This is a genomic window from Streptomyces sp. NPDC031445, from assembly GCF_055581365.1.
Window position 1 is genome coordinate 1 of sequence record NZ_JBVIJO010000009.1, and the last position, 55,347, is coordinate 55,347.

Sequence of the window (55,347 nt, forward strand, 5' to 3'; positions counted from 1 at the left end):
TTCGCGATCTCCCACAGCCCGTCCGGAACAATCCAACTCCACGTACCCCGCCCCATACGCAGCCCAACGAGCGATCACCACATAGGACACCGTCTTAGTCGCCCAGGGCCTTCCCCCCGCCCGGGGCGCGGCGTCTCCGCCGGCGGCCACTCCCCCCCAGGCCGTCGGCGGAGCCATGTCCGCCGGCACCGGCGCGCGGACCGTCATGCCTCCGGGACCTCGGGGGCGTCGGCTCGCGGGGAACTGACATCGCCCGGCCGAACAGCGTGCTCGGTGTCGGTGTCGAGCTGGACCGTGAGGGCCCAGCCTGGTGCGTCGAAGACGCCCAGCCCGGGAGATCATCGCCGTGGCAGCCCAGCCCCTCGACGGGTTCCAGCGCGGCCGGGAACTCGCTGCCCCGCGGGAACAGCGTGTGCTTCAGGCCGGCCGGACCGAGGACGTGCCGCTGGATGTACTCCCCGAGGCACTGACCGCTCTCCTTCAGCCGGCGCGTCACGGTGGGGGAGAGGCCGACGGGATCGATGGGCCGGACGGGCCGTACCGGCCGGCGACGGACGCGGGGCGGACGTCGGAGCCCGGACCGGCCCGCACAGAGCGCCCGGCACGCCCCCGGCCCGAGCCCGGGAGGCTCCCGACCTGACGTAATGCTTGTCCGACGGGTGGAACGTCTCGTTCGGGCGATGGAGTCACCCGACCCGGTGAGCGCGCGGTCCGGGGCGTACCGGTGGCGGGTCCCGGGCGTTGCCCCGGCATGGACCGCTTGGACTGGATGGACCGGATGGAGCGCATGGACCGGATCCGCCGGCTGCGCCAGATGGACCGTAGCGGGGAGCCGATCTACGCCGGGCTCGTCGCGGAGTGGCGGGCGCAGGGGCGGACCGTCCCCGCCGAGCCGGACGCGCTGTGGGCCGCCCTTTCCGGCCGCACCCGCGGCGCCCGGCGCGAGGCCAGGCACCTGTGAACCGTCACCGGTACGGCGCGCACAGCGGGGCGAGCACCGCCAGCGTGCCGTTGGCCTGTCGCAGCGCCTCCTCCAGGGCGCCGGGCGCGTGCAGCGTGCCGGTGCCGTCGGGCGGCACGAGCCACTCCAGGGAGCGCGCCGGCCGGTAGGGCGGCGGCACGGTGACCCAGGAGCCCCTGGTCGCGTACCGCAGCCCGGCGCCGATCCAGCCGCCGGCCGGGTCCGGCGGCAGGAAGAACCCCACCCTGCCCGCCGTCGTGTCCACCAGCGTCGGGCCCGGCACCGGCAGGCCGGGCCGCCACAGCAGGTCCAGGGCGAGCAGTCCCAGCCGGTCGGGGACGCTCAGCACGTCCCAGAAGCGGCCCGCCTCCAGCAGTGCGACGCCCTCGCCGTGGTCCCATTCCCATTTGCAGGCGCGCGGGTCTGCCGACGCCGCCGCCAGCCACTCCACGCCCCGCGTCCACATCGTGTTCGTCATGCACTGCTCCGGATGTCCTCGCTCGCCTGCCCGGGCGCAGGGAACGGCCGTTTCCGGGCAGTTCGCGCGTCCGCACGCCAACCCGGCATATGCATGGTTGTAGATATTTCTATGTGGCGGAAGGGGTGGCGCGCCCTGGCGTTTGAGGCGGGGCGTTCGAACTCCGCACGCTGGTTCGTCAGTCGCAGTACGGCCATGCGTCACTCGGCCGAGCGAGGGATCGCACGCCGAACACTCGTTTCGAGTGCGGAGACAATTGATTCGAGCGTCAACCCTTGAGGTGCGCATCATTTCCGTCGTACGCTCACGGCATTCCTTCCCTGACTCTGTCGAGGTGTTCCATGGACCGCACGCGTCTGCCCGCCCTTCTGGCCCGCGAGAGCGCCGAGGCCGAACGCCGCAACCCGCGCTCCCGGGCGGCCTACGCGCGCGCCGACCACCTCTTCGGCCGGGTGCCGATGACCTGGATGAACAAGACCGCCGGTGCCTTTCCGCGCTACCTGGCGGGGGCGCGCGGCGCCCGGGTCACCGACGTCGACGGCCACGCGTACATCGACTTCTGCCTCGGTGACACCGGCGCGATGGCCGGTCACTCACCCGCCCCCGTCACCGAGGCGGTGCACCGCCGGTACGCCGAACTGGGCGGGGCCACCGCCATGCTGCCCACCGAGGACGCCGAGTGGGTCGGCGCCGAGCTGACCCGCCGCTTCGGCCTGGCCCGCTGGAGCTTCTCGCTCACCGCCACCGACGCCAACCGCTGGGCGATCCGGCTCGCCCGTGCCGTCACCGGCCGGCCGAAGATCCTCGTCAACAGCTACTGCTACCACGGCAGCGTGGACGAGTCGCTGATCGTCACCGGCCCGGACGGCACCGGCACCGCCCGCCCCGGCAACGTCGGCGCGCCCTGCGACGTGACGCTGACCAGCAGGGTCGCCGAGTTCAACGACCTCGCCGGGCTGGAGCGGGAGCTGGCGCACGGCGACGTCGCCGCCGTACTGATGGAGCCCGCCCTCACCAACATCGGCATCGTGCTGCCCGAACCCGGCTACCTCACCGGCGTCCGCGAGCTGACCCGGCGCTACGGCGCCCTGCTCATCAACGACGAGACGCACACCTTCTCCGCCGGGCCCGGCGGCTGCACGGCCGCCTGGGACCTGGAGCCCGACCTGCTCACCATCGGCAAGGCGATCGGCGGCGGCATCCCGGCCGGCGCCTACGGGCTCTCCGCCGAGCTCGCCGACCGGCTGCTCGGCCGCACCGACCTCGATCTCGTCGACATGGGCGGCGTCGGCGGCACCCTCGCGGGCAACGCGCTGTCGGTCGCGGCCACCCGCGCCACCCTGGAGCACGTGCTGACCGACGAGGCGTTCGCCCGGATGGCGAGCCTCGCCGAGCGCTTCGAGGCGGGCGTCCGGGCGGGCATCGAGGCCCACCGGCTGCCCTGGTCGGTCAGCCGGCTGGGCGCCCGTACCGAGTACCGCTTCACCTCCCCGGCCCCGCGCACCGGCACCGAGTCCGCGGCGGCCTCCGACCCGGAGCTGGAGGACTACCTGCACCTCTACCTCGCCAACCGGGGCATTCTGCTGACCCCGTTCCACAACATGGCGCTGATGTGCCCGGACACCACCGAACAGGACGTCGACACCCACACCGAGGTGTTCGCCGCCGCGCTCGCCGAACTGGCCGCCTGAGACGGGGAGCCGGACGGGATGAAGGACATGGACGAGATCGACCGGGCCATCCTGCGCGAGCTGCAGACCGACGGCCGAATCGCCTACGCCGACCTCGGCCCCAAGGTCGGGCTGTCCGCGTCGGCGGCCCGGCAGCGGCTCCAGCGGCTGCTGGACTCCAAGGCGGTCCAGGTGGTCGGCGTCACCGACCCGATGGCCATGGGCGGACAGGCCATGGCCCTGCTCGGCATCGGCGTCGACGGCGACCCCCGGACCGTCGCCGACGCCCTCGCCGAGCGCCCCGAGGTCGTCTACTCGGTGCTCACCTCGGGCGGCTTCGACCTCTTCGCCGAGGTGGTCGCACCCGGCCCGAAGGCGCTGCTGGACTTCGTCAACGACGTGGTGCGCCCCATCGAGGGGGTCCGCGAGGTCCGGTCCTTCCCGTACTTCGGCATCCACACCCACCGCTTCCTGTGGGACGTGGGCTGACCGGCGGGGACGACGGGGTCAGTCGGCGGCCGGCCCGGGCGTCAGCACCAGCATGGTGACGTCGTCGCGGACCGCGTAGCGCCGCCGGGCCAGGTCCGCCCACACCGCGCCGGGCAGCTCGGCGGACGGGACGCCGGACAGGGCGGCCAGCCGCTGCGCCAGCGGGTAGAAGGCGCCGTCGCCGTCCCGCGCCTCCCCCACGCCGTCGGAGGCCAGGAACAGCCGGTCGCCCGGTCCGAGCGCCACGGTGGTCTCCTTCGGCGGATCGACCCCCATCAGCCCGATGCCGAGCGGCGGACCGGGCGCGGCGGTCACCTCCCGGGCCTGTCCCTCGTGCAGCAGCACCGGCACCGGATGACCGCAGGCCACCAGCCGGACCGCGGCCGTGTCCGCCGCGAACTCCAGCAGCAGGGCCGTCGCGAACAGCTCCCCGTCCCGGACGCCCGCCGAGTCCACCGCGAGCCGGCGGTCCAGCCGGGCGGCCACCGACTCCAGGTCCGGCTGGTCCAGGGCGGCCTCCCGGAAAGCCCCCAGCAGCGACACCACCGTCGCGACCGCCGCCAGCCCGTGCCCCCGCACGTCACCCATCACCGCGCGCACCCCGTACGGCCCCTCGCGCACGTCGAAGAAGTCGCCGCCCACCAGCGTCCCGTCCTGCGCGGCCCGGTAGAAGGACGCGCACCCCACCCGCCCGACCCGGTCCGGCAGCGGCGGCAGCACGGCCCGCTGCACCGCCTCGCCGATCGCCCGCTCGGTGTCGAGCTGGGCGTCCCGGTGGCTGCGCACGTAGGACACGAACACGCTCAGCGCGGCCACGAACGCGATGGTGAGCACGTCCGTGTTGCCGGGGAGGTCCAGATGGGTGGCCGGGAGGTTCAGCACCACGATCGCGCCCACACCGAGCAGACCGGTCATCAGCGGGCCGTAGGACAGGACCGCGAGCGGCGGGATGGCGCCCAGCAGGAAGCCGAGGTCGCGCGCGTGCGACGTGACCATCGTGGCCGAGCCGACGGCCGCGAGCAGCAGCACGGGCAGCACCCGGATCCACCACGGCGGCGGCGCGCCCCGCAGCCACCCGCGGTCCTCCCGGTCCCCGCGCGACGACCGGCCGCGCACCGCATCCACATCCCCAAGCTACGCCGCTCCCGGCGTACCCGCGGCATGGCAGACCCGCCGGACGCGGTGCGGAAACAGCCCTCGGGAAAACGGTGGACCCCGGTCGGCCGAACCCCTAACCTGTGATCACCACGCCCGGGACGGACGAAGGAGGCGAGTGTCATGTGGATCACCACCATTCAGCGCTCCCCCCTCCCCGTGCCGCGGGCGTGTCACGTCTGAGCAGACCGGGAGCGCGCACACCGTACGCATCCCGGAGGATTCCTTGACCGACCTGGTCATCCGCACGCTCGACGAGAGCAGCGCGCACCTTTTCCGCACCATGCCGGATCCGCTCGCGCTGAGCGACAAGCACCGCGACACCCGCTACCGCCCCGACTGGCAGCGCATCGCCCTGCGGGACGGCCGCACCGTGGCGCGCGCCGCCTGGTGGGGCCGCCCCCAGGACCCCGAGCCGCTCGTGATCAACTGGTTCGACGTCGCCGAGGGCGAGGAGGAGGCAGGCGCCGAGCTGCTGCGCACGGCACCCTGGCAGACACCCGAACTCGAACTCGACCTGCCCACCGGCTGGCGCGACGACCCGCTGCGCCGGGACGCGGTGGCCGTCCGGGAGGGTGCCGCCCGCCAGGCCGGCTACACCCCCCTGGTGCAGCGCTTCCTGTACCGCTGGACCCCGGACCGGGGACTGCCCGAGCGGCCCGGCCGGCTGGTGTTCACCGCCGAACCGGACGACGACGTGTTCCTCGGCCTGCTGCGCCGCATCGCCTCCGGCACGCTCGACGCCCACGCCCGCCGGGCCATCGAGCAGGGAGGCGTGGACCAGGCGGCCCGGGAGGACCTGGAGATCCTGCGCTGGTTCCCGTCACCGCGCGAGTGGTGGCAGATCGCGCGCACCCCGGAGGGCGACCCGGTCGGCATCCACATCCCGGCGCGCAACCCCGGCGGGCCGTGCGTCGCCTTCGTCGGCGTCGTACCGGAGCACCGGGGCCACGGTTACGCCTACGACCTGCTCGCCGAGTGCACCCACTTCCTGGTCGGACAGGGCGCCGAGTTCATCGCGGCCGCCACCGACCAGGGCAACGTCCCGATGGCCGCGCACTTCACCAAGGCCGGCTATCCCGTCGTACGGGAACGCGTCAACTACTGGACCGACCACGAGGCGGCGGCCGGGTGACGCGCTGAGCGCGCGGTGACCCACGGCGCCGGGGGACGGGACCGGTCCCGTCCCCCGGCGCCGGGCCGGTCACTCCCCGCCGTCCGCCAGCCGTGCCTCCGCCGTGGCCAGGATCTCGGTGACCCGGAGGCCGAACGCGGCGTCGCAAGCGTGCGGGCGGCCCGTGCGGGCCGCCCGCACCAGCGCGTCGGCGGCCCGGGCGAGCGCGGGGACCGCTCCCTCGGAACTCCCCGGCAGCACCGTCACACCCGCCTCGCCGCGCAGTTCCACGTCGGCCCCGGCCGCCGCCGGCGGGGCCGTCAGGCTCAGCGTGAGGGTGCTCGACGCGCCGGTGGAGTGGTCGAGCACCAGGTGCACGGTGTCCGCCGGACCGTGCGCCGCCGCCACGACCTGCCGTACGTCGCCGAGGACCGGCAGCAGCACCGACAGGGCGTGCGGGCCGACGTCCCACAGCGCGCCCTTCTCCCGCCGCCACGGCGAGGCCGCGAACGGGCTGTCGCTCGTGAACACCGCCCCCAGCCACTGCGCCCGTGCCGTGAACCAGCCCGCCACGGCCGCCTGTTCGTCGATCCAGGCCTCCGGCTCCTTCTGGAAGCGCGCGGTGAAGAACACCACCGACGCCACCCCGGCCTTCTCCACCGCCTCCACGACGGCCCGCCCCTGCGCGGCCGTCACCGCCAGCGGCTTGTCCAGCAGCAGATGGCGGCCCGCCCGGGCCGCCCGCACCGCCAACTCGGCCTGCACGGACGGCGGCAGGGCCACCGCGACCGCGTCCACGTCGGCCAGCAGTGCGTCCACGTCGGCGTACGCGGCGACGCCGTACTGCTCCGCGAGTTCCGTGGCCGCCTCCGGCCGACGCCCCCACACCCCGGCGAACTCCAGGCCGGTGTGCCCGGCGAGGGCGGGGGCGTACGCCGCCTGGGCCCACGGGCCCGTTCCCAGCAGTCCGATGCGCATGTCGCGTTCCTTTCTCCGAGCCGATGCCGGCACCCTCACGATGCCGCGCTGCGGTCGCCGTCCGCGCACCCGCGGCCGGCACCGCCCTCGTCCGCCAGCCACCGGGCGATGGCCGCGGCGATCGGCTGACCGGTGTCCATCTCCACGAAGCCGAACTGGCCCGACTGGTTGCACTCCAGGAACCACCAGATCCCGTCGGCGTCCTCCGCGAAGTCGAATGCCCCGTAGGCCAGTTCCGCGCCCGCCATGTAGCGCCGCACGCCCTCGGCGACGCGCGGCGGCACGTCCGCGGGCAGCCAGGGGGAGACCGACGGCGCGAAGCGGACGTCCACGTCGTCCGGGTGGGCGTCCGGGTCGGCGGGCTTGCGCGCGGCCAGCAGCGTGCCGCCGACGACGGTGAGCCGGATGTCGGCCCGCTTGGCGATCCGCCGTTGCAGCAGGGTCGGGCCGAAGGCGACCGCCGTGAAGTCGGCGTCCGGCGCGACCCTGCTGGTCGGCACCGCCCGGGGCGGCTCCTGCGGGTGCGCTCCGGAGACCGGCTTGACCACCAGGTCCGGGAAGCGCTCCGCGAACTCCCGCGCCGCCTGCGGGAACGTCGTGATGAGCGTGGCCGGCACCGCGAGGCCGCTGCGCTGGGCCAGGCGCAGCTGCCAGGGCTTGTGCCGGGCCCGGCGCGCGGCGTCCGGGTGGTTCATCCAGCGGGCGTCGGTGCAGCGCAGCATGCCGTACAGCGCCTGCGAGGACTCCTCGGTCAGCCAGGCCGACGGCTGGGCGGCGCGGGCGGCCGGGTCGCCCGGTCTGCGCACCCAGACGGAGCGCAGACCGCTCATGCTCACCAGGCGCCCGCCGACGGACAGATGCCCCCGGCAGGCGCCCCGCACGTACTCGCCCGACAGCGCCACCCCGTTGGTGAGATCGGCGGGGTCGAGCCGGACGACGGGCACGCCCGCCTCGCCCAGCCGGAGGACCACCATGTCCGCCGTCACGTCCTCTTCACTGGTCAGGATGAGCACGGTCATCTGTGGAAGCCCGCGGGTCAGTCGTCGAAGTGCGTCTTGGAACCGGCGGTCGAGGTCGTGGTCCCGAGTGCTCTGAGAATCGCGTGGTCGGTGGCGGCGATCCGCCCGTCCGGGAGGACGTTCAACTGCAGTCCGGAGTCGTACGCATACGGAGCGGTGACGTCCAACTGCACTGCGGGCCGCGCGTAGTTGAGCGTGAACGGTTGCATGGTCTCTCCCTGATTCGGCTTTCACGTCCTTATACGAGTCGAACGGGTGATTGGTTTCCTCACGGTGCGTGAGCACGCTTCGGAGGCATTCCTTCCGGGTCATCGCGCGAGCGCGTCCCGTGCCGCCGCCAGCGCCTGTTCGGCGTATCCCCGCCCGAACAGCACCGCGTGCACCAGCAGCGGGAAGAGCTGGTGCAGCCCCACCCGGTCCCGCCAGCCGTCGGCCAGGGGCGCCGCTTGCCGGTAGCCGTCGAGGACGCGGTCGAGCTGGGGGCAGCCGAACAGCAGGAGCATCGCCAGGTCGGTCTCCCGGTGTCCGCCGTGCGCGGCCGGGTCGATCAGCCGGACCTCGCCGTCCGCGCCCCACAGCACGTTGCCGTTCCACAGGTCGCCGTGCAGCCGGGCGGGCGGCTCGGCCGGCCCCGCCAGCTCGGGCAGCCGCGCGCAGAGCTGTTCGAACACCGCCGCCTCGCCCGGCCGCAGCGTGCCCCGGTCGACCGCGCCGCGCACGTACGGCAGCACGCGGTGCTCGGCGTACCAGCGGGGCCAGTCGGTGCCCGGCGCGTTGCGCAGGGGGGCCAGGCCGATGAAGGCGTCCTCGGGCCCGCCGGGCGGCGGAGCCCCGAAGTGCGGTGCGCCGGCCGCGTGCAGCGCGGCCAGGGCCTGGCCGAAACGCAGTGCCGCCGCGGGGTCCGGGGAGCCGGCGGGAACCCGCTCGGTCACCATCCAGTGCTCGTCGTGCCCGAGCACCGCCGGTACCCGGACCGCGTCCGCCGCGGCCAGCCAGCGCAGCCCCGCGACCTCGGCGCGCACCGCCCCGGGGCCGTCGCCCCGCTTGACCATCACCGGTGTCCCGCCGTCCAGCAGCACTTCGGCGGGCGCGCCCGAAGACCGCCGGGCCCGGCTGGCCGGGCGCCCGGTCAGCCGGGCCGCCACCTGTCCTGGATCCTCGTCTCGGTTGACCACGGCCCCAGCGTACGACCACCGGTCGAGGCCGCTCACCAGGCGATTCACGCGGTGGTACGGCTGTTCTCGGCCGAAGCCGGGCGGTCGCTGCCCGTACCGGCCCCGCCCGCCGTCACCTCGTCGCGGTCGCGGACGCCCTCGACCTGTACACCGCCGCACACCTCGCCGACGCCCTGCGGCCCCTGGTGCCCGCCGGCCTGTCCGGCGTCGCCTTCCCGGACTTCACCGGGCTCACCTGCCTGATCGCGGTCCACCGCACGGCCCGCACCGGCGCCCGCCTTGCGCTGGCCGCACCCGGGGAACGCGTGGCGCGGATGCTCGCGCTGACCGGAACGTCCGGTGCGGGGGGCGCCACGTCACCGCACCGGGGCCCTGGGCGCCGGCGCCGTACCCCCGCCCGCGTCCCTCCTCGCTGCCGGCCGTCGCACCGCCGCCCCGCCGGGCACGTCCCCGGCCCGGTGCCCTCAGCCGCCGACGGGGTACGTCATCCGGGTCAGCCCCACCGGGTTCCCGGGCGGCAGCAGGCCCGACCCGTCGACCGCGCGGGCCAGCGGCTCCAGCAGCGCGGCCAGCCGCTCCGTCCGCTCGGTGCCCAGCGCGGTCCACGGTTGCCCGGCCGCCGCGTCGGTCAGCGCCTCGGCCTCCGCCCGCAGGGCCTCGCCCGCCGGCGTCGGCGTGCCGTCCGCCGTCAGCCGGCCCTCCGCGCGCAGCCGGGCCACGGCCGCCGCCCACTCGTCCCGCGGCCACTTCCGGGTCTCGCGCAGCAAGGCCCCGTCGGACTCGCCGGCCGCCGCCTTGAGCACCATGGCCTCCACCGGTCCGAGGCCCAGGCCGACCAGCACCGCCACATGGGAGTCGCCCCGCTGCTCGCGCAGGGTGGTCAGGGCCTGCCACAGGCGGGCGGCCGGCTTCCGCGGCCGTTCCAGCGCCTGGTTGGCGGCGCCGAGCACCCGGCCCGCGGTGTCCGCGCCCGCGGCGGCCTCCCAGGCGAGGTCCGCGGCCTCCGTGAACGCGGCGGAAGCGACGGTGTCCGCCCCGAACAGGCGGGTCATCGCCGCGTCCATCGCCTCCAGCCGGGCCGTCAGCGCCTGCGCCGGGGTGGCGTAGGACCAGGCGTCCGGCAGCGCCCGCGCGACCCGGGCCGGGTGGAAGACGTAGAAGCAGCTCGTCACCACGGCCGGGGACACGGTGCCGAGCGGGGCGGCGCGCAGCGCGAAGTAGCCCATCCAGAACCCGCGCAGCCCCAGCCCGTCGGCGGCCCGGCGCGCCTCCGGTGCGAAGTACACGAGGCTGTGCACCGGCTCGTACCGCTCCCACAGGGTCCGTGCCATCCCGTCCGCCATTGCTTCCTCCCACCGCGTCGGCCACGACGTGCTGTCGGCACCAGCCTGCGTTATGACACTCGTCATAACAAGAGGGCGGAGGCAGGCGGAGGAGGGCCGTCACGAGGGCTCACCGGGCGGGGACCCGGATCCGGCCGACGGCGTTGCCGAGCAGTTCCGTGAACCACACGGTTCCGCCGGGCCCGGCCGTCACCCGCAACGGCACCTTCTCGCCGCCGTCCGGCACCGGGAAGGCGGTGACGGCGCCGCTCGCGGTGATCCGGCCGACGCGGCCGGCCTGGTCGGCGTACCAGACGTGGCCGTCGGGCCCGCGCGCGATGCCGCCGGGCAGGCTGTCCGCACCGGGCAGCGGGAACCGGGTCACGTGCCCGGAGTAGTCGACGCGGAGCACCGCACGCCCGCCGGACGCGGTGAGCCACATGCCGCCCGGCCCGGCGACGATGCCACCGGGGAAGCCGGAGGCCCCGCCGGGCAGCGGGAACTCCGTGAGCCGCCCGGCGGGAGTGATCCGGCCGACCTTGCCGCCGCTCAGTTCGGTGAACCACAGCGCGCCGTCGCCGCCCGCCGCGATGGAGTGGGGGGAGGCGTCCGGAGTGGGCACCGGGTACTCGGTGATCCGGCCCGCGGTCGTGATGCGGCCGATCCGGTTCCCGGTCGCCTCGGTGAACCACAGCGCCCCGTCCGGGCCCGGCGCGATCCCGTCCGGGCCGCTGCCGGCCGCCGGCAGCGGGAACTCGGTGAGCGGCCCGGCGGGAGTGACGCGGCCGATCCGCCCGGCGGTCGTCTCGGTGAACCACAGGGCCCGGTCCGGACCTCGGACGATCTCCGACGGACCGGTGTCCGGACCGGAGGTCGGGACGTCGGTGACCGTGCCGTCGGACGTCATCCGCCCGATCCGCCCGGCGCCGTGCTCCGCGAACCACAGCGCGCCGTCCGGACCGGCGGTGATGCCGACGGGCTCGGCACCGGCCGCCGTGGTCACCGGATACTCCGTCACCGTCACCGTCCCGGCGCCGGCGGGAGCGGCGCCGGCGGTGAGGGCGGTGACGGCGAGCAGGGCACCGGCCCGCCCGGCGGCCGGCCGCCGGCCCCGTCGCCCCCGGCGGGTGTTCCTGGGCATGGGGTGCCTCCTTCGGGCGTACGGCCGCGTCGGCGGTTGAGCCGGACGAGGGGTCCCGGAGCCGGTGCGCTGGGGCAGACGGGTGGCGTGGTGACCCGGCTGGGCGGCTCGGATGGTGGGAGTCAGGGGCCTCACTGACGGTGGTTCATGTCGGGGCCGGGTCCATCCAGCTGATGAGGTATCCGCTGCCCGGTCACGGCGGAAGGACATCACTATGCGCTCTGCCCGCATGCTCCTGGCAACGGCGGCTGCCGCCGCCGCCCTATCCTTCGCCGCACCCGGCGCCGCGTTCGCCGTGGCGGCCGGGCACGACAGCGGCGGCCGGGACGGCTCCTCGTACAGCAAGGAGCAGGACAACGGCTCCGACGAGGACGAGGGATCCGACGACGACCAGGACAAGGAGTACGGCAACAAGCGCGGCGGCGGCGGGGAACACGACGGGCCGCGCGGCGGAATGCACACGGGTGGCGGAGCCCTCGCCACGGTGCGCAGCGGGGGCTGGAGTTCGGGCGGCGACAGCCGGTTCGACCCCGAGACCTACCGCGACAAGGACGAGGGCGGGGGCGAGAAGGGCGACAACGGCGACCGCGGTGAGAAGGGCGAGAAGGGCGACCGGGGCGACAAGGGTGACAAGGGTGACAAGGGCGACTGGGGTGAGGACCACGAGAAGCCGCGCGGTGGCATGCACACCGGTGGCGGCGCGCTCGCCGCGCCCGGTGTCACCGCGGGCGGTCTCGCCGTCCTGGCCGTAGGCGCCACCGGTGCCTTGGCGCTGCGCCGCAGGAAGGCCGCCCAGCCGGCGTCCTGACGGGCCGTACGTCCCAGGGGCTGCGGACGCCGCCGGCGCGCCCCCGCGCCGGCGGCCCGCGCCCCCTGCGCACCCGCCCCGGACGCCGGTCCCGGCACCGTCTTCCCCGCCCTGATCCCCGTGCTGCCGTGCCCGAGTGAGGTGGTGTCCGATGGCAGCAGATCCCTCTTCCCCGACCTCGTCAGGACCGGCAGCGGACGAGCAGCGCGCCGGCTACGGCGGGCGGCTGACGCTGTGGGGTGTGGCGGCCGTCTTCCTCGCCGTCAACATGTTCGGCGGTCACCCGCAGCCGGACGACAAGCCGGAGGCGCACCGGGCCACGGGCACCCACGCCCCGCCCGCGGTCGACTCGCGACAGCCCGACGACACGCTGCCGAGGTCCGCACCGACCCGGCTGCGCATCCCGAAGATCTCCGTGGACGCCCCCTTCACGACCCTGGAGCTCGGCGACTCGGGCCAGTTGCAGCCGCCGCCCGCCGCCGACACCAATCTCGTCGGCTGGTACGCCGACGGGGCCGCGCCCGGTGAGCCGGGCACCGCGATCATCGCCGGACACGTCGACACCGTGACCTCCCCGGCCGTCTTCGCCGACCTCGACCGGCTGGAGCCCGGCGACCGCTTCTCGGTGCAGCGGGCCGACGGGCGCACGGCGGAGTTCGTCGTGGACAGCGCCGAGACCTTCGCCAAGGACGACTTCCCCAGCGAACGGGTGTACGCGGACGCGTCGCGCCCCGAGGTCCGGCTCATCACCTGCGCCGGGGACTACGACCGCACGGTGCGGGACTACACCGACAACCTGGTGGTCTTCGCGCACCTGGTGTGAGGGGCGGTCCCCGCCGGTCAGGCGGCGCGGTCAGCGAAGGGCCCGTCCCCGGCGAACGCCAGCGCCGCGAACCGCTCGCCGATGCGGCGGTGACCGGCGGCGTCCGGGTGGAGGCCGTCGGGCAGCGGCAGCTCGGCGAAGTCGGCCTTCCCGTACAGCTCGCGGCCGTCCGCGTAGTGCAGGGCCGGGTCCCCGGCCGCCCGCTCGCGCACGATCCGGGCCAGCTCCTGCCGGACGACCTCCAGGGTGAGCTTCCCGGCGGCCCGCTCGGCCGGGTCGCCGGCGGCCCGGTAGCGCAGGCGCCCCTCGCCGAGGGCGGTCGGGTCCATGACGGTGGGACCGGGCGTGTCCTCGTGCAGCGGGCACAGGACCGGCGAGACGACGAGCAGCGGGGTGTGGGGGTGTCCCTCGCGGACGGTGTCGAGGAAGCCGTGCACGGCGGGGCCGAAGGCGCGCAGCCGCATCAGGTCGGTGTTGACCAGGTTGATGCCCAGTTTGACGCTGATCAGATCGGCGGGCGTGTCGCGCAGCGCCCGCGCGGTGAACGGGTCGAGCAGCGCGCTGCCGCCCAGCCCGAGGTTGACCAGCTCCACCCCGCCCAGGGCCGCGGCGAGCGCCGGCCAGGTGGTGGTGGGGCTCGCCGCGTCTGAGCCGTGGCTGATCGAGCTGCCGTGGTGCAGCCACACCCGGCGGCCCCGGTCCGGTACGGGTTCGACGGGGGCGTCGGCGCGCAGCGCGACCAGCTCCGTCGTCTCGTTGTGCGGCAGCCAGATCTCCACGTCCTTGACGGTGTCCGGCAGGCCCGTGAAGCGCACGGTGCCCACCGGGCCGGGCCGGTGCTCGGCGGAGCCGGTGCCCAGGTCGATGGTGAGGGTGTCGCCCTCGGTGAGGGAGGCGCTGCCGGCCGGCCGTCCGTCGACGAGCAGGTCGTACACGCCGTCCGGGCGCGGCGGTGCGCCGACGTACACCCGCTTGGTCGGCACGGTGTCCAGCTCCACGGTGGTGGCGCGGGTGCGCAGCGCCAGCCGTACGCCGGAGGGCTGGGACTCCGCCAGGGCCAGCTGGGGGTCGGCGCACTGGGCGCGGGCCCGGGCGGGCAGCCGGTGCGGGAGCAGGCCGCGCGCGGTGCGCTCCAGTTCGAGGGCACCGCGTACCAGGCCGGCGGTGAGGGGGATGGTGAGCATCGTGTCTGCCTGCGTTTCGAGGGGGATCGCCGTGGGGGAGCCGCACGGTCAGGGCTGGGCGGGCCAGTCGCGCAGCAGGGAGTCGAGGGCGTCCAGGATCCGGGTCCAGGACTCCTGCGGGTCCGGCGCGCTGTGGCTGAAGCCGCCGGCCGTCTCCAGGCTGACGTAGCCGTGGAAGACGCTGCCGAGGAGGCGGACCGCGTGGGTCTGGTCCGGCTCGGTCAGGTCGTAGCCGCGCAGGACCGCCCGGGTGAGCTGCGCGATCCGCACGCCCGCGCTGCCGGCCGCCGTCTCGGCGTCCAGCGGGTGCCGGGCCGCCGCGTAGCGGCCGGGGTGCGCGCGGGCGTAGTCGCGGTAGACGTTCGCGAAGGCGCCGAGGGCGTCCTTGCCGGACCGGCCTGCCAGGGCCTCGGCGGCTCGGTCGGCCAGCTCCGCGAGGGCGAGCAGCGCGATCCGCGTCTTGAGGTCCTGCGAGTTCCTCAGGTGCGAGTACAGGCTCGCGACCTTGACGTCGAACCGCCGGGCCACCGCCGACACCGTCACCTGGTCGAAGCCGACCTCGTCGGCCAGCTCCGCGCCCGCCCGCACCAGCCGTTCGGTGGTCAGCCCCGCACGCACCATCACTGTCTCTCCCGTCTGCCGGAAAGCCATTGTGCAGCTTCCTAAAGCCTTTAGGCAAACAGGATAGCGATTTAGGCAGCCTCGGCTGCCCGCCGGCAACTCCCGGATGAGCGGGCACGGTGCCGAACACCCGCTTATTTGTGGGTGCTTGGCAGCTCGCGTCCGCCCGGGAGAAGCTGTTTCCCGAGGCCGGGGGCCGCCGGAGAACGGACGGGAGGCGACATGGACGCCTGCCGGTGGGATGTCCGCCCGCCCGGGCTCCTGCCGGCGCGGACGCCGAAGTGCGGCCGGGGCCCGGACGCCGGGCGTCCGAGGAGTGCGCCGCCTCGCGGCGCGGCGGCCGTGCCCGGGGCTCCCCGCCGGCAGGCGTCCGTGCCGGCGGATCTGCGGCTTGTGTCCGGGAGGGCACAATGGAACGCTGCGGTCCGCCGGCCGTGAGCGCGGCCGGCGACGGCTGGGGCGGACCGGCGTGATCGGCGGCCGGTGCGCGGGCGTACCGGGAACCGGCGGGGAGTGGAGCGATGGAGCTGGAGCTGCGGCACCTGCGGGTGCTGTGCGCGATCGCCGACGCGGGCAGCGTGGGCCGTGCCGCCGCGCAGCTGGGCTACTCGCAGCCGGCCGTCAGCACCCAGTTGCGGCGCATCGAACGCCACCTCGGCGAGCCGCTCTTCGAGCGCGGGCCCGGCGGGGTCCGGCCGACCCGGTACGGCGCCGAGGTCGTCGAGCAGGCCAGGGACGTCCTCGCGCGGGCCGCCGCGATCGGGCACCGTCCGCCCGCCGACCGCCCCCGCCGTCCCCTGCGCGTGGCCGCGACGAACTCGCCCATGCTGTCCGGCACGGTCTCCCGGGTCCGTGCGCGGCTGCCGGAGCTCTCCCTCTCGGTCACCAGCGTCTACGCGTCCTCGCGGATCGTCGAGCTGCTGGAGGAGGGCGCGGTGGACGCGGCCATCGCCGCCGACTACCCGGGCATGGAGCTGCGGCACTCGGCCGCCGTCCGGCACCGCGGCATCGTCACCGAGCCCACCTTCGTCGCCCTGCCCGCCCGCCACCGGCTCCGGCAGAGCGCCCAGGTCCAGCTCGCCGACCTCGCCGAGGACGCCTGGTTCGTGACCCCGGACGACGGGGCCGGCTGGCCGGGGGTGTTCTACGACGCCTGCGCCGCGGCCGGGTTCACCCCGATGACCGTCCACGAGTGGCTCGGTGACCAGACCCAGCTGCAGAGCATGATCGCCGATGGTCTCGGGGTGTCCCTGGTGCAGCCGACGATGCGGCCGATCCCGCACGTCACGGTCAAGCCGCTGGTGGGCTCCCCGCTGTGGTGCCGCTATGTGCTGGCCTGGCGGCCGGCCACCGTCACCGACGACGTCGTGGAGACGCTGTTCCGGTCCGCCACGGACGCGTACCGCGACCTCGTCGTCCAGGCCCCGCACCTGCGCACCTGGGCCTCGCGCACCTGGAGCGCCACCGGGACGTAGCGGCGGGTCACGAGTGCGCCGCGATGTTATGAGCACCCAGTGCCATGTGCTATGTCACACGCCATTGTTGGCGGGTGCGGCGCGCTGAGACAGTCCCTCACACGCCTCGCACCCCACAGAGGCGCATCCCTTCGTGGAGGAATCCCGATGCGCTATCGCTTCGCGCTGCCCGGACGCGTGCCGAGGGGCACGGCCGGCCGCATCGCCGGCGCCGCCGCCGTCTGCGTCACCCTGGCCGGCCTGCTGTCCACGCCGGCACTCGCCGCGCCCCGCCCGCACACCGCCCCGGCCACCGCACCCGGGGCGCACCTGCCCGTGCCGTCGCCCGCCGCCGCGTCCACCGTCGCGACCGAGCACCCCGCGACCCAGGCCCGGCGGCTCAGCCCGGCCCAACTCCCGCCGCGCCAGCCCGCGTTCGCGAGGAGCGCAGGGCCGCGTGCGGCGACGGCGGCCTCCTGTGCCCCGGCCGACTTCGGCAGCCGTACCGGCTCCGCCCTCGTCGCCTACGTCAGGGCCGCGACCCCGGACTGCGTCGACACGCTCTTCCCGGTCACCGGCACCGACGCGCGCGCCGTCTTCCGCCAGGCCCAGATGCTGAGCGTCGCCCAGGCGTTCACCCGCACCGCCGGGCGGTACCGGGGCGACAACTCCGGCGGCCTGCTGCAACTGGTCCTCTTCCTGCGCGCCGGCTACTACGCGCAGTTCAACCACCCCGGGGACGTGGGCCCGTACACCTCCCGCCTCACGACCGCCGTCACGGGCGGCATGGACGCCTTCTTCGCCCGCCCCCACTCCCGTGACGTCACGGCGGCCAACGGCGACATCCTCGGCGAGACCGTCATCCTGACCGACAGCGCCGACCAGCAAGGCCGCTACCTGGACGTCTACCGGCGGCTGCTGACCGATTACGACAGCTCCTACGACGCGGTCGGCAGCATGGTCAGGGCCGTCAACGACGTCTACACCCCGCTGTGGCGCGGCAACTGGAACCCGGCGTACGTGCGGGCGGTCGAGGACGACCCGCGCATCGCGGGCACCCTGCACGACTTCGCGCTGGCCAACACCGGCCGGCTCGGCACCGATCTGGCCTTCCTGGACTCCAACGCAGGGATGAACCTCGCCCGTTACCTCGAGCACCCCGGACTGCGGGACGGCGTACGCCCGTTGGCGAAGGACCTGCTGGACCGGACGGCGGTCACCGGCCCGACGGCCGCGCTCTGGGCGGCCGTGGCCACCCAGGCGGACCACTACGACTCGGCCGACTGCGACTACTACGACGTCTGCGGCCTGCCGGAGAGGCTGGACAAGGCCGTTCTGCCCGTCACCCGGCACTGCGACGCCGACGTGACCCTCCGCGCCCAGGCGCTCACCGCCGCCGACCTCGACGCCGCCTGCGCCAGCGTGCTCGGCCAGGACGCCTGGTTCCGCTCGGTCGTGGGGGCCGACGGCGCGATACCCGGCCAGTACGCCTCCACGGTCCGGCTCGTGGTGTTCGCGAGCCGCGCCGACTACCAGACGTACGCCGGCGCGATGTACGGCATCAGCACCGACAACGGCGGCATGACGCTGGGCGGCGACCCGGCGGACCCGGCCAACCAGCCGGTGTCGGTCATGTACCAGAAAGACTACGACGACGGCTTCCCGGCCCGGATCTGGAACCTCAACCACGAGTACACGCACTTCCTGGACGCCCGCGACGACATGCGGGGCGACTTCGCGCGGCAGATCTCCGTACCGGACGTGTGGTGGATCGAGGGCATCGCCGAGTACGTCTCCTACGGCTACCGCGGTCTCGCCGACGACCAGGCGGTCCAGGAGGCCGGCCGGCACACGTACCGGCTGAGCACCCTGTTCGACAGCACCTACGACAACAGCGACGTGACCCGCACCTACCCGTGGGGCTACCTCGCCGTGCGCTACATGGCCGAGCGGCACCCCGACGACGTCCGGCGCATGCTCGCCCGCTTCCGCGCCGGTGACTACGCCGGCGGGTACGCCGTCTACCACGACGGCATCGGCACCCGCTACGACGCCGACTTCGACCAGTGGCTCACGGCGTGCGCCGCGGGCGCGTGCGGTGGGCCCGCCCCGGCCTGAGCGCACCCGCCCGGTGGAGCGGCCGCCGACCGGGGGCCCCGGCCGGCGGCCGTACGCGTCACCAGGGCCCGGGGATCAGACCGCCGGCGCGGGGTACGTCGGGTACTCCACGCCCGACACGTGCTGGACGACCCGGACGACCTGGCAGGAGTAGCCGAACTCGTTGTCGTACCAGAGGTAGAGGATCGCGTTGTCCCCGTCCACCTTCAGCGCGCCGGCGTCCACGATCGAGGCGTGACGCGAGCCGATGAAGTCGCTGGAGACCGCGTCGGGCGCCGTGATGAAGTCGATCTGGCGCTTCAGCGGCGAGGTCAGCGACACCTCGCGCAGGTAGTCGTGGACCTCCTCGCGAGTGGTCTCGCGGGCCAATTGGAGGTTGAGGATCGCGATCGACACGTCCGGCACCGGGACGCGGATCGAGCTGCCGCTGATCTTCGCCTTGAGGCCGGGCAGCGCCTTGGCGACGGCGGAGGCGGCGCCGGTCTCGGTGATGACCATGTTGAGCGGCGCGGAGCGGCCCCGGCGCTCGGACTTGTGGTAGTTGTCCAGCAGGTTCTGGTCGTTGGTGAACGAGTGGACGGTCTCCACGTGGCCACGCAGCACGCCGTACTCGTCGTCCATCGCCTTCAGGGGCGGGACGATCGCGTTGGTGGTGCAGGAGGCGCAGGACAGGATCTGCTCGTCCGGCTTGATGCTGTCGTGGTTGACGCCGTGCACGATGTTGGGGACGTCGCCCTTGCCCGGCGCGGTCAGGACGACCTTCTCGATGCCGGGGCGCAGGTGCTTCGACAGGCCCTCGCGGTCGCGCCACTTGCCGGTGTTGTCGATGAGGATGGCGTCCCGGATGCCGTACTCGGTGTAGTCCACGTGCGACGGGTCGTCGGCGTAGATCACCTTGACGGCGTTGCCGTTGGCGACGATCGTGCTGCTGTCCTCGTCCACGGTGATGGTGCCCTGGAACTGGCCGTGGATGGAGTCGCGGCGCAGCAGCGAGGCGCGCTTGACGAGGTCTTCGGCGGCCCGGCCGCCGCCGCCGCGCACGACGATGGCCCGCAGCCTGAGGCCGTTGCCCGAGCCGGCCTTCTCGATGAGCAGGCGGGCGACGAGCCGGCCGATGCGGCCGAAGCCGTACAGCACGACGTCGCGCGGCTCGCGGCGCTCGATCTTGTTCGCGCCGGTGGCTCCGGCGACCGCCTGCGCGGTGAACTCCGCCACGCTCAGGCCGCGCTCGTCGGTCTGGTAGGTGGTGGCCAGCATGCCGAGGTCGATCTGCGACGGACCGAGGTCGAGGGCCGTCAGGGCCTGGAGGAACGGCATGGTCTCGGTGACCGACAGCTCGGCGCCGGCGATCTGCCGGGCGAAGCGGTGCGTCTTCAGGATGCTGACCACCGACTTGTTCACCAGGGAGCGGCTGTGCAGCAGGACGGTCACGTCCCGTTCGCGGTGCAGCTTCCCGATGAGCGGGATCATCGACTCCGCGATCTCCTCGCGGATCTTCCAGTTGGTGAACGAGTCGTCGTTGACAGTCACAGATCCATCTTTCGAGCTAGGCAGCGCTCATATGATAACCACACCCTTTGAGCGGCCCTTCTGAAGGGGCGAGCGGTGTCCGAGACGCGTCCGGACGCGTGAAAACCGGGGGCGGGGCGGCGGAAACCCGGGTCGCGCGTTGCACCTCCCCACCGGTGTGCCCAAGGTCGACGCCGTGAGCACCTCCTCCGTCCCCCGGCCCGAGCCGACGGCGCCCTCCGGGCCCCTCGGCCGCCTGCGGCCGCCCCGGCCGGCCGGACCCGGCCGGCCGCAGGGCGTCCTGCCGGCGCTCGTCCTGTTCGCGGCCGTACGGCTCGCCGGAATCCTCACGGTGGTCCTCGCGAACGCACTCCGGGGACACCCGCTGGTCAGGAACCTGGCCCACTCCTGGGACTCCCGCTGGTACCTGCACATCGCCGGCCACGGCTACGGCCGCCTCGTCTGGATCTCCCCGGAGGGCGCCGTCCAGACCGACTGGGCGTTCTTCCCCCTGTATCCGGCGCTCATCCGAGCGCTGACCACCGTCCTGCCCCTCACCCCGGGCCGGTCCGCCCTGCTCATCGCCTGGACGGCCGCGATCGTGGCCGCGTACGGCGTCTACCTCGTCGGCCACCACCTGTACGGCAGGGGCGTCGCCACCACACTGGTCGCCCTGTGGGCCGCCCTGCCGCACGCCGTCGAGCTGACCATCGCCTACACGGAGTCGCTGTTCGCCGCACTCGCCGCGTGGGCGCTGTACTGCGTGCTCAGGGGCCGCTGGCTGTGGGCCGGAACCCTGGCCGCGCTGGCGGGCCTGGCGCGGCCCAGCGGATTCGCGGTGGCGGTGGCCGTCGTCCTGGCCGCCGGGCAGCAGGTGCTGCGGCAGCGCGGCCGGGCCCCGGTGCGGGTGTGGGCCGGGGCGCTGCTGGCTCCGGTGGGCTGGCCGGCCTACGTGCTGTGGGTGGGGAGCCGTACGGGAGACCTCCTCGGCGGCTACTTCACGGTCCAGCGCGCCTGGGACTCCCGCTTCGACTTCGGCGCAGGCTCGCTGCGCTTCCTCAAGTCCCTGCTCCTGCACGGCGGGGCCGTCGTGTACCCGGCGGCCCTCTTGGTCGTCGTGTCGGGCGTCCTGCTGTTCGCCCTGCTCTGCCTGGACCGCCCCCCACTGGCCCTGGTCGCCTTCTCCGGCGTCCTGGTCCTGCTCGCGGTCGGCGGTTCCGGCTCCTTCTCCTCCAAGCCGCGGTTCCTGCTGCCGGCCTTCCCGCTGCTCGTGCCGGTGGCCCGCGCCCTCGCCCGTACGTGGTGGCTGCGTCCTCCGGCGGCGATGGTCGTCTACGGCGCCCTCGCCCTGGTCTCCCTGCTGTTCGGCGCCTATGTGACGGCGGTGGCGCACTCCCCGCTGTGAGCCGTCGGCGCAGCCGTGTGAGCGGTTCCCCCGGGACCTGGGTTCAGCACCGCGGGGTCCGGCGGCATCCGATCCCGTCCGCGTGGCCCTGGGCGGACATGGTGCCCGGTGACGGTTCCGGCTTCGGCGAGGGGGCGGTGGCCGGGCCGGGATGGCGCAGTTCGATGTGCGGCGGGTCCGGCGGCGTGAACAGCTCCTGGGCACCGAGGAGGCCGAGCAGCCTGTCGAGCACCGGGCTGACGGCACGGATGACGACCGTCTTGCCCTGGCCGCAGGCCCGCTGCCGCAGCTCCATCAGAACGCCCAGGCCGGCGCAGTCGCAGAAGCCGAGCCCGCCCAGGTCCAGGTCGAGGCCGCGCTTCGACGTGGCGAGCGCTTCGTACAAGCCGGCGCGGAGCCGGCTCGCGGAGTCACGGTCCAGCTCACCCAGGATCCGGACGCGGACCCGGTCCCCGACCGGCGTGCAGGAGGCGGTGGCCAGGCCGGTCGGCAGGGTCGCGTCCAGGGCCTGCCGGCCGCGCGGGCGGGGCAGATCGGCCCCGCCCGCGAGCTGGGGCCGGTGGATGCTGTGGTACATGGCTTGCTCCCGCCTGTGTGCGCAGGGACTGGACTCAACGTTGCCCCCTCACCCTGATGTACGTCAACTAATACACGAATGGCAATACGTGTTTTTGGGTGCATGAAAGTTTTGTCGGTAGACTCGGGGCATGGATGGAGTGCCTGAGTCGCACAGCGGGTGGACCTTCCTCACGAACCATGCCCGCGTACTTGCGGCCATCGCGGACAACCCACACGCGCGCATACGCGACATCGCCGCGCGCTGTCGGCTCACCGAGCGCGCTGTGCAGAAGATCATCGCGGATCTGGAGCAGGATGGTTACCTGTCTCACACCCGGGAGGGGCGAGGCAACACCTACCGGATCGATCCCAGCAGGACCCTGCGGCATCCCGCCGAAGCGGGAATCGGCCTGACGGTGGCGTCGCTCCTGTCGATGCTCGTCCAGGACGAGGCGGAACGTTCGGGGCAGAGCGATTCGACCAGTGTGATGACCGCCTGAGCGCGGCCGCCGCACTCCGGCCGGGACCGGGCCGATCGAAGCCGGGTCCGTCCGCGCCGGCGGTTCGGCGTGCCCCGGCGGGCGCCGGATCGCCCGGGGCCGGGGCGAGCGGGTGAAAGCCACCGGGCCGCAGGCGGCCGCCGTCCGCATGCCCCGGGCCGGACGTGCCGGTACGCCGACGTGCGGACACGGGCCCGCGCCACCCGGATTCCCGCGTCACGCGCGGGACGACGGACGCCGGCCGGCCACCGGTGTGGCGTGGATCCGGCGCGCGCCGTGATGACATGATCGGCCGGAGGATGACGGGGAGGCGGCGCCGATGAGGCTGCACACGCACGAGTGGGGTACCGGCGACCGGATCGCCGTCCTCGTGCACGGAATCATGTCCGACCACCGCACCTGGCACCGGGTCGCACCGGTCCTCGCCGGCAAGGGATACCGGGTCGTCGGCGTGGACCTGCGCGGGCACGGCGCGAGCGGCCGGGGCGAGTACAGTCCCGAGGCCTGGGCGGGCGACCTCGTCGACACCCTGCCCGAGCGGCCGGAACTGGTGATCGGCCACTCGCTCGGGGCCTTGGCCCTGGCCGGCGCCGTGGAACGGCTGGTGCCCGCCCGGGCCGTCTACTGCGACCCCGCCTGGGACATACGGCCCAGGGTGGCCGAGGCGTCCGCGTACTTCGCCGTCTTCAAGTCCGCGAACCGCGCGATGGTCAAGAGCCTCAATCCGCGCTGGGACGAAGCCGCCGTGGACGTGGAGATGGCCACGCTCGCCGACTGGGACCCCGACTCGGCCCGGGTTCTGCCGGACATCTACGCGGTCAGCCGGACACCGGCGCGCCCGGTGGTGCCCTCCCTGGTGGTCCTGGCCGGCGCCGGCGACCTCCTGCGGCCGGGCCTGGACGAGGAGCTGGTGCGGCGGGGCTTCGAGGTCCGGACGGTCGAGGGAGCCGGGCACTGCGTCTACCGTGACGACTTCGACGGCTTCATGGGCGCGCTCGACGGCTGGATCTGAGGGGCCCACGCCTCCCCGGGGAGCGTGCGGAACGGTCAGCGCGGGTTGAACACCACGCTGGCGGAGCGGGCGTCCCCGGCCGCCCGCTGTGCGAAGTCCGCGAATCGGGGTAGACGGGCGTACGCCCGAGGAAAGGACCGTCTCATGACGACCTACGTGATCAGCGTCCCTGGCACCTTCACCACCGGGATCGAGGCCGACACCCGCACCCGGCTGGCCCAGGCGCTCCGGCCCGCCGATCCGCACGGCACGCACATGGGCAGCGCGGAGGACCTGGACGCGCTCAGCGTCAACGACGACAACACCTTCACCCTGCGCCTGACCGTGGACGCGGACACCGGCCGGCACGCAGAGGAGGAGGCCCGCAGGCTCGCGGACTCCGCGCTCCAGCAGGCGGGGCTGGACGAGCGGACGGCACCGCTCGGGCCCGCGGTGATCACCGGCATCGACTCCGAGGTCCGCTGACGGCGCGTTCGCCGACACGTCAGGCGATCGGCCCTCCTGGGGCCGTCCGAGGGTCACCCGTCCCGTCGGAAGTGATCGATGCCCCGCATGCGCACCACGAACGAGGGCGACGAGCCGCTGGCCAGACTCGGCCTGCCGGCCGCGCCCGGAGTCCACCTCGCGGTGCGATACACCCCCGCCTCGGTCACCGGCGATCCCGGGGAACTGCTGGCCCGCACCAACGACCTGCTGCTCTCCCTGGGCGGCGACCTCGTCGCCACCTGCACCTTCATGCGGCTCGACCCGGCCACCGGGGTGCTGGAGGGCGCCCGGGCCGGTCACATCCCGATCGTCTGGGCCACGGCGGACGGCAAGTCCGGCGTCGTCGACGACGAGGGCGGACCGCCGCTCGGCATCCGGCAGGGCTTCGCTTTCCCGGTCACCCGGCACCGGCTCACCACCGGCGGAGTCTTCGTCCTGCTCACCGGCGACTCGCCGGCATCGCCGCCGTGGCCGGCCTGGAGGCCCGCGCGCTCGCCGCGGCGGTGATCAAGGGCGCGGAGGGCGTCGGGCACGAGGACGACGCGGCGGTGCTGGTCGTGGGCCTGGACGGCCCGGCCGCCCTGGCCTGATGACCACCCGTCTGCGCGGCCCTTACCCGTTCAGCGGTTGTCGTAGGCCGTGCGAGCGGCGTCGATGTGCGGCAGGTGCGTGATGCTCCATTCGAGCAGCGGCGCGGTGGCCTCGCGCAGGCTCCGGCCCATGTCGGTCAGTTCGTAGCTGACGTGCGGCGGCATGACGTTGCGGACCGTGCGCGTCAGGATCCCGTCGCGTTCGAGGTCGCGCAGCGTCACGGTGAGCATGCGCTGGCTGATGCCGTCGACGGCCCGCTTCAGCTCGGTGAAGCGCAACGGCCCGTCCTTGAGCATGCGCACGATCAGCAGCGCCCACTTGTCCCCGACGATCCCGAGGACTTCGCGGGCCTGGCACGGGTCCTGCACGGTTACCTCCTGAGAACCGGGGCACCGAAAAGTGCCGTATTGCCCGGGGAGTGTCGCGGGGATCACGATGTTCGCGGTTACCAAAGAGTACCGGGGCACGAGGAGGAACCACACGACCATGGCCACATTCCTACTGGTACACGGCGCCTGGCACAGCGGGCGAAGCTGGGACCGGGTGGTCCCGCTCCTGGAGGCGGCCGGGCACCGGGCGCTCGCGCCGTCGCTGACCGGCTACGGCGACAAGGCACACCTGCTGAGCCCCGAGATCGGGCTCAGCACCCACATCGACGACGTCGCCGGCCTGATCGAGGACGAGGACCTCCACGACGTCGTGCTCGTCGGGCACAGCTACGCCGGGATGGTCATCTCCGGGGTCGCCAACCGGGTCCCGGAGCGGATCGCGCATCTGGTGTTCCTCGACGCGATGGTCCCCGAAGACGGCGAGAGCGCTGTCGACGTCCTCCCTGTCACCAAGCAGCTCATCGACCTCGCCGTGGACGGCTGGCGGGTTCCGCCGATGCCCGAGCAGCCGCCGCCGCTCGGCTTGTTCGGCGTCACCGATCCCGAGGACCTCGCCTGGCTGCGCTCGATGCTGTCGGACCAGCCGGTGCGGTGCCTGCGGGAGCCGGTCAAGCTGGACGACCCGGCCGCGCGCACGATCCCGCGCACACACATCCACTGCGTCGTGGGCCGGCCGGCGGGCATCACCCGGCGTCCCGTCCCGGCAGGCGAACGGGTACGCGAGCTGCCGACCGGCCACGACTGCATGATCACCATGCCCGTCGAACTCAGCGCGCTGCTGCTCGAGACGGCCTAGGCGTCCCGGGACCTTGGTGACACGCGTCCCGGGTGCTCGAACAGGTGAGGGCCTTCTGGGCTTGGTGTCGCTTGCGACCGGCAGGCTGCGTCCGGCCCGGTGCGTCGTGGACGACGGCTGGCCGTTACGACGGGCCGCCGCACGCTGCCAGGTCAGCCAAGACCCTCACCGCGGGCGAGGCGCCGCCGCCCCGGCCGACGGAACCCGACGACACCGACGACCGGCCGTGGCCCACCGGGGCACCGTGAACCGTCCGCGGACACCGTGCGTCTTCCGCGGGCCCCTCTTCCCTGCCGCCCGTCAGCGTTCGGAGCGGTTCACCGGCCCCTCGTCGTCACTGCCCGGCTCCGCGGCCGGCGTTCCCGCCGACGTGGTGCGGTGCTCACGGGACGGCGGGTGGGCGGCACCGGCGGCGCCGGGCCGGCCGCCGCCCGTCGTGCCGTAGCCGCCGGGAATCCCCGGCGGTGTGTCCGCTGCTGCCTGCGCCTCGCTGATGTGCCGCCGGGCCCGCACGTTCGCCCGGCGCTCCGGGTACGGGTAGTCGAACGGCTGGGATGCGGCGCGCTCGCGGTCCGCCTCGCGCTGCCGGCGCGCGGCCCGCTCGGCCGCCGTCGCGTTCTCGTCGTGTCGCTTGTCCTCATGGTCCTTCATGCGGCGCCGGGTACCCGGGCGACGGCCACCGCCAACGTCCGTTCCGGCGTGTCGGACGGCCCGCCGGGGGCACTGGGAGACGATGGGCCGAGTCCGTACGGGCACAGGGCCGGACCGGGAGGACAAGGGCGGAATGGAACAGCGGCCGGTACCAGGGGGGAGAGCCGAGGACGGCCCGCGCGGCGCCCCCGTGACCACGGACCCGCCCCGGCGGCGGGACGCGGCCGGCGACGCGCGCCGCCGCATCCCGCGCACCGACGCCCTCCTGCGCGACCCCCGGCTCGCCGAGGCGGTGGAACGGCTCGGCGCGCACCGGGTGAAGGCCGCCGTACGGCAGGCGCAGGAGCGGGCCCGCGCGGGCGGCATCCCGCCCGAACAGGTCCCGCGGACGGCCCTGGACCTGCTGCCCGGCACCGCGAGCGGGCTGCGCCCGGTGCTCAACGCCACCGGCGTGCTGCTGCACACCAACCTCGGCCGGGCCCCGCTGTCCGAGGCGGCCCGGTGGGCCGTGCGGGAGGCGGCCGGTCCCACGGACGTCGAACTCGACCTGAGGACCGGTGTCCGGGCCCGCAGAGGACGCTCCGCGCTCGCCGCCCTGCGCGACGCGGTGCCGGCCGCCGGCGCCGCGCACGTCGTCAACAACGGCGCCGCCGCCCTCGTCCTCGCCGCCACCGCCCTCGCGGCCGGCAAGGAGATCGTCGTCAGCCGGGGCGAGATGGTGGAGATCGGCGACGGCTTCCGCCTGCCCGACCTGCTCGTCTCCACCGGCGCACGGCTCCGCGAGGTCGGTACCACCAACCGCACGGTCCCCGCCGACTACGCGTCCGCCGTCGGGCCGGACACCGGGTTCGTGCTGAAGGTCCACCCGTCCAACTTCCGGATCACCGGCTTCACCCGGTCCGCCGAGGTCGCCGACCTCACCGGCCTCGGCGTGCCGGTCGTCGTCGACATCGGCTCCGGGCTGCTCGCGCCCCACCCGGCCCTGCCCGAGGAGCCCGACGCCGACACCCAGCTGCGCGCCGGCGCCGCGCTCGTCACCGCCAGCGGCGACAAACTGCTCGGCGGACCCCAGTGCGGACTGCTGCTCGGCCGGGAGGACCTGGTCCGCGCCCTGGCCCGGCACCCGCTGGCCCGTGCCCTGCGCGTCGACAAGCTGACCCTGGCCGCCCTGGAGGCCACCCTCACCGGCCCGCCCACTCCGACCGCGCTCGCCCTCACCGCCGACCCGGCCCTGCTGCGGGCCCGCGCCGGCCGGCTGGCCGCCGGGCTGGCCGCCGAGGGGATCGACGTCCTGGCCGTCGAGAGCGCCGCGACGGTCGGCGGCGGGGGCGCCCCCGGCGTCACCCTGCCCAGCGCCGCCCTCTCCCTGCCCGAACCGTACGGCGCCGCGCTGCGCACCGGCTCCGCCCCGGTCGTCGGCCGTCTGGAGACGGGGCGCTGCCTGCTGGACCTGAGGACGGTGCCACCGCAGGACGACGACCGGCTGGCCGAGGCGGTGCGGGCGGCGCGGGCCGCCGTGGAAGGGCGGGGCAGGTGATCCGTGCGGCGCGGGGGACACCGTGCCGGGTCCGCGCGGAGCGACGAGGGGCGCCCATGGCCCCATGGAAGCGTGGACGGTGTGATGCTGGTCGTCGTGGGGCGCGGAAGGCCGGCCGGCACACTCCGCCGCCCGCGTGAGGTGAACGGCGCGGCGCCGAGCGTCCGGGCGGGACGCCGGCCCCCCGCGAGAGGGAGGTGTGATGCGCGTTCTCGCCACCGCCGGGCACGTCGATCACGGCAAGTCCGCGCTGGTCCGGGCCCTCACCGGGATGGAGCCCGACCGGTACGAGGAGGAGCGGCGCCGCGGGCTCACCCTGGACCTGGGCTTCGTGTGGACCCGGCTCGGCACCGACCACCTCGCGTTCGTCGACGTACCCGGTCACGAGCGGTTCGTGCCGACCATGCTGGCCGGTGTCGGCCCCGTACCCGCCGTGCTGTTCGTGGTCGCCGCCGACCAGGGCTGGCAGCCCCAGTCGCAGGAGCACCTGGCCGTCCTGGACGCGCTCGGCGTCCGGCACGCGGTCCTCGCGGTGACCCGCAGCGACCTCGCCGACCCCGAGCCGGTCCGCGCCGACGCCGTCGAGCGGCTGGCCGGCACCTCCCTCGGCAAGGTGCCGCAGGTCGCGGTCAGCGCGGTCACCGGCGCGGGACTGGACGACCTCCGCGCCGAGCTGGCCCGGCTGGCCGCCGAGCTGCCGGCGCCCGACACCGAGGCCGACGTACGCCTCTGGCTCGACCGGGCGTTCACCGTCCGGGGCCACGGAACGGTGGTGACCGGCACCCTCGGCGCGGGCACCCTGCGCATCGGCGACCGGCTGGTCACCCCGGACGGATCGGCCGTGCGGGTGCGCGGCCTGCAGAGCCTGCACGAGGAGCGGACGGCCGTCGGCGCGGTGGCCCGCGTCGCCGTGAACGTCCACGGCCGGCAGGACGCCGCCCTGGGCCGCGGCCAGGCGCTGCTCACCCCGGACCGCTGGCTGAGCACCGAGGTGGCCGACGTACGGGTCACCGGGGAGCCGGTGGCCGACCTGCCCCGCAACGTCACCCTGCACATCGGGACGGCCGCCGTGCCGGTGACCGTCCGCCCGCTCGGCCCGGACACCGCCCGGCTCACCCTGCGCCGCGGGCTGCCCCTCCGGGCCGGCGACCGCGCGGTGCTGCGCGAACCCGGCGGCACCCGGCCGCCCTGCGGCGCCACCGTCCTCGACGTACGGCCGCCCCGGCTGACCCGGCGCGGCGCCGGCCGGGCCCGCGCGGCCGAGCTGGAGACGATGACCGGCCGTCCGGACGGCGCCGCCGAACTGCGCCGCCGCAAGCTCGTCCGCCGCGCCGACCTGCGGGCGATGGGCGTCCCGGTGCCCGCCGACCCCGTCGCCGGGGACTGGCTCGCCGACGAGGCGCACTGGAGCCTGCTGAAGGACCGGCTGGCCGGACACGTCGTGGAGCACGCCCGCGCCCACCCGCTGGACCCGGGCCTGCCCGCCGAGGCGGCCCGCCGGCTGCTCGGCCTGCCCGACCGCGCCCTGGTCGACGCGCTGGCGGCGACACAGCCCCGGCTGCGGGCGAGGCAGGGCCGGCTGTACCCCGCCGACAGTCCCGGACCGGCCCTGCCCGCACCCGTCCGCGCCGCCGTGGACGCCCTGCGCCGGGACCTCGCCCGCACCCCGTTCCGCGCCCCCGAGGCCGGGCGGCTCGCCGAACTGGGTCTCGACCGCCGGGCGTCGGCCGCCGCCGCGGCAGCGGGAGCCCTGCTCCGGATCGCCGACGGGATCGTGCTGCTGCCCGGGTCGGACGCCGACGCCGCCGCCGTCCTGCGCGCGCTGCCGCAGCCGTTCACGCTCAGCGAGGCGCGGCGCGCGCTCGGCACCACCCGCCGGGTGGCCGTACCGCTGCTGGAGTTCCTGGACGCCCGCGGGTACACGGAACGCGTCGACGACCAGCGCCGGCGCTGCCGTACCGCGCCGGGGGAGGGGAACGGAGGCGGACGGGAATCGAACCCGCCTGCCCGAGATCCTCGGGCACCTCGGTTTTGAAGACCGGGAGGGCCACCAGGCACCCACACGCCTCCACCGCTCGCCAGGCTAATGCCCCAGGAGACCACAGGTATGACCACGACACCGGCCCGTCAGGCGCCCGTACGGCTCACGCAATTCGCCCACGGCGGCGGCTGCGCCTGCAAGATCCCGCCCGGGGAGCTGGAGGAGGTGGTCGCCGGGCTGACCGCACCGCCGCTCCCCGGCGGCGACACCCCGCTGCTCGTCGGCCTCGCCACCGGCGACGACGCGGCCGTCGTCACGCACCGGGGGACCGCCCTGGTGGCCACGGCCGACTTCTTCACCCCGGTCGTGGACGACCCCTACGACTGGGGCCGGATCGCCGCCGCCAACGCCCTGTCCGACGTGTACGCGATGGGCGGCCGGCCGGTGCTGGCCGTCAACCTGCTCGCCTGGCCGCGCGACCGGCTCCCGTTCGACCTCGCCCGTGAGGTGCTGCGCGGCGGACTGGACGTCGCCACCGAGGCGGGCTGCCACGTCGGCGGCGGGCACAGCGTCGACGATCCCGAGCCCAAGTACGGCATGGCCGTCACCGGCATCGCCGATCCGGAGCGGCTGCTGCGCAACGACGCCGGCCGGCCCGGACTGCCGCTGTCGCTGACCAAACCGCTCGGCACCGGCGTCCTGAACAACCGGCACAAGGCCACCGGCGAGCGGTTCGCGCACGCCGTCGCCACGATGGCGGCCCTCAACCGCGACGCGTCCGAGGCGGCACTGGCCGCCGGCGCCGAGTGCGCCACCGACGTCACCGGGTTCGGCTTCCTCGGCCATCTGCACAAGCTGGCCCGCGCCTCGGGCGTCACGGCCGTGGTCGACACCGCCGCCGTGCCGTATCTGGAGGGCGCCCGGGAGGCCGTGCGGGACGGGTACGTCAGCGGTGGCACCCGGCGGAACCTGGAGTGGGTCGCGCCGCACACCGACTTCGGGGACACCGACGAGGACACCCGGCTGCTGCTCGCCGACGCCCAGACCTCCGGCGGGCTGCTCGTCGCCGGGGAGGTGCCCGGGGCGCCGGTGGTCGGGGAGCTGGTGCCGCGCGGGGCCCACTCCGTCGTGCTCAGGTAGGACCGGCCCGGCCGCTCACCCGGCCACGCCGTTCACCGAGCTCACGGTTCCGTGCCCGTGTGCTCGTCGATGCCGGCCCGGATCCGGTAGGCCCGCACCAGCGCCAGGGCCGCCGGACCCCGGGGCCGCCGGCCCGGGCGGATGTCGACGGCGAACGCCTTCGTCTCCTGGATGTGCGTGTTCGGGTCCAGCGACAGGTGCAGCAGCTCGTTGGCCGCGTCCCCGGTGCTGTAGCCGTTCGGACCCCAGTGGTACGGCAGCCCCACCTGGTGCAGCCGGCGGCCGTGCACCGTCAGCGGGGACATCCGGTCGGTGACCAGCACCCGCGCCTCGACCACGCCCCGCGCGCTGACGATCGTCGCCCAGCCGGTGTGCGCCAGGCCCCGCTCGGCGGCCAGCTCCGGGGAGACCTCGCAGAAGAACTCGGGCTGGAGTTCCGCGAGGTACGGCTGCCAGCGGGACATCCCGCCCGCCGTGTGGTGCTCGGTGAGCCGGTAGGTGGTGGCCACGTACGGGAACACCCCGGAGCCGGGCTCGTCGCCGCTCGGCTGGTAGCGGTTGTCCGGGTGCGGCGGCAGCAGATGCCGTACCGGATTGCGCTGCTGGTCGTAGAGCAGGTTCGGGAACGGGGAATCCTGCGGTTCGTAGTGCGCCGGCAGCGGCCCGTCGGTGAGCCCGGACGGCACGTACAGCCAGGCCTTGCCGTCGGCCTGCATGATGAACGGGTCCGTGCCGGACAGGGCCTCCGGCCCGGAGGCGTCCTCGGGCGGTTCGTGGTCCGGGGCCTTGTCCTTCGTGAAGTCGGGGACGTCGTGCCCGGTCCACTCGCCCTGCTCGCCCTTGTCCGGGTCCCACCACACGAGCGCCTTGCGCTCGCTCCACGGCCTGCCCTCGGGGTCGGCGGAGGCCCGGTTGTACAGGATCCGCCGGTTGGCCGGCCAGGCCCACGCCCACTCGGCCGCCACCCAGTCCTGCTCCCGGCCCGGCTTGCGGCGGGCCGCCTGGTTGACGCCGTCGGCGTACACACCGCAGTAGATCCAGCAGCCGCACGCGGTGGAGCCGTCGGGCTTCAGCTGCTCGTACGACGACAGCGGGTCGCCGGCGGCGTCACGGCCGTTGACCTCGGCGAGGACGGCTTCCGCGTCCGGCTCGGCGAGCCGGCCCCTCGTCGGGTAGTCCCAGGCGAGGTCGAGCACCGGCCGGTCCATCTCGTCGCCGGACCCGGCGAGCTTCTGCCGGATGATCCGCCCGAGGTGGTAGGCGAACCACAGGTCGCTGCGCGCCTCGCCGGGCGGCTCGACGGCCTGGTGGTGCCACTGGAGCAGCCGCTGGGTGTTGGTGAAGCTGCCGTCCTTCTCGGTGTGCGCGGCGGCCGGAAGGAAGAACACCTCGGTGCCGATGTCCTCCGTGCGCATCTCCCCGGTCTCGATCTCCGGGCCGTCCTTCCACCAGGTCGCCGACTCGATCAGGGAGAAGTCCCGGACGACCAGCCAGTCCAGGTTGGCCATGCCGAGCCGCATCAGCTTGGAGTTGGCGTTGCCCACGGCCGGGTTCTCGCCGACGAGGAAGTAGCCCTTGCAGACGCCCTCCAGCTGGGCCATCGTCGTCTCGTACGTCGAGTGCGAGCCGGTGAGCCGCGGCAGGTAGTCGAAGCAGAAGTCGTTCTCCGCCGTCGCCGCGTCACCCCAGTACGCCTTGAGCAGGCTCACCAGGTAGGAGCGCATGTTGCCCCAGTAGCCCTTGTGCGCGGCCTCGGCCTCGACGAAGGCGTCCAGGTCCTGGTTCTGGTGGGCGTGCGGCATCGGGATGTAGCCGGGCAGCAGGTTGAACAGGGTCGGGATGTCCGTGGACCCCTGGATGGAGGCGTGCCCGCGCAGCGCGAGGATGCCGCCGCCGGGCCGGCCGATGTTGCCGAGCAGGGTCTGCAGCACGGAGGCCGCCCGGATGTACTGCACGCCCACCGTGTGCTGGGTCCACCCGACCGCGTAGGCGAACGCGGTCGTGCGGTCGCGCCCGGAGTTCTCCGTGACCAGTTCGCACACCTGCCGGAACACGTCCCGCGGCACCCCGCAGATCCGCTCCACCATCTCCGGCGTGTAGCGGGCGTAGTGCCGCTTCAGCACCTGGAACACGCACCGCGGATGGGTGAGCGTCTCGTCGCGCTCCGGCTCGCCCTCGCCGATCACCGCGCCGCCGGAACCGTGCGCCTCACCGCGGGCCGCCTCGGTCACCGACCTGCCGCCGCCGCTGCGCTCGCCGTCCTCCTGGTCCCGCTCGCCGGAGGCCGCCTGGACCTCGGAACCCTCGTACTGCCAGCTGCCGTTGTCGTACGAGCGGCTGTCGGCGTCCAGGCCGGAGAAGACGCCGGCCAGGTCCTCGGTGTCCCGGAAGTCCTCCCGCAGGATCATCGGGGCGTTGCTGTACGCCACGATGTAGTCACGGAAGTACTTCTCGTGCCGGAGCACGTAGTTGACGATCCCGCCGAGGAAGGCGATGTCCGTGCCCGCGCGCAGCGGCACGTGCAGGTCGGCGAGGGCGCTGGTGCGGGTGAAGCGCGGATCGACGTGGATCAGCTTCGCACCGCGGGCCTTGGCCTCCATCACCCACTGGAACCCGACCGGATGGCACTCGGCCATGTTCGAGCCCTCGATGACGATGCAGTCCGCGTTCTGCAGGTCCTGCTGGAACGTGGTCGCGCCGCCGCGTCCGAACGAGGTTCCCAGACTGGGAACGGTGGAGGAGTGTCAAACGCGCGCCTGGTTCTCGATCTGGATCGCTCCGAGCGCGGTGAACAACTTCTTGATCAGGTAGTTCTCTTCGTTGTCGAGCGTCGCCCCGCCCAGGCTCGCGATGCCCAGGGTGCGCCGGGTGCGGGCCCCGTCGACCTCCCACTGCCAGCCGTCCCGGCGCGCCGCGATCACCCGGTCGGCGATCATGTCCATCGCCGTGTCCAGGTCCAGCCGCTCCCACTCGGTGCCGTGTGGGCGCCGGTAGAGGACCTGGTACTCGCGGGCGTCCCCGGTGGTCAGCTGGAGGCTCGCCGCGCCCTTGGGGCACAGCCGGCCGCGTGAGATCGGGGAGTCCGGGTCGCCCTCGATCTGGGTGACCTTCCCGTCCTGCACGTACACGTTCTGGCCGCAGCCGACGGCGCAGTAGGGGCAGACGGACTTCACCACCCGGTCGGCCGAGGCGACCCGGGGCGTGAGCCGTGCGCTGTGCCCGCTCTTCGCGGCGGCGCCGCGGCCGAGCGGATCCGTGCCGGTGAGCTGGCGGTAGACAGGCCAGGAGTCGATCCACGTACGCACGCCCACGACTCCTCCTCCCGCTCGGTGCCTCGATTGTCCCGCACTCCTGAGGTCACGGCATCCCCGGCCGTGACCGGCGACGGGGTACCCCCGCCGCGCCCGGCTACGCGTGCCGGGGGACTCCGCCGCTTGCGGTGTGTCGGCGGAGTGACCGGGCGCAGTGACCGTAATGTCCGGGTGGTCACGGTCCCGAACGAGTGACGGGAGCGATCGCGGTGACGGTCAGGGGCAACGAGGCGGCGGTGTTCTCCGGCCGCCGCTTCTTCGGCTACCGGGGCACGGCCCTGTCCCTGCTGGTGTTCGCCGCCCTGTCGATGAGCGTGTGGGGCCACCACATGTTCGCCACCGGGCAGGCCGCCAACGACTACTACTCCCTGACCTCCATCGCCCTGCTGGTGCCCGCGGGCGTGGAGTACTTCGGCATGCTGGGCACGATCCCGGGCGGCCGGCTGCGGCTGCGCGTCCCCATGCTGTTCGCGCTCGCCTTCGTCCCGCAGTCGTTCGCGGTCGTCTACTACTGGTTCCCGAAGGCCACCGGCACCCTGCTGGACGAACGCATGGGCCGCCTGCACTTCTGGCTGCTGGTCATCGGCACCCACCTCACCTTCCTGCCGATGTTCGCCCTCGGCTACCTCGGCATGCCGCGCCGGGTCGTCACCTACGCCACGTTCGACGGCTTCGGCCTGCTGAACCTGCTCGCCAGCATCGGCGCGGCCTTCCTCGCCGCGGGCATGACGGTGTTCGTCGTCAACGTCCTGTGGACGCTGCGCCGCCGCTGTCCGGGCCGTGCCGAACCGGCCGGCGACGACCCGTGGGAGGGCCACACCCTGGAGTGGGCCACCACCTCGCCGCCGCCGCGCCTCAACTTCCCCGCGGACCGCCCGCTGCCGCCCGTCACGAGCTTCGCCCCGCTGCTGGACCGCGGGACGGGAGGGGGCACCGCGTGAAACGGCATCTTTCCGCCCTCCTGGTCGCGGGCTGGGGCGTGCTCAACGGTCTGCTCCTCGGGGTGCTGGCGATCTACCGCGAGAACTCGATGACGTACTGGCTGTGGGGCGGCGTCGTCCTCGTCCTGGAGCTGTTCGCCCTTGCCGTCCTCGTGTCCTCCCGCGCGAGGCCCGACCAGCACGTCCGCTACCGGGTGCCCGACAGGGGCGCGGGCGGCGTGCTCCCCGGCGCGATCGGCCTGCTGCTGGCCGGGCTCTGCCTGGTCTACGGCCGCTGGCTGCTCGTCGTGGCCGTGCCGCTGCTCATGCTGTCCGTCGCCCTCGTGGTGCACGGGACGACGGCGCGGGAGAAGTGAGGCGCCATGGAGCACCCGGCGCACGCGTCCGTGGCGGCGATGGCCTGGTCGGCCGTCCTCGTCGCCGTGGTGGTCCCGACGGCCGTCCGATGCCTGCGGAACTCCCCGCTCTGGGAGCGGATCAGCGTCCCGGCGGGCGTGGCCCTGCCCCTGCTGGTCCTGACGCACGCCTGGGCCGTCCTCGGCGATCCCGTGGGCCTCGCACCACCCGGCGGCGCGGGGGTCACCGAACCCGTCCTGCTCGCGACCGCGGTGCTGTTCTGGCTGCCGGCCGTCGCCCGCACCCGGCACCGGCTGGACGACCCGGGCCGCTGCCTGTACCTGTTCCTCGCGGCTCCGCTGCTCGACCTTCCGGCGGTGGGCACGGTCGCCGCCGGCCACACCGCGGCCGGGCTCGCCATGGTCGCCGGCATGCTGCCGGTCGGCGTCGCGGCCGCGGCGGTCACCTGGTCGTGGGTGAACCGCGAGGAACGTGAGGCCCTGGCCGGCCCGGCCGGCCACCTGGAAGGAGGCGATCCCCTTGTCCGGTGACGGACGCCCCCGCGTTCTCGTGTTCGACGTCAACGAGACGCTCACCGACCTGTCCCCGCTCGCGGCCCTGATGGCGCGGGCCGGGCTGCCGGAACAGTCGCTCCCGGCCTGGTTCGCCGGTGTCCTGCGGGACGGGATCGCCCTGAGCCTGGCCGGGGGCCACGCGTCCTTCGGCGACGTGGCCCGTGACGGGCTGCGGACGCTCGCGGCCTCGGCGCGGGGCGTGACCGACCCCGAGGAGGCGGCGGAGCGCGTCCTCGCCGCGCTGCCCCGGCTGCCCCTGCACCCGGACGTCCCCGACGGCGTCCGGGCCCTGCGCGCCCACGGGTACCGTCTGGTCACCCTCACCAACGGCTCCGCTGGCACCACCCGCGCGGTCGTCGAACAGGCGGGACTGACCGACTGTTTCGAGACACACCTCGACGTCGAGGCGGTGGGCCGCTGGAAGCCCGCCCGGGAGGCCTACGCCCACGCCGTGGCGGCCGCGGGCGTCCCGGCCGACGAGGTCGCGCTGGTGTCGGTGCACCCCTGGGACATCGACGGCGCGGCCCGCGCCGGCCTCGCCACCGCCTGGCTGCGGCGCACCCCCCAGCCCTACCCGGCCACCTGCCTCCCCGCGGCCATCGAGGCCACCAGCCTGCCCGACCTGGCCGAACGACTCGTCGCCCAGGGGCAGCTGATCGACGGGGAGGACATCGACTAGGTCTCGTCCGACGCGCCCGCGCGGTACGCCCAAGGGGCGGGAGCGGAAGCGGCCGGCGCCCGTGCGGCCTGCGCGTCCGGTACGCGGGTGTGCCGGCAGTGGCTCCGCACCCCCGCGTGCCGTCGGCGGTCTCGGCCCTCGTGCGCCGTCAGCTGTCCGCCGCCCGGAGCCTTTCCCGCTGTGGGACGACCGTGTACCGGGTCCTTTTTGGAGGCGGTGGCTGGGAGGGGTCGGTGCCGGTGTGGTCCGCGCGTCCGGTACGCGGGTGTGCCGGCAGTGGCTTCGCACCCCCGCGTGCCGTCGGCGGTCTCGGCCCTCGCGCGTCGTCAGCTGTCCGCTGCCCGGAGCCTTTCCCGCTGTGGGACGACCGTGTACCGAGGGTCCTCCGCGGAGGCCACCCCGGCGTGGAAGACGCCGAAGCGCAGCGCCGCCGAACCGGTGAGCAGGGCCGCTCCCGCCGCGAGGGCCGGACGCCGGTCCCGTACCCGGGCCGAGAGCAGGGCCAGGGCGGCTCCGCCCGCGGTCAGGGCCTCCGACGCGCGCAGCAGCCGCTGCGGCCTCCCCTGCTCGAAGGGCTCCGCGGTCAGCCCCATCCGCCGCTTCATCGCCTGGAAGGCGCCCAGTTCCAGCACGGCCCCCAGCGCCGCCATCCGCCGGGCGGGCCCGGCCTGTGCGGGGGGCGCCGCGACCAGGGCGAGGCCGGCCGCCGACGTGGCCGCCGAACCCGCGAACACGAACGGCAGCTGCCGGTAGCCCTCGTGCCAGGACGGCACCGCCGTGTCCGACAGCAGCACCGCGGTGTACGTCGCCACGGCCGGGCCGAGAACGGCGGCACCCGCCGTGGCGGCAGAGCCCACCAGCCGGTACCGGCCCGCCACCTCGGTCGCCGCGGCCACCAGGGCCAGCGGCGCGTACGCGCTCAGGATCCAGGAGCCGACGCTCATCGGCGAGGTGGGCTTGAACACCCGGAGCATGTTCAGGAACCGGGCCGGACGCCCCAGGTCGTGCACGAGTGCCGCCAGCGACAGCGTGATGCCGCCGGCCGCGCCCAGCCTGGCCACCCTGCCGAGCGCCGGCCGCCCCGTGACCCCGGCTCCCGCCGCCAGCAGCGAGGAGGCCCCGGCCAGCCCGCCCAGGTACAGGTACCCGGCGATGTCCAGCGGCTTCCACGTCGGCTTCTTCAGGACGGGTTTGCCGTAGTACGACGAGAACTCGGCGTCCGGCACCATCGGCTGCTCGCCCCGCCCGCGCCGGCGCCGGCGACGCCCCGTGTGCACCCCCGTCGGCGCCTCCCGGCCGGGCCGCGCGTGCCGCACGCCCTCGCGTGTCACGTCGGATTCGCTCATCGCGGCCTCCGCAGGAAGCTCCCGGCGGCGAGCGCGGCCAGCGAGACGGCGGCCAGCGCCGCGTGCCGCCACATGTCGGGCAGGTCCCGGGTGGTGACCACCGGGTCCGGCGGCAGGCCGTAGACCTCGGGTTCGTCCAGCAGGAGGAAGAACGCGCCGTCGCCGCCGACCCCGTCGTCCGGGCTCTCGCCGTACAGGCGGGCGTCGGTCACACCGGCCGCGTGCAGCTGGGCCACCCGGGCCTGCGCGCGCTCCCGCAACTCCTCCAGCGGGCCGAACTGGATGGACTCCGTCGGGCAGGACTTCGCGCAGGCCGGTTCCATGCCGACGCCGAGCCGGTCGTAGCACAGCGTGCACTTCCACACCCGGCCGTCGTCCTTGCGCTGGTCGATCACGCCGTACGGACACGCCGGCACGCAATAGCCGCAGCCGTTGCAGATGTCCTCCTGGACGACGACCGTGCCGAACTCGGTGCGGAACAGCGAGCCCGTCGGGCACACGTCCAGGCAGGCGGCGTGCGTGCAGTGCTTGCACACGTCGGACGCCATCAGCCAGCGCAACTCCGTCCGCCCGTCGGGGGAGACAGGCGAGATCTCCCCGGCGGGCGCACCGGCGGGAGCCCGCTCCGGCGGGGGAGCGGTGGCGCCCGGCCCCGGGGAGGCGGGGCCGGTGCCGAGCCGGGACGCGGCGGCGAAGACGTCGACGTCGTCGTGGTCGTCGTGCGCGACCCCCGGTTCCTGCCCGGCGAGCGGCTTGCGCTGCTCGATGAAGGCCACGTGCCGCCAGGTGTCGGCGCCGAGGCCCTGGGTGTTGTCGTAGGACATTCCGGTCAGCAGCAGTCCGTCCTCCGGGACGGCGTTCCACTCCTTGCACGCGACCTCGCAGGCCTTGCAGCCGATGCACACCGAAGTGTCGGTGAAGAAGCCCACCCGCGGCGGGGCGTCCGGGTAACCGGCCGCCCCGGCCACGTCCGGCTGCGGCCCGTACAGGAGGTTCCGGTGGCCCTCAGTGCCGTCGCTCATGCGGTGCCTCCTCGTTCATGACGCGTCCCCTTGCCCGGCCGTCTCGCCCGGCGCGGCCCGTACGACCTCGACCCGGCGCCTCTCCCACGCGGTGGCCGGCATCTCCACGCTCTTGGCGAAGTACCAGCGGCTGAGGGCGTTGCGCAGCCGGTGCCGGCGGAACCAGCGCCAGGCCTCCGCGCCCTCGGCGCGCGGCCGGGGCGTGTCCCGTACGAGGATGAGGTAGGCCTCCTCGCGGGACAGCAGCGTGTGCGCCTCCTCGTAGCCTCCGCCCGCCGTGCGCCGCACCTCGCCGGTCGCCCCACCCTCCAGCATCCTGCGCCGGTCGGCCGCCTGCAGCCCGAGGCAGGCCCGCTTGGTGATGTGGTAGGTCACGAACGGCACCGCGAACAGCGCGGTCCGGAAGGTCCGGGCCAGCAAGTTTGCAGGCGCGCGGCGAGGAGTCCGCCGCGCTCATGGCCTGTGCCCAGGCCAAGCTCACCGGCGGTGCCGGCTGCTGCCTCGCCCCGCCCGGCGCGGGGACGCTGCGGCTGCTGGGCGGGCTGTACGACGCGGCGGCCGACCGCGCCCCGGTGCTGGCCCTCGTCGGGGCCGGTCCCGCCGCGCGGCACCTCGGCGGCCAGGCGGTGCGCCATCTGGCGGAGGTCTCCGTGTACTGCGAGGAGGTGTCCGCGCCGGAGCTGATGGACGACGCCCTGCACCGGGCGGCGCGGGCCGCGCTCACCGACCGGGGAGTGGCGAGCCTCGTCGTACCCCGCCACGTCCTCGCCGCCCCGGCCCCCGGGCGCCGCCCCGCCGCCCGCGCGGCCGCCGGCCGAGGAGGACCTGCGGCGCGCGGCCGACGTGCTGGACGGCGCCGGGAAGGCCGTCGTCGTCGTGGGGAACGCGGGCCGTCCGGCGTCCGGCCAGGTGGCCGAAGCGGCGCGGCTGCTGGGCGCCGGGGTCGTCACGACGGCCCTGGCCCGGGACGCGCTGCCCGACGACCTGCCGAATCTGGCCGGGGTGGCGGGACCGCTCGGCAGCGAGGCCGCCGCGACCCTGCTGCGGGAGTGCGACACGCTGCTGCTCGCCGGCGCCGAGGACCTGGACCCCGCCCTGCTGCCCGGCCCCGGCCGGTGCCGGATCGTCACCGTGGACCCGGGGCCCGACGACTGCCCGCTGCCGGGCGGGACAGCGGCCGTCCGGGTGGCCGGCGACGTCACGGCCTGCCTGAGCGCACTCCTCCCGCTCCTGCGCCACACCCCCGGCCGCGCCTGGCGCACCCGGGTCGAGCGGCTCGTCGGCGCCTGGCGGGCCGAGGGGGCGGCCAGGTCCCGCCGCTACTTCGGCACGTCGGTCAACCCCCGCTCGGTCGTCGCCGAGCTGTCGGACCGGCTGCCCGACCGGGCCGTCGTCGTCACCGACTCCGGCACCTCACTGGACTGGTGGACCCGCCATCTCCGGCTCCGGGCCGGCATGCGGTCCCTGCTCTCGGCGCACCTCGGCCTGCCCGGCGCGGCCGTCCCCTACGCCCTGGCCGCCCGGTTCGCCGCCCCCGACCGGCCGGTGATCGCCCTCGTCGGCGACGGCGCCCTCCAGAGCGGCGGCCTGAACGAACTGCTCACCGTGCGACGCCACCTCGAACAGCTGGCCGGGCTGCCCCCGCTGGTGTTCTGCGTCTTCAACGACGGCGACCTGAACCGGCTGACCTGGCAGCGCAGGGCCGCCGCCGGCGACCCGCTGATCCCGCTCTCGGCCGAGGTCCCCGCCCTGCCGTACGCGGAATGGGCGCGCCTGGCCGGACTGCCCGCCGTCCGCTGCGACCGGCCCCGGCACGTCGGCTCCGTCTGGGCCGACGTCCTCGCCGGGCGCGGGCCGCTGCTGCTGGAGTTCGTGGTGGACGGCGAGACGCCGCCCGACTGGGCGTCCGCGGTGGGCCGGGCGGACGAGCCGCGCCCGGCCCCGCTCGGCGTGCCCCTGACGACTTCCTGCGCGTGTCCGGCTGAGCGCACCCTTGGGTAAACCCGTTCGGCTACCCGCTCGACGCGCCTTCACTCCTGTGTGGAGCCGGTGAAATCCGTGGACGCCGAGGGTTGGCCGGATGCTTTGTCCGAGGCCGTGCCGGTGGGTTAGCCTGCGGCGTATTTTTCTCATCATGCAAATCCGTGAACTGCGGAAATGCACACACCACCGGCCGGGCCGCGCTGTGCTCCCGGCCGCGGTTCCGAGCCCTCGCCGCGAGGGCTCTTGGGGAGCGGATCGAGGGTGCGCATGGCCGGCAAGGCGACCGGGACGACCGAGGTTGTCCCGGGTGACCACGAACTGAGAATGCTGCTCGCGGGACTGACCGCGGTGCGCGACGGTGACTTCGGCACCCGGCTGCCGGACGACTCCACCGGGCTCATGGGCGACATCGCCACCGTCTTCAACGGCATGGTCGACCAGCTGTCCGTGTTCACCTCCGAAGTCACCCGGGTGGCCCGCGAGGTGGGCACCGAGGGCACCCTCGGCGGGCAGGCCCAGGTGCCGGGCGTCTCCGGCACCTGGGCCGACCTCACCGACTCCGTGAACGCGATGGCGGGCAACCTCACCACGCAGGTGCGTGACATCGCGCAGGTCGCCACGGCCGTGGCCAAGGGCGACCTGTCCCAGAAGATCGACGTGCCCGCACGCGGCGAGATCCTCCAGCTGAAGGAAACCGTCAACACGATGGTGGACCAGCTGTCCGCCTTCGCCGACGAGGTCACCCGGGTCGCCAAGGAGGTCGGCACCGAGGGCCGGCTGGGCGGTCAGGCCCAGGTCCCCGGCGTCGCCGGCGTGTGGCGGGACCTGACGGACTCGGTCAACTTCATGGCCGGGAACCTGACGGCCCAGGTGCGCAACGTCGCCCAGGTCACCACGGCGGTGGCGCAGGGTGATCTGTCGCAGAAGATCACGGTGGACGCGCGGGGCGAGATCCTGGAGCTGAAGAGCACCATCAACACGATGGTGGACCAGCTCTCCGCGTTCGCGGACGAGGTGACCCGGGTGGCCCGCGAGGTGGGCACCGAGGGGCGGCTCGGCGGCCAGGCGGACGTCAAGGGGGTCAAGGGCACCTGGCGGGACCTGACGGACTCGGTCAACTTCATGGCCGGGAACCTGACCGCCCAGGTGCGCAACGTGGCCCAGGTGGCCACGGCGGTGGCGCAGGGTGATCTGTCGCAGAAGATCACGGTGGACGCGCGCGGCGAGATCCTGGAGCTGAAGAACACCATCAACACGATGGTGGACCAGCTCTCCGCGTTCGCCGACGAGGTGACCCGGGTGGCCCGCGAGGTGGGCACCGAGGGCCGGCTCGGCGGCCAGGCGCAGGTGCGCGGGGTCGCCGGCACCTGGAAGGACCTCACCGACAACGTCAACGTGATGGCCTCCAACCTCACCGGCCAGGTCCGCTCCATCGCCCAGGTCGCCACCGCCGTCGCCAAGGGCGACCTCTCCCAGAAGATCACCGTGGAGGCCAAGGGCGAGGTCGCCGCCCTCGCCGATGTGATCAACACCATGGTCGACACCCTGTCGGCGTTCGCCGACGAGGTGACCCGGGTGGCCCGCGAGGTGGGCACCGAGGGCCGGCTGGGCGGACAGGCGCACGTGCCCCACGTGGCCGGCACCTGGAAGGACCTCACCGACAACGTCAACTCCATGGCCAACAACCTCACCGGCCAGGTCCGCAACATCGCGCTGGTCACCACGGCCGTGGCCAAGGGCGACCTGTCGAAGAAGATCGACGTCGACGCCCGCGGCGAGATCCTCGAACTGAAGACCACCATCAACACGATGGTCGACCAGCTCTCCGCGTTCGCGGACGAGGTCACCCGCGTCGCCCGGGAAGTGGGCACCGAGGGCCGGCTCGGCGGACAGGCCGAGGTCGAGGGCGTCTCCGGCACCTGGAAGCGGCTCACCGAGAACGTCAACGAACTCGCCGGCAACCTCACCCGTCAGGTTCGCGCCATCGCCGACGTCGCCAGCGCCGTCGCCGAGGGCGACCTGACCCGCTCCATCACCGTCGACGCCTCCGGTGAGGTCGCCGACCTCAAGGACAACATCAACTCCATGGTGGAGTCCCTGCGCGAGACCACCCGGGCCAACCAGGAACAGGACTGGCTCAAGACCAACCTCGCCCGGATCTCCGGCCTCATGCAGGGCCACCGCGACCTGCCGGTCGTCGCCGAGCTCATCATGGACGAGCTGGTGCCGCAGGTGTCCGCCCAGTACGGCGCCTTCTACCTCGCCGAGGAGCACGACTCCGGGCCCGAACTGCGGCTCGTCGGCTCCTACGGCCGGCCCGAGGAGGACACCCGGCCCGTCCGCATCGCGTTCGGCCGCTCCCTGGTCGGGCAGGCCGCGCGCAGCCGCCGCACCATCGCCGTGAACGAGCTGCCGCCCGGATACGTCACCATCTCCTCCGGGCTCGGACAGGTCGAGCCGACCGCGCTGCTGCTGCTGCCGATCGTCTTCGAGGAGCAGGTCCTCGGCGTCATCGAGCTCGCCGCCGTCACCCCGTTCACCGCCGTCCAGCGGGACTTCCTGCAGCAGCTGGTGGACACCATCGGGATCAACGTCAACACCATCGTCGCCAACGCCCGCACCGACGAACTCCTCGAGGAGTCGCAGCGGCTGACCAGCGAACTGCAGTTCCGCTCGGAGGAGTTGCAGGCCCGGCAGGAGGAGCTGCAGCGCTCCAACGCCGAACTGGAGGAGAAGGCCTCGCTGCTGGCGGAGCAGAACCGGGACATCGAGGCCAAGAACCTCCAGATCGAACAGGCCCGGCAGGAACTGGAAGCGCGCGCCCAGCAGCTGTCGCTCGCCTCCAAGTACAAGTCCGAGTTCCTCGCCAACATGAGCCACGAGCTGCGCACGCCGCTCAACAGCCTGCTCATCCTGGCCCAGCTGCTCGCCCAGAACCCCTCCCGCAACCTCACCCCGAAGCAGGTCGAGTACGCGGGCATCATCCACTCGGCCGGCTCCGACCTGCTCCAGCTCATCAACGACATCCTGGACCTGTCCAAGGTCGAGGCCGGCAAGATGGACGTCAGCCCCGAACGGGTCCCGCTGCGGCAGCTGATCGACTACGTCGAGGCCACCTTCCGCCCGATGACCTCGCAGAAGAGCCTGGACTTCACCGTCACCACGGCCCCCGGCGCCCCCGCCGACCTGCTCACCGACGACTCCCGGCTCCGGCAGATCCTGCGCAACCTGCTGTCCAACGCGGTGAAGTTCACCGAGCAGGGCGGCGTCGAGCTGCGCGTCGAACCCGCCGGTGACGACGAGGTGCCCGACGGCGTCGTACGCGGCGGAGCGGTGGTCGCCTTCCGGGTGAAGGACACCGGCATCGGCATCCCCGAACAGCAACTGGAGACCATCTTCGGCGCGTTCCAGCAGGCGGACGGCACCACGAGCCGCAAGTACGGCGGCACCGGACTCGGTCTGTCCATCACCCGGGAGATCGCCCACCTGCTCGGCGGCGCCGTCACCGTGGACAGCACCCCCGGCCGGGGCAGCACCTTCACCCTCTTCCTCCCCGTGGCCCGGCCGGACTTCGACGAGCTGCTGCGCAACGGCCGCGCCGTCCCGAAGGCCGGGCACGGGGCCACGGACGCGCCGGACGGCGGCCCCGTCCAGCAGCGGCCGCCGATCCTCGCGCGGCGGGAGCGGCCACGCCGGCTGCTCGTCGTCGAGGAGCGCCCGCGCGGACTGCTGACGCTCGTCGCCGAGAGCGTGGTCCGCGACCTGGAGACCGGCCGCACCGACGGCGACGGCGCGCCCGTCGACATCATCACCGCGGTCGGCGCCCAGGAGGCCGCCGGCGCCCTCGCCGCCGAACCCTGCCACTGCGTCGTCGTGGAACTCGGCGTGCCCGACGGGGAGTCGGCCCGGTTCCTGGAGGCGCTGCGCGCCGACTCGGCCCTGACCGGCGTCCCGGTGCTGGTGCACGGCTCGCACCGCACCGAGCCCCTCGTGGAGGACACCGGGGGCGGTTCGCTGGAGTACCTGTTCAGCCTGGACGAACTGCGCGAACGGATCGCGCTGCACCTGTCCGCCGAGGAACCCGGTGAGGTGCTCACCCTGGTCCGCGGGGACGAGACCCAGCACGCCGCACCCCCAACCGGTCGACGACCACACCCGCGGCCGTACCGTCCTCGTCGTCGACGACGACGCCCGGAACCTGTTCGCGCTCAGCGGCATCCTCGAACTGCACGGCTTCCGCGTCCTGCACGCGGAGAACGGCCGCAAGGGCATCGAGACGCTGGTGAACAACCCGGACGTGGAACTCGTGCTGATGGACGTGATGATGCCCGAGATGGACGGCTACACCGCCACGGCCGAGATCCGCGGGATGCCGCAGTACGCCGACCTGCCGGTCATCGCCGTGACCGCCAAGGCCATGCAGGGCGACCGGGAGAAGAGCCTCGCCTCCGGCGCGAGCGACTACGTCACGAAGCCGGTCGACACGCATGACCTCATCGCCTGTGTCCGGCGCTGGCTCCCCGCATGACCACGGCCATGAGCACGGCACAGCGCGCCCGCCCCACCGCAGGCCGAGGAGTAGCGATCACGTGAACGCGTACGAACCGGGCACACCGGCAGGTGTGCCCGCCCAGCTCCCCGCCGCCGACGAGGCGTCGTCCGACGTGCCCGCCACCACCCCGGTCGGCCGGCTCGCCGCCACCGTGGAGCGGCTGCGCCACGAGGTACGGACGGCGCAGGCCGAGGCGGAGGGCCGGGCGCTGATCGAGCTGGCCAAGGGCATCCTGGTCGAACGCCTCGGCTGCGGCCCCGCCCAGGCCGCCCGCCAGCTCGCCGAACTCGCCGAGCAGGCACAGGTGACCCCGCTGGAGTTCGCGGTGGACGTCATCAACCAGGCCGCCCGGGACCGCGTCGCCGAGGTCACCGAGGCGTTCCTGTCCGTCGCCGCGGACCCGTCCGGGCCCGTCGCGGAGTCCGCCGCCGTACGGCTGCGCGCCGCCGAGAGCGGTGTCCTGGCCGCGCACGACACCCAGGCGATGGCCGACTCCCTGCTCGCCCACGCCCTGCGTCCGCTGGGCGCGGTCGCCGTCGCCATCTGGTCGGCCGGCTCCGACGGCTCGCTGACCCTCGCGGGCAGCGCCGGTTTCCCGCCGGCCGAGGCGGCCCGCTGGCACTACGTCCCGCCCGACGTGGCCACCGTGGCCCGGCGGGGCCTGACCGAGCCCGACGGGCAGTGGCTGCCGTCGCTCGCCGGGTCCGGGCTGCCCACGATCGGCCGCCGCGAGTACGCCGACGGCGCCCGGATCGCCGTACCCGCGGGGGCGGGCGGCCGGATCCACGGCGTCCTGGAGATCGCCTGGCCCAAGCCGGAGGAGCCGCTGCCGCGCCCGGTCGTCCGGCAGGTGGAAGCCCTCGCCGAGCTGTGCGCGCACTCCCTGGAGAGCTTCGTGCCGCCGCCCGGCACCGGACCGGAACCCGGGCTGCTGCCCGACGTGGTCGAGCTGATGGACCTCGCCGACGGGCTGCACGACCCGGCCCTGGTGCTCGTGCCGCACCTCGACGACACCGGACAGCTGGTCGACTTCCGCATCCAGCACGTCAACAGCCGCTTCCTGGACCCGGCGGGCCGGCCCCGGGCGGTCGTGGGCGGCGCCCTGCTGCTGGAGGCCTACCCGATGGCCGCCGGTGACAGCGAGCTGTTCCAGCGGGTCGAACGGGTCTACGCCACCGGCGAGCCGTTCCGCGCCCGCCGGATGCGGCTGACCGCCCTGGTCGACCAGGTGCCGCTGTCCGCCGTCGCCGACATCAGCATCAGCCGGCACGGCACCAGCCTGCTGCTGATCTGGCGCATCGAGGACGAGACCGCGCGCCTCGCCAGCCTGCTCCAGCACGCCCAGCGGCTCGGCCGGATCGGCGGTTTCGAGGAGAACCTGCTCACCGGCGAGATCACCTGGAACGGCCAGCTGTTCAGCCTGTACGGCCGCCCGCCCACGAGCCCCCCGGTCCCGCTCCAGGACCTGCCGGCCCATGCCCACCCCGACGACGCCGTCGTCCTGCGGCGCTTCCTGCGCACCGTGCTGCACCACCGCAGGCCCGCCTCCGCCGCGTTCCGGCTGGTGCGCCCGGACGACGTGACCCGGCACATCCGGGTGGTCGCCGAGCCCGTCCTCGACACAGGCGGCCAGCTCTTCGGCCTGCGCGGCGCCTACCAGGACATCTCCGCCCAGCACTGGACCGAGGTCGCCCTCGCCGCCACCCGCGACCAGCTGGCCCACACCGAGCAGCAGGCCCTGGAGCGCAACCGGCTCACCCTCCAGCTCCAGCACGCCATCATGCCCCCGGCCCAGGCCCCGCTTCAGGTGTCCGGTCTCAAGGTGGCGGTGCGCTACCGGCCCGCGGAGACCGAGCACCTGGTCGGCGGCGACTGGTACGACGCCGTGGTGCTGCCCTCCGGGCTGGTCCTGCTGTGCGTCGGCGACGTCGCCGGGCACGGCATCGAGGCGGCGACCAGCATGGTCGTCCTGCGGAACGCGCTGCGCGGCCTCGCGGTGACCGGCGCCGGGCCGGCGCAGCTGCTGTCCTGGCTGAACATCGTCGCCCACCACCTGACGGGAGCCGTCACCGCCACCGCCGTGTGCGGCCTGTACGACGGCGAGCGGCGGACCCTGCGCTGGGCGCGGGCGGGCCATCTGCCGCCGGTGCTGGTACGGGAGGCGGACGCCACCGCGCTGCCCCCGGTCAAGGGGCTGCTGCTGGGCGCCGTCCCGGAGGCGCGCTACGAGGAGACGGAGCTCCAGCTGGCCGCCGGGGACACCCTGCTGATGTACACCGACGGCCTGATCGAGCGCCGGGACCGCTCGGTGGAGGAGTCGGTGTCGCATCTGCTGGAGACGGCGCGCGCGGCGCCCAGCACCCTGGACCAGCAACTGGACCGGCTGCTCACCTACAGCAGGTCGGACACCGACGACGACACCTGCATCGTCGGCATCAGGGTCGCCTGACGGCCCGGCGGCCGCCGGGCCGTCAGGCGGTCGCCGGGCAGAGCGGCACGGTCGCGGTGACCCGCTTGCCACGGGTCAGCCAGGTCACGTCCAGACCGCGGGAGAGCATCGTCACCAGGTGCAGGCCGTGGCCGCCGACCCGCCGGGGATCGGGGGGACGCCGCCGGGGCGGTTCTCCTGAGGTGTCCGTGACGGAGATGCGCAGCGCGGTGGCGTCCGGCAGCAGCTCCAGGCGCAGCGCGCAGGGGCCGGGTGCGTGCTTGGCCGCGTTGGTGACGAGCTCGCTGACGACGAGCTGGGCATCCTGCAGCGGGCGGCGTCCGGGCCTCGGCCGCGCCCGCGCCAGCAGGGCCGCGACGGCGTCTCTCGCCTCAGCGATGCTGCAGACGCCGGTGTCCCAGGTGCGGCTGTAGCGCAGCGGCCTGTCGCGGTCCTGCGTCGTCACGGGGGTCCTGAGCGGGATGTCCATACCTCGTTGCCCTTTTCCTCTGGGGTCAGGGGCCCTTCCTGTGCACAGGGGGGTCGTGCCGTCCCTGCCCGGTTACCCGCTGGGCCGCCGGTCAAGGGGACGACCCCGAGGAATCCTCCGGATGCTCACGAACGCCTGATGGGGGCGGTGCGCGCGCACAGGGCGACGGGCCCGGAGGCCCGCTCGCGCGGGATCTCCGGGCCCGTTGCCCTGCCGGACCGCCCTCGTCGTCCTGCTCAGTGCTTGAAGACGTCCTTGACCTTCTCCTTGGCCTCCCGGGCGTCGCCCTTGGCGCCCGTCGCACGGCCCTCGGCCTCGACGCTCTCGTTGCCCACGGCGCGGCCCGCGGCCTCCTTGGCCTTGCCCTTCGCCTGCTCCGCCTTGGCCTTCGCCTTCTGGTTGCCGGCCATCACTTGTCACATCCCCACATCGACGTGGTCTTCGGTCGCCCTCCGACTTGCCGCTGTGCCGCCGTCCAAACCACTGCCCCGGGTCAGGTCTCGCGCCGCCGCCGCACGACGTGCCGCAGGACGAACGCCGCGACGAGGACGGCGACGGCGATGAGGACGTACAGCTCGTAGCGCCGGATCTCGTCGTAGATCGCGGTGATGTGGCTGCCCGCGAGGTAGGCCAGGGTCGTCCACAGGCCGACCCACAGGGCCGCGCCGAGGGCGTTGAAGGCGAGGAAGCGGCGCCAGTGCATGCCGGTCGTGCCCGCGATGACGCCGTTGGCCTGGCGCAGGCCCTCGACGAACCGGGCCACCGTCACGATCTTGCCGCCGTGCCGGGTGAAGAACGCCTCGGCGGCCTCGAACCGCTTGGGCGTCAGGAAGACGTACTTGCCCCAGCGGTGCACGAAGGCCCGCCCGCCGACCCGGCCGATCAGATAGCCGAGGTTGTCCCCGGCGACGGCCGCGACGAACGCGATGGCCGCCACGGCCACGACGTTGAGGCGCCCCGCGCCCGCGTACACGCCGGCCGCGAGCAGGATGGTCTCACCCGGGGCGGGGACGCCGAAGTCCTCGACGAGGACCACCGCTCCCACGGCCCAGTAGCCGTAGTGGCCGAGCAGCGGCTCCAGGTGGGCCAGCGGACCCGGAAGCGGAGGGGACATGCCTCTACGGTACGTCGGTGCGGCCGTGCGGCGATCAGGGCCGGCTGACCGAGGCTTCCTGGTCGTGACGGTCCTGCCCGGCGGTGTCCGGGCCGGCTTCGGTCTCCGGTGCGGTGGGCCGGTCCCGGCGGCCGGTCAGGAGCCGGGCGAGCGGTTCGGTGTACCGGGCGGTGAGGGGGCCGAGCACGACCAGGAGCAGCACGTAGGCGGTGGCCAGCGGGCCGAGGTCGGAGTCGATGCCGGAGGTGACGGCGAGTCCCGCGATGACGATGGAGAACTCCCCGCGGGCGACCAGGGTGCCGCCGGCCCGCCACCGGCCGCGGGCCGATATGCCCGCTCGGCGGGCCGCCCAGTAGCCGGTGGCGATCTTCGTGAGGGTGGTGACGACCGCCAGGGCGAGTGCGGGCAGCAGCACCGGCGGGATGCTCGCCGGATCGGTGTGCAGTCCGAAGAAGACGAAGAACACCGCCGCGAACAGGTCCCGCAGCGGGGCGAGGAGGTGGTGGGCGCCCTCGGCGACCTCCCCGGACAGGGCGATGCCCACGAGGAACGCGCCGACCGCCGCCGAGACCTGGAGCTGCTGGGCGACCCCGGCCACCACCAGCGTCAGCCCGAGCACCACCAGGAGCAGCTTCTCGGGGTCGTCGGTGGAGACGAACCGGGAGATGTGCCGCCCGTAGCGGACCGCGACGAGCAGCACCAGGCCCGCCACGCCGAGCGCGATGGCCAGCGTGACGCTGCCGGCCGCGAAGCCGGTCCCGGCCAGCAGGGCCGTCACGACGGGCAGGTAGACCGCCATGGACAGGTCCTCCAGCACCAGGATGCTGAGGATCACCGGTGTCTCCCGGTTGCCGATCCGGCCGAGGTCGCCGAGGACCTTGGCGATGACGCCGGAGGAGGAGATCCAGGTGATGCCGGCCAGGACGACGGCGGCGATCGGGCCCCAGCCCAGCAGCAGGGCCATGGCGGCGCCGGGCAGCGCGTTGAGGGTGGCGTCGACGATCCCGGCCGGGTACTGGGTCTTCAGGTTGGAGACCAGATCGCCGGCCGTGTATTCGAGGCCCAGCATGAGCAGCAGCAGGACCACGCCGATCTCGGCGCCGATCGCGACGAACTCCTCGCTGGTGCCGAGCGGCAGCAGACCGCCCTCGCCGAAGGCGAGTCCGGCCAGGAGGTACAGCGGGATGGGCGAGAACCGGAGGCGGGCGGCGAGCCGGCCCAGCAGCCCGAGGCCCAGGATGATCGCGCCGAACTCGATGAGGAAGACCGCGGAGGAGTGCATCCGGATCACTCCCGCCCGAGTATCGCGGCGGCGGCGTCGACACCCTCGCGGGTGCCGATGACGATCAGCGTGTCCCCGCCGGCCAGCCGGAAGCCGGGGCCGGGGGAGGGGATCGCCTCGGCGCGGCGCAGGACGGCCACGATCGACACGCCGGTATCGGTGCGCATCCGGGTGTCGCCGAGCAGCCGTCCGTTCCAGTGCGAGGTCCCGGACAGCTCGATCCGCTCGGCCACCAGGCCCAGCTCGGTGGTGGAGAGCAGGGTGGGGCTGTGGTGGGTCGGCTTCAGGGCGTCGACCAGCGCCTCCGCCTCCTGGCCCGTGAGGTGGACCGACAGGGCGCAGGCGTCCGGATCGTCACGCTGGTAGGCGCTGAGGGTGCGCGAACCGTCCCGGTGGGCCACCACCGAAACGTGGCGGTGTTCGCGTGTCGTCAGGTCGTACCGGACTCCGATACCCGGCAAAGGTGTCCTGCTGGTGCGTGCGGCGCTCATGGTGCCCCCCTGTCCGGCTTGAATGTTTCTTGGTGAAACTTTTAGCCGAACCCTACCCCGGACGCTGATCGTGCGGGGAGGAGGCCCGAGCGGGCGGGGGGCGGGCGTCAGGCTCCGGAGGCCGCTGCCCCCTGGTCGCCGGAGGGGTCGGGCTGGCACGCGTGGCACAGCTCGTGGGTCCCGTCGCGAGTGACGACGGTTCCCCAGCCGAGGCACTGCTCGCAGTCCCGGGCGAGGGTCAGATCGGGGTGGGGAGGCAGAAGGGGGTCGCGGTGGGCTCCGTGCGCCATACGGGGAGCGGCTCCTTGCGGTCGCGGGGCGTGGTGCGCGAGGGGCGGTGGACTGGAGAGGACGACGTCCATTATGTCCTATTTATTCCCCCATGTCAGTGACAAATGTCATGCAGTGCCACCGCGACGCCCTGCAGTACCACTGCGCCACACCGTCGGGCGCGACCCGGAGCCGCCCCCGACGCCTCAGTCGAGGTTCCCCAGCCGGGCGTCCCGCCACAGGTCCACGCCGCCCTCGGTCGCGTACCGGTCGATCTCGGCCAGCTCCTCGTCGCTGAAGGAGAGGTTCTCCAGCGCGGCGACGTTCTGCTCGAGCTGCTCGACCCGTGAGGCGCCGATGACGAGCGAGGTCACCCGCTCGTCCCGCAGCGCCCAGGCCAGCGCCAGCTGGGCCAGGGTCTGTCCGCGCCGGGCCGCGAGGTCGTTCAGGGCGCGCAGCCGGCCGCGCAGGTCGTCCGTCAGCCAGGAGGCGTCCAGGGACGTGCCCCGCGCGGCGCGGGAGTCCGCCGGCACGCCTTCCAGGTAGCGGCCGGTGAGCAGGCCCTGGGCGAGCGCCGTGAACCCGATGACCCCGAAGCCCTCCTCCTCGGCGGCGTCAAGCAGGCCGTCGGTCTCGATCCAGCGGTTCAGCATGCTGTACGACGGCTGGTGGATCAGCAGCGGGGTGCCGAGCTCGCGCAGGATCGCCGCCGCCTGCCGGGTGCGTTCGGCGTCGTAGGAGGAGATGCCGACGTACAGGGCCTTGCCCTGGCGGACGGCGGTGTCGAGCGCGCCCATGGTCTCCTCCAGCGGTGTGCTCGCGTCCAGCCGGTGGGAGTAGAAGATGTCGACGTAGTCCAGGCCCGTCCGGGACAGTGACTGGTCCAGCGAGGCCAGCAGGTACTTCCGGGAGCCGCCGCCCTGTCCGTAGGGGCCGGGCCACATGTCCCAGCCGGCCTTGGTGGAGATCACCAGCTCGTCCCGGTACGGCGCCAGGTCCCTGCGCAGCAGCCGCCCGAAGTTCAGCTCCGCCGCGCCGTACGGCGGGCCGTAGTTGTTGGCGAGGTCGTGGTGGGTGATCCCCAGGTCGAAGGCGCGCAGCGCGATCTCGCGCTGGGTCTCGAAGGGGCGGTCGTCGCCGAAGTTGTGCCAGTAGCCGAGGGACAGGACCGGCAGGTCCAGTCCGGAACGGCCGGTGCGCCGGTAGCGCATGGTGCCGTCGTAGCGAGCGGGGTCCGCGACGTACGTCATCGGGTCTTCTCCGGGTGGTGCCGTAGGGGGTGCCCCGCGGGGGCGCGCGGGCCCTCCACCCTGCTCCGCGGCGCCGCGCAAGTCCAACCGCCGTCCCGGATGGGATTGAGCGGTTCCGTTTCTGAATCGGCCACAGGGGCAGGCGGTGATCAACGGAGCGGGAGCAAGGAGGCGCTCATGAGCGGTGCGCGGACCGGCGGGGTAGGCGAGGACCGGGACAGGCGGCGGGTGACCGGAACGGTGGCGCGGCTGCCGCGCCAGGTCCGCGAGGAGCTGACCCACAGGCTCCGCCGCAACCGGGGGGCCTTCCGCCCGGACGACGTCCAGGTCGTCGAGCGCCCGCTGCTGCGGCGCGCCGTCGGCGCCTCCGCGCTCGGCAACTGCATGGAGTGGTTCGACTTCGGTGTCTACAGCTACCTCGCCGCCACCATCGGCAAGGTGTTCTTCCCCGGAGCCTCTCCGGCCGCCCAGGTCATCTCCTCGTTCGCGACCTTCGCCGCCGCCTTCGTCGTACGGCCCCTCGGCGGGCTCGTCTTCGGCCCGCTCGGCGACCGGATCGGGCGGCAGAAGGTGCTCGCCACCACCATGATCATGATGGCCGCCGGCACCTTCGCCATCGGCCTGATCCCCGGCTACGCCACCATCGGCATCGCCGCGCCCGCGCTGCTCCTGCTGGCCCGCATGGTCCAGGGCTTCTCCACCGGCGGCGAGTACGGCGGAGCCACCACCTTCGTCGCCGAGTACTCCCCGGACCGCCGGCGCGGATTCCTCTCCAGCTGGCTCGACTTCGGCACCTTCACCGGCTACGCCCTCGGCTCGGCCCTGGTCACCCTGCTCAACCTGGCTCTGACGGACGCCCAGATGCTCTCCTGGGGGTGGCGCGTGCCGTTCCTGATCGCCGGGCCCCTCGGCGTGATCGGCCTCTACATGCGGCTGAGGCTGGAGGAGTCCCCGGCCTTCCAGCAGCAACTGGACGAACACGAGAAGGCGCTGGCGCAGGAGTCGGCGGGCAGCGAGTTCAAGGACATCATCAGGAACCACTGGCGGGCCCTGCTCGTCTGCATGGGCCTGGTGCTGCTCTACAACGTCACGAACTACATGGTCACCGGCTATCTGCCGACCTACCAGACCGAGACCCTGCACCGCTCCAGCGGTTCCGCGGACGTCCTGGTGCTCGTCGGGATGGTGTGGATCGTCGTGCTGATCACCTTCCTCGGGCGGCTCAGCGACCGGGTCGGCCGGCGCCCGCTCTACGCCGTCGCCGCGGCCGCGATGATCGTGCTCGCCGTCCCCGCCTTCCTGCTCATCAAGGCGCACGGCACCTGGCCGCCGATCCTCGGGGTGCTGCTCCTGTCCACGCTGCTGGCCTGCTTCGCCGCCCCCAGCGCGGCCACCCTGCCCGCCCTGTTCCCGACCGCCGTCCGCTACGCGGCCATGGGCATCGGCTTCAACATCGCCGTCGCCGCGTTCGGCGGCACCACCCCGCTGGTCACCGCCGCGCTGGTCGACCTCACCGGCGACGACCTCATGCCCGCCTACTACCTGATGCTGGCCGGCGCGATCGGCCTGCTCACCGTCCGGTTCCTGCCCGAGAGCGCCCAGGTCCCGCTCAAGGGCTCGCAGCCGATGGTCGGTTCACGGGAGGAGAGGCGCGAACTCATCACCGCCTCCCGTGAGTTGTACGCGCTCGCGCAGGAGCGGGGGAAGGCGCGGCACGGCTGAGCCACGGCCCGTGCCGGAGGGCTTGTCCGATCCTACGAACTTCTCGTCCGCCGGGTTACCGGCCCGCACCGCGTTTGATAGGAAACTTTCCTACCAGTACCGGTACGGACCAACCTCCCACCCCCCACTCCCCTTGGAGTCCCTGTGGTGTACCAAGACCGCGAAGCGCCAGCCGCCGCGAGCCCCGCCGGCCCCGCCCGTCTCTCCCGCCGGACCGTCGTCGCCGTCCTCGGCGCCGTCGCCTCGGGCGCCCTGCTCGGGGTCTCCCGCGCCGGCACGGCCTCCGCCGCGGCGCCGGGGCTGGACGACCCGGCGAAGAAGGAGATCGCCATGAAGCTGGTGTCGAGCGCGGAGAACTCCTCGCTCGACTGGAAGGCCCAGTACAAGTACATCGAGGACATCGGCGACGGCCGCGGCTACACGGCCGGCATCATCGGCTTCTGCTCCGGGACCGGCGACATGCTCGACCTCGTCCAGCTCTACGCCGACC

The 55,347-nt window shown here is 73.9% G+C and carries 51 protein-coding genes, 1 tRNA gene and 3 pseudogenes (1 of these 55 only partly in view); 28 read left to right on the plus strand and 27 right to left on the minus strand.

From position 1 onward, the window contains the following. The first annotated feature begins 751 nt into the window (after positions 1 to 751). The gene (locus tag ACZ5DC_RS23270) at positions 752 to 961 is read left to right on the plus strand and encodes a hypothetical protein (protein WP_468655545.1); all 210 of its coding nucleotides are present in this window, start codon (positions 752 to 754) and stop codon (positions 959 to 961) included. A 4-nt stretch (positions 962 to 965) separates the two neighbouring features. Here ACZ5DC_RS23270 and ACZ5DC_RS23275 read toward each other — a convergent pair whose 3' ends face one another. Next, positions 966 to 1,439, minus strand: coding sequence for a hypothetical protein (locus ACZ5DC_RS23275; protein WP_468655547.1), 474 nt, complete (start codon positions 1,437 to 1,439; stop codon positions 966 to 968). Between the two features lie 341 nt (positions 1,440 to 1,780). On the opposite strand from ACZ5DC_RS23275, the gene ACZ5DC_RS23280 reads away from it, so the two are divergent. Continuing rightward, complete coding sequence (locus ACZ5DC_RS23280; protein ID WP_468655549.1) at positions 1,781 to 3,130, plus strand: transaminase; 1,350 nt, start codon at positions 1,781 to 1,783, stop codon at positions 3,128 to 3,130. A gap of 27 nt (positions 3,131 to 3,157) precedes the next feature. Beyond that, entirely contained in the window at positions 3,158 to 3,598 is a 441-nt protein-coding gene (locus ACZ5DC_RS23285; RefSeq protein WP_468656088.1) for an Lrp/AsnC family transcriptional regulator, read from the plus strand. 18 nt (positions 3,599 to 3,616) lie between these two features. Here the strand turns inward: ACZ5DC_RS23285 and ACZ5DC_RS23290 are convergent, their stop codons facing one another. Next, entirely contained in the window at positions 3,617 to 4,723 is a 1,107-nt protein-coding gene (locus ACZ5DC_RS23290; protein ID WP_468655551.1) for a PP2C family protein-serine/threonine phosphatase, read from the minus strand. A gap of 256 nt (positions 4,724 to 4,979) precedes the next feature. Between ACZ5DC_RS23290 and ACZ5DC_RS23295 the strand changes: the two genes are divergently transcribed. Further along, a complete protein-coding gene (locus ACZ5DC_RS23295) occupies positions 4,980 to 5,888 on the plus strand; it encodes a GNAT family N-acetyltransferase (protein ID WP_468655553.1) in 909 nt (302 codons plus the stop codon). Between the two features lie 69 nt (positions 5,889 to 5,957). Here ACZ5DC_RS23295 and ACZ5DC_RS23300 read toward each other — a convergent pair whose 3' ends face one another. From ACZ5DC_RS23300 to ACZ5DC_RS23330, 7 genes are all read right to left on the minus strand, one after another. Further along, a complete protein-coding gene (locus ACZ5DC_RS23300; protein WP_468655555.1) occupies positions 5,958 to 6,845 on the minus strand; it encodes a Gfo/Idh/MocA family protein in 888 nt (295 codons plus the stop codon). 35 nt (positions 6,846 to 6,880) lie between these two features. Beyond that, complete coding sequence (tgmB, locus tag ACZ5DC_RS23305; protein WP_468655557.1) at positions 6,881 to 7,864, minus strand: ATP-grasp ribosomal peptide maturase; 984 nt, start codon at positions 7,862 to 7,864, stop codon at positions 6,881 to 6,883. Between the two features lie 17 nt (positions 7,865 to 7,881). Beyond that, positions 7,882 to 8,073, minus strand: a complete 192-nt coding sequence (gene tgmA / locus ACZ5DC_RS23310; protein WP_468655559.1) for a putative ATP-grasp-modified RiPP — start codon at positions 8,071 to 8,073, stop codon at positions 7,882 to 7,884. A gap of 99 nt (positions 8,074 to 8,172) precedes the next feature. Beyond that, positions 8,173 to 9,009, minus strand: coding sequence for a fructosamine kinase family protein (locus ACZ5DC_RS23315; RefSeq protein ID WP_468656090.1), 837 nt, complete (start codon positions 9,007 to 9,009; stop codon positions 8,173 to 8,175). 74 nt (positions 9,010 to 9,083) lie between these two features. Then, on the minus strand, positions 9,084 to 9,293 hold the full coding sequence (locus ACZ5DC_RS23320; protein ID WP_468655561.1) for a hypothetical protein: 210 nt from the start codon (positions 9,291 to 9,293) through the stop codon (positions 9,084 to 9,086). A 210-nt stretch (positions 9,294 to 9,503) separates the two neighbouring features. Continuing rightward, positions 9,504 to 10,370, minus strand: a complete 867-nt coding sequence (locus tag ACZ5DC_RS23325) for an SCO6745 family protein (protein WP_468655563.1) — start codon at positions 10,368 to 10,370, stop codon at positions 9,504 to 9,506. A 121-nt stretch (positions 10,371 to 10,491) separates the two neighbouring features. After that, positions 10,492 to 11,502, minus strand: coding sequence for a Vgb family protein (locus ACZ5DC_RS23330; RefSeq protein WP_468655565.1), 1,011 nt, complete (start codon positions 11,500 to 11,502; stop codon positions 10,492 to 10,494). A gap of 214 nt (positions 11,503 to 11,716) precedes the next feature. On the opposite strand from ACZ5DC_RS23330, the gene ACZ5DC_RS23335 reads away from it, so the two are divergent. Both ACZ5DC_RS23335 and ACZ5DC_RS23340 read left to right on the plus strand, forming a co-directional pair. After that, the gene (locus ACZ5DC_RS23335) at positions 11,717 to 12,310 is read left to right on the plus strand and encodes a hypothetical protein (protein ID WP_468655567.1); all 594 of its coding nucleotides are present in this window, start codon (positions 11,717 to 11,719) and stop codon (positions 12,308 to 12,310) included. 151 nt (positions 12,311 to 12,461) lie between these two features. After that, a complete protein-coding gene (locus ACZ5DC_RS23340) occupies positions 12,462 to 13,133 on the plus strand; it encodes a class F sortase (protein WP_468655569.1) in 672 nt (223 codons plus the stop codon). A gap of 17 nt (positions 13,134 to 13,150) precedes the next feature. Here ACZ5DC_RS23340 and ACZ5DC_RS23345 read toward each other — a convergent pair whose 3' ends face one another. Both ACZ5DC_RS23345 and ACZ5DC_RS23350 read right to left on the minus strand, forming a co-directional pair. After that, positions 13,151 to 14,317 carry a GDSL-type esterase/lipase family protein gene (locus ACZ5DC_RS23345; protein ID WP_468655571.1) on the minus strand — a complete coding sequence of 389 codons (1,167 nt, stop codon included), beginning with the start codon at positions 14,315 to 14,317 and terminating at the stop codon, positions 13,151 to 13,153. Positions 14,318 to 14,365: 48 nt separating this feature from the next. Next, on the minus strand, positions 14,366 to 14,938 hold the full coding sequence (locus ACZ5DC_RS23350; RefSeq protein ID WP_468655573.1) for a TetR/AcrR family transcriptional regulator: 573 nt from the start codon (positions 14,936 to 14,938) through the stop codon (positions 14,366 to 14,368). Positions 14,939 to 15,459: 521 nt separating this feature from the next. Between ACZ5DC_RS23350 and ACZ5DC_RS23355 the strand changes: the two genes are divergently transcribed. After that, on the plus strand, positions 15,460 to 16,413 hold the full coding sequence (locus ACZ5DC_RS23355) for a LysR family transcriptional regulator (protein ID WP_468655575.1): 954 nt from the start codon (positions 15,460 to 15,462) through the stop codon (positions 16,411 to 16,413). 147 nt (positions 16,414 to 16,560) lie between these two features. Next, positions 16,561 to 18,510 carry a collagenase gene (locus ACZ5DC_RS23360; protein WP_468655577.1) on the plus strand — a complete coding sequence of 650 codons (1,950 nt, stop codon included), beginning with the start codon at positions 16,561 to 16,563 and terminating at the stop codon, positions 18,508 to 18,510. Between the two features lie 75 nt (positions 18,511 to 18,585). Here ACZ5DC_RS23360 and ACZ5DC_RS23365 read toward each other — a convergent pair whose 3' ends face one another. Beyond that, positions 18,586 to 20,040, minus strand: a complete 1,455-nt coding sequence (locus ACZ5DC_RS23365; protein ID WP_468655579.1) for a glyceraldehyde-3-phosphate dehydrogenase — start codon at positions 20,038 to 20,040, stop codon at positions 18,586 to 18,588. Positions 20,041 to 20,215: 175 nt separating this feature from the next. Here ACZ5DC_RS23365 and ACZ5DC_RS23370 point away from each other — a divergent pair, with 175 nt between their 5' ends. After that, the gene (locus tag ACZ5DC_RS23370; protein ID WP_468655581.1) at positions 20,216 to 21,424 is read left to right on the plus strand and encodes a hypothetical protein; all 1,209 of its coding nucleotides are present in this window, start codon (positions 20,216 to 20,218) and stop codon (positions 21,422 to 21,424) included. 43 nt (positions 21,425 to 21,467) lie between these two features. Here the strand turns inward: ACZ5DC_RS23370 and ACZ5DC_RS23375 are convergent, their stop codons facing one another. Further along, entirely contained in the window at positions 21,468 to 22,001 is a 534-nt protein-coding gene (locus ACZ5DC_RS23375; protein ID WP_468655583.1) for an STAS domain-containing protein, read from the minus strand. A gap of 130 nt (positions 22,002 to 22,131) precedes the next feature. On the opposite strand from ACZ5DC_RS23375, the gene ACZ5DC_RS23380 reads away from it, so the two are divergent. The 5 genes from ACZ5DC_RS23380 to ACZ5DC_RS23400 all read left to right on the plus strand — a co-directional run bounded on the left by ACZ5DC_RS23380 (position 22,132) and on the right by ACZ5DC_RS23400 (position 24,570). Continuing rightward, the gene (locus ACZ5DC_RS23380; RefSeq protein WP_468655585.1) at positions 22,132 to 22,482 is read left to right on the plus strand and encodes a helix-turn-helix transcriptional regulator; all 351 of its coding nucleotides are present in this window, start codon (positions 22,132 to 22,134) and stop codon (positions 22,480 to 22,482) included. Positions 22,483 to 22,801: 319 nt separating this feature from the next. Continuing rightward, a complete protein-coding gene (locus tag ACZ5DC_RS23385) occupies positions 22,802 to 23,494 on the plus strand; it encodes an alpha/beta fold hydrolase (protein WP_468655587.1) in 693 nt (230 codons plus the stop codon). 144 nt (positions 23,495 to 23,638) lie between these two features. Further along, positions 23,639 to 23,959, plus strand: coding sequence for a hypothetical protein (locus tag ACZ5DC_RS23390; protein WP_366761017.1), 321 nt, complete (start codon positions 23,639 to 23,641; stop codon positions 23,957 to 23,959). An 87-nt stretch (positions 23,960 to 24,046) separates the two neighbouring features. Beyond that, positions 24,047 to 24,487, plus strand: a complete 441-nt coding sequence (locus ACZ5DC_RS23395; RefSeq protein ID WP_468655589.1) for a SpoIIE family protein phosphatase — start codon at positions 24,047 to 24,049, stop codon at positions 24,485 to 24,487. After that, complete coding sequence (locus tag ACZ5DC_RS23400) at positions 24,448 to 24,570, plus strand: hypothetical protein (RefSeq protein WP_468655591.1); 123 nt, start codon at positions 24,448 to 24,450, stop codon at positions 24,568 to 24,570. The genes ACZ5DC_RS23395 and ACZ5DC_RS23400 overlap by 40 nt, the downstream gene beginning before the upstream one ends. A 30-nt stretch (positions 24,571 to 24,600) precedes the next feature. On the opposite strand, the gene ACZ5DC_RS23405 is transcribed toward ACZ5DC_RS23400, so the two are convergent. Next, positions 24,601 to 24,939, minus strand: coding sequence for a winged helix-turn-helix transcriptional regulator (locus ACZ5DC_RS23405; protein ID WP_468655593.1), 339 nt, complete (start codon positions 24,937 to 24,939; stop codon positions 24,601 to 24,603). A gap of 118 nt (positions 24,940 to 25,057) precedes the next feature. Here ACZ5DC_RS23405 and ACZ5DC_RS23410 point away from each other — a divergent pair, with 118 nt between their 5' ends. Then, on the plus strand, positions 25,058 to 25,756 hold the full coding sequence (locus tag ACZ5DC_RS23410) for an alpha/beta fold hydrolase (RefSeq protein WP_468655595.1): 699 nt from the start codon (positions 25,058 to 25,060) through the stop codon (positions 25,754 to 25,756). Between the two features lie 300 nt (positions 25,757 to 26,056). Here ACZ5DC_RS23410 and ACZ5DC_RS23415 read toward each other — a convergent pair whose 3' ends face one another. Further along, a complete protein-coding gene (locus ACZ5DC_RS23415) occupies positions 26,057 to 26,407 on the minus strand; it encodes a hypothetical protein (protein ID WP_468655597.1) in 351 nt (116 codons plus the stop codon). A 133-nt stretch (positions 26,408 to 26,540) separates the two neighbouring features. Between ACZ5DC_RS23415 and selA the strand changes: the two genes are divergently transcribed. Both selA and ACZ5DC_RS23425 read left to right on the plus strand, forming a co-directional pair. Continuing rightward, complete coding sequence (selA, locus tag ACZ5DC_RS23420; protein ID WP_468655599.1) at positions 26,541 to 27,944, plus strand: L-seryl-tRNA(Sec) selenium transferase; 1,404 nt, start codon at positions 26,541 to 26,543, stop codon at positions 27,942 to 27,944. Between the two features lie 202 nt (positions 27,945 to 28,146). Beyond that, positions 28,147 to 29,901, plus strand: a pseudogene (locus tag ACZ5DC_RS23425) (SelB domain-containing protein); the annotation flags it as partial. Between the two features lie 20 nt (positions 29,902 to 29,921). Here the strand turns inward: ACZ5DC_RS23425 and ACZ5DC_RS23430 are convergent. Next, positions 29,922 to 30,014 (minus strand) — tRNA-Sec (locus ACZ5DC_RS23430). Between the two features lie 37 nt (positions 30,015 to 30,051). Here ACZ5DC_RS23430 and selD point away from each other — a divergent pair. Next, on the plus strand, positions 30,052 to 31,065 hold the full coding sequence (gene selD, locus ACZ5DC_RS23435; RefSeq protein ID WP_468655601.1) for a selenide, water dikinase SelD: 1,014 nt from the start codon (positions 30,052 to 30,054) through the stop codon (positions 31,063 to 31,065). Between the two features lie 41 nt (positions 31,066 to 31,106). Here selD and fdh read toward each other — a convergent pair whose 3' ends face one another. Beyond that, positions 31,107 to 34,376, minus strand: coding sequence for a formate dehydrogenase (gene fdh / locus ACZ5DC_RS23440; RefSeq protein ID WP_468655602.1), 3,270 nt, complete (start codon positions 34,374 to 34,376; stop codon positions 31,107 to 31,109). A 191-nt stretch (positions 34,377 to 34,567) separates the two neighbouring features. On the opposite strand from fdh, the gene ACZ5DC_RS23445 reads away from it, so the two are divergent. Genes ACZ5DC_RS23445 through ACZ5DC_RS23460 form a run of 4 tightly spaced genes read left to right on the plus strand, consistent with a single transcriptional unit; the run spans position 34,568 to position 36,907 of the window. Further along, a complete protein-coding gene (locus ACZ5DC_RS23445) occupies positions 34,568 to 35,317 on the plus strand; it encodes a cbb3-type cytochrome c oxidase subunit I (protein WP_468655604.1) in 750 nt (249 codons plus the stop codon). Then, the gene (locus ACZ5DC_RS23450; RefSeq protein WP_366753433.1) at positions 35,314 to 35,673 is read left to right on the plus strand and encodes a hypothetical protein; all 360 of its coding nucleotides are present in this window, start codon (positions 35,314 to 35,316) and stop codon (positions 35,671 to 35,673) included. The genes ACZ5DC_RS23445 and ACZ5DC_RS23450 overlap by 4 nt, the downstream gene beginning before the upstream one ends. A gap of 6 nt (positions 35,674 to 35,679) precedes the next feature. Next, positions 35,680 to 36,204 carry a hypothetical protein gene (locus tag ACZ5DC_RS23455; RefSeq protein WP_468655606.1) on the plus strand — a complete coding sequence of 175 codons (525 nt, stop codon included), beginning with the start codon at positions 35,680 to 35,682 and terminating at the stop codon, positions 36,202 to 36,204. Continuing rightward, positions 36,194 to 36,907, plus strand: coding sequence for a haloacid dehalogenase type II (locus ACZ5DC_RS23460; RefSeq protein WP_468655607.1), 714 nt, complete (start codon positions 36,194 to 36,196; stop codon positions 36,905 to 36,907). The genes ACZ5DC_RS23455 and ACZ5DC_RS23460 overlap by 11 nt, the downstream gene beginning before the upstream one ends. Positions 36,908 to 37,233: 326 nt before the next feature. Here ACZ5DC_RS23460 and nrfD read toward each other — a convergent pair whose 3' ends face one another. The 3 genes from nrfD to ACZ5DC_RS23475 are packed head-to-tail and all read right to left on the minus strand — an operon-like array spanning position 37,234 to position 39,695. After that, positions 37,234 to 38,253: an NrfD/PsrC family molybdoenzyme membrane anchor subunit gene (gene nrfD / locus ACZ5DC_RS23465; protein ID WP_468655609.1), complete on the minus strand. Its 1,020-nt coding sequence runs from the start codon at positions 38,251 to 38,253 to the stop codon at positions 37,234 to 37,236. Next, positions 38,250 to 39,275, minus strand: a complete 1,026-nt coding sequence (locus tag ACZ5DC_RS23470; protein ID WP_468655611.1) for a 4Fe-4S dicluster domain-containing protein — start codon at positions 39,273 to 39,275, stop codon at positions 38,250 to 38,252. Before ACZ5DC_RS23470 ends, nrfD begins: the two co-directional genes overlap by 4 nt. Positions 39,276 to 39,290: 15 nt before the next feature. Then, complete coding sequence (locus ACZ5DC_RS23475; protein ID WP_468655613.1) at positions 39,291 to 39,695, minus strand: hypothetical protein; 405 nt, start codon at positions 39,693 to 39,695, stop codon at positions 39,291 to 39,293. A 35-nt stretch (positions 39,696 to 39,730) separates the two neighbouring features. Here ACZ5DC_RS23475 and ACZ5DC_RS23480 point away from each other — a divergent pair. The 4 genes and pseudogenes from ACZ5DC_RS23480 to ACZ5DC_RS23495 all read left to right on the plus strand — a co-directional run. Then, positions 39,731 to 39,823: pseudogene (locus tag ACZ5DC_RS23480) on the plus strand (hypothetical protein); the annotation flags it as partial. A gap of 295 nt (positions 39,824 to 40,118) precedes the next feature. Next, the gene (locus tag ACZ5DC_RS23485; protein WP_468655615.1) at positions 40,119 to 41,276 is read left to right on the plus strand and encodes a thiamine pyrophosphate-dependent enzyme; all 1,158 of its coding nucleotides are present in this window, start codon (positions 40,119 to 40,121) and stop codon (positions 41,274 to 41,276) included. 249 nt (positions 41,277 to 41,525) lie between these two features. Continuing rightward, positions 41,526 to 45,786, plus strand: a pseudogene (locus ACZ5DC_RS23490) (HAMP domain-containing protein). A 61-nt stretch (positions 45,787 to 45,847) separates the two neighbouring features. Further along, complete coding sequence (locus tag ACZ5DC_RS23495; RefSeq protein WP_468655617.1) at positions 45,848 to 48,259, plus strand: SpoIIE family protein phosphatase; 2,412 nt, start codon at positions 45,848 to 45,850, stop codon at positions 48,257 to 48,259. Between the two features lie 22 nt (positions 48,260 to 48,281). Here the strand turns inward: ACZ5DC_RS23495 and ACZ5DC_RS23500 are convergent, their stop codons facing one another. The 7 genes from ACZ5DC_RS23500 to mgrA form a co-directional block, all read right to left on the minus strand. Next, the gene (locus ACZ5DC_RS23500) at positions 48,282 to 48,728 is read right to left on the minus strand and encodes an ATP-binding protein (RefSeq protein WP_468655619.1); all 447 of its coding nucleotides are present in this window, start codon (positions 48,726 to 48,728) and stop codon (positions 48,282 to 48,284) included. 236 nt (positions 48,729 to 48,964) lie between these two features. Beyond that, positions 48,965 to 49,138, minus strand: coding sequence for a CsbD family protein (locus ACZ5DC_RS23505; RefSeq protein WP_366753442.1), 174 nt, complete (start codon positions 49,136 to 49,138; stop codon positions 48,965 to 48,967). 83 nt (positions 49,139 to 49,221) lie between these two features. Continuing rightward, positions 49,222 to 49,842 carry a DedA family protein gene (locus ACZ5DC_RS23510; protein WP_468655621.1) on the minus strand — a complete coding sequence of 207 codons (621 nt, stop codon included), beginning with the start codon at positions 49,840 to 49,842 and terminating at the stop codon, positions 49,222 to 49,224. A gap of 34 nt (positions 49,843 to 49,876) precedes the next feature. Continuing rightward, positions 49,877 to 51,124: a cation:proton antiporter gene (locus ACZ5DC_RS23515; RefSeq protein ID WP_468655623.1), complete on the minus strand. Its 1,248-nt coding sequence runs from the start codon at positions 51,122 to 51,124 to the stop codon at positions 49,877 to 49,879. 5 nt (positions 51,125 to 51,129) lie between these two features. After that, positions 51,130 to 51,615 carry a cation:proton antiporter regulatory subunit gene (locus tag ACZ5DC_RS23520; protein ID WP_366753445.1) on the minus strand — a complete coding sequence of 162 codons (486 nt, stop codon included), beginning with the start codon at positions 51,613 to 51,615 and terminating at the stop codon, positions 51,130 to 51,132. A 107-nt stretch (positions 51,616 to 51,722) separates the two neighbouring features. Then, on the minus strand, positions 51,723 to 51,905 hold the full coding sequence (locus ACZ5DC_RS23525) for a hypothetical protein (RefSeq protein ID WP_468655625.1): 183 nt from the start codon (positions 51,903 to 51,905) through the stop codon (positions 51,723 to 51,725). A 186-nt stretch (positions 51,906 to 52,091) separates the two neighbouring features. Further along, complete coding sequence (mgrA, locus tag ACZ5DC_RS23530) at positions 52,092 to 53,135, minus strand: L-glyceraldehyde 3-phosphate reductase (protein ID WP_468655627.1); 1,044 nt, start codon at positions 53,133 to 53,135, stop codon at positions 52,092 to 52,094. Positions 53,136 to 53,312: 177 nt separating this feature from the next. Between mgrA and ACZ5DC_RS23535 the strand changes: the two genes are divergently transcribed. After that, on the plus strand, positions 53,313 to 54,857 hold the full coding sequence (locus ACZ5DC_RS23535; protein WP_468655629.1) for an MFS transporter: 1,545 nt from the start codon (positions 53,313 to 53,315) through the stop codon (positions 54,855 to 54,857). Between the two features lie 144 nt (positions 54,858 to 55,001). After that, positions 55,002 to 55,347: the beginning of a chitosanase gene (locus ACZ5DC_RS23540; RefSeq protein ID WP_468655631.1), read on the plus strand. The gene runs 512 nt beyond the window's last position; 346 of the gene's 858 nt are visible here — the first part of the coding sequence; its start codon is at positions 55,002 to 55,004; its stop codon lies beyond the right edge, outside the window.

What these genes read in the sequence shown, in the direction of transcription:
- ACZ5DC_RS23270 (WP_468655545.1), top strand. Translation starts at nt 752, where the DNA reads ATGGACCGCTTGGACTGGATGGACCGGATGGAGCGCATGGACCGGATC.
- ACZ5DC_RS23275 (WP_468655547.1), bottom strand. Translation starts at nt 1,439, where the DNA reads ATGACGAACACGATGTGGACGCGGGGCGTGGAGTGGCTGGCGGCGGCG.
- ACZ5DC_RS23280 (WP_468655549.1), top strand. Translation starts at nt 1,781, where the DNA reads ATGGACCGCACGCGTCTGCCCGCCCTTCTGGCCCGCGAGAGCGCCGAG.
- ACZ5DC_RS23285 (WP_468656088.1), top strand. Translation starts at nt 3,158, where the DNA reads ATGGACGAGATCGACCGGGCCATCCTGCGCGAGCTGCAGACCGACGGC.
- ACZ5DC_RS23300 (WP_468655555.1), bottom strand. Translation starts at nt 6,845, where the DNA reads ATGCGCATCGGACTGCTGGGAACGGGCCCGTGGGCCCAGGCGGCGTAC.
- tgmB (WP_468655557.1), bottom strand. Translation starts at nt 7,864, where the DNA reads ATGACCGTGCTCATCCTGACCAGTGAAGAGGACGTGACGGCGGACATG.
- tgmA (WP_468655559.1), bottom strand. Translation starts at nt 8,073, where the DNA reads ATGCAACCGTTCACGCTCAACTACGCGCGGCCCGCAGTGCAGTTGGAC.
- ACZ5DC_RS23325 (WP_468655563.1), bottom strand. Translation starts at nt 10,370, where the DNA reads ATGGCACGGACCCTGTGGGAGCGGTACGAGCCGGTGCACAGCCTCGTG.
- ACZ5DC_RS23330 (WP_468655565.1), bottom strand. Translation starts at nt 11,502, where the DNA reads ATGCCCAGGAACACCCGCCGGGGGCGACGGGGCCGGCGGCCGGCCGCC.
- ACZ5DC_RS23335 (WP_468655567.1), top strand. Translation starts at nt 11,717, where the DNA reads ATGCGCTCTGCCCGCATGCTCCTGGCAACGGCGGCTGCCGCCGCCGCC.
- ACZ5DC_RS23340 (WP_468655569.1), top strand. Translation starts at nt 12,462, where the DNA reads ATGGCAGCAGATCCCTCTTCCCCGACCTCGTCAGGACCGGCAGCGGAC.
- ACZ5DC_RS23345 (WP_468655571.1), bottom strand. Translation starts at nt 14,317, where the DNA reads ATGCTCACCATCCCCCTCACCGCCGGCCTGGTACGCGGTGCCCTCGAA.
- ACZ5DC_RS23350 (WP_468655573.1), bottom strand. Translation starts at nt 14,938, where the DNA reads ATGGTGCGTGCGGGGCTGACCACCGAACGGCTGGTGCGGGCGGGCGCG.
- ACZ5DC_RS23355 (WP_468655575.1), top strand. Translation starts at nt 15,460, where the DNA reads ATGGAGCTGGAGCTGCGGCACCTGCGGGTGCTGTGCGCGATCGCCGAC.
- ACZ5DC_RS23360 (WP_468655577.1), top strand. Translation starts at nt 16,561, where the DNA reads ATGCGCTATCGCTTCGCGCTGCCCGGACGCGTGCCGAGGGGCACGGCC.
- ACZ5DC_RS23375 (WP_468655583.1), bottom strand. Translation starts at nt 22,001, where the DNA reads ATGTACCACAGCATCCACCGGCCCCAGCTCGCGGGCGGGGCCGATCTG.
- ACZ5DC_RS23380 (WP_468655585.1), top strand. Translation starts at nt 22,132, where the DNA reads ATGGATGGAGTGCCTGAGTCGCACAGCGGGTGGACCTTCCTCACGAAC.
- ACZ5DC_RS23385 (WP_468655587.1), top strand. Translation starts at nt 22,802, where the DNA reads ATGAGGCTGCACACGCACGAGTGGGGTACCGGCGACCGGATCGCCGTC.
- ACZ5DC_RS23390 (WP_366761017.1), top strand. Translation starts at nt 23,639, where the DNA reads ATGACGACCTACGTGATCAGCGTCCCTGGCACCTTCACCACCGGGATC.
- ACZ5DC_RS23395 (WP_468655589.1), top strand. Translation starts at nt 24,047, where the DNA reads ATGCGCACCACGAACGAGGGCGACGAGCCGCTGGCCAGACTCGGCCTG.
- ACZ5DC_RS23410 (WP_468655595.1), top strand. Translation starts at nt 25,058, where the DNA reads ATGGCCACATTCCTACTGGTACACGGCGCCTGGCACAGCGGGCGAAGC.
- ACZ5DC_RS23415 (WP_468655597.1), bottom strand. Translation starts at nt 26,407, where the DNA reads ATGAAGGACCATGAGGACAAGCGACACGACGAGAACGCGACGGCGGCC.
- selA (WP_468655599.1), top strand. Translation starts at nt 26,541, where the DNA reads ATGGAACAGCGGCCGGTACCAGGGGGGAGAGCCGAGGACGGCCCGCGC.
- selD (WP_468655601.1), top strand. Translation starts at nt 30,052, where the DNA reads ATGACCACGACACCGGCCCGTCAGGCGCCCGTACGGCTCACGCAATTC.
- ACZ5DC_RS23455 (WP_468655606.1), top strand. Translation starts at nt 35,680, where the DNA reads ATGGAGCACCCGGCGCACGCGTCCGTGGCGGCGATGGCCTGGTCGGCC.
- nrfD (WP_468655609.1), bottom strand. Translation starts at nt 38,253, where the DNA reads ATGAGCGAATCCGACGTGACACGCGAGGGCGTGCGGCACGCGCGGCCC.
- ACZ5DC_RS23470 (WP_468655611.1), bottom strand. Translation starts at nt 39,275, where the DNA reads ATGAGCGACGGCACTGAGGGCCACCGGAACCTCCTGTACGGGCCGCAG.
- ACZ5DC_RS23500 (WP_468655619.1), bottom strand. Translation starts at nt 48,728, where the DNA reads ATGGACATCCCGCTCAGGACCCCCGTGACGACGCAGGACCGCGACAGG.
- ACZ5DC_RS23505 (WP_366753442.1), bottom strand. Translation starts at nt 49,138, where the DNA reads ATGGCCGGCAACCAGAAGGCGAAGGCCAAGGCGGAGCAGGCGAAGGGC.
- ACZ5DC_RS23510 (WP_468655621.1), bottom strand. Translation starts at nt 49,842, where the DNA reads ATGTCCCCTCCGCTTCCGGGTCCGCTGGCCCACCTGGAGCCGCTGCTC.
- ACZ5DC_RS23515 (WP_468655623.1), bottom strand. Translation starts at nt 51,124, where the DNA reads ATGCACTCCTCCGCGGTCTTCCTCATCGAGTTCGGCGCGATCATCCTG.
- ACZ5DC_RS23520 (WP_366753445.1), bottom strand. Translation starts at nt 51,615, where the DNA reads ATGAGCGCCGCACGCACCAGCAGGACACCTTTGCCGGGTATCGGAGTC.
- ACZ5DC_RS23525 (WP_468655625.1), bottom strand. Translation starts at nt 51,905, where the DNA reads ATGGCGCACGGAGCCCACCGCGACCCCCTTCTGCCTCCCCACCCCGAT.
- mgrA (WP_468655627.1), bottom strand. Translation starts at nt 53,135, where the DNA reads ATGACGTACGTCGCGGACCCCGCTCGCTACGACGGCACCATGCGCTAC.
- ACZ5DC_RS23535 (WP_468655629.1), top strand. Translation starts at nt 53,313, where the DNA reads ATGAGCGGTGCGCGGACCGGCGGGGTAGGCGAGGACCGGGACAGGCGG.